Genomic DNA, 42,384 nt, shown 5'->3' on the forward strand with positions numbered 1-42,384 from the left:
ATCCTCGGCGTTCATCGCGTCGCCTTGGACCCACTCGAAGTCGGGCGCTTTCGCGCGAGCCTTCGCTGCATCGCGGTTCAGCGCCCTCACATGCCAACCGCACGCGGCGAGCTTCCGAGCGACCTCCCCTCCGATCCCGCCTGTTGCACCCAGTACCAGAGCAACCTGTCCGTTCTGCCCAGTCATGATGATCTCCACAATTTGAACTGAGCCAATCATGCGGGCATTTTCAGATAAACGAAATTGACGAATCTCGTGTCGCAGATATACATAAATGCATGAGGAGAGAACCGGACTGGCATTTGTACCGGACGCTATTGGCTGTGCTGGAACACGGGTCGCTTTCTGCGGCGGCACGTGACCTCGGCCTGACGCAGCCGACCGTCGGACGGCACATCGATGCGCTCGAGAATTCAATCGGCTCGCAACTCTTCGTCCGCTCGCCGAACGGTCTCTTGCCAACCGATGCAGCCCTTGAACTGAAACCCTATGCCCAAACGCTCGCAGCGACATCCGCCGCCCTGCTGCGAACTGCCTCGGGACATCGAGAGCAGGTTGCCGGCACCGTCCGGATAAGCGCCAGCGAGGTCATCGGCGTCGAGGTACTGCCTCCCATCCTTGCACCGCTGATGGCTGCCCATCCCGATCTCAACATCGAGCTTTCGGCGTCCGACGCGATCGAGGACCTTCTCAATCGGGAGGCGGATATTGCCGTCCGGATGGCAGAGCCGACCCAGGATCAACTTGTCGGCCGCCGCATCGGAGAGATACCGCTCGGCTTTCACGCCCACCGGCGCTACCTGGCGCAACACGGCGCACCACTGGGGATGGCCGACCTCGCACGACATCGCCTCGTCGGCTTCGACCGGCAGACAGCCTATATCAGGACCATGATGGCGCGCTTTCCATTGCCAGACAATCTCGTCTTTGCGTTCAAGAGCGACAACCCGCTCGCGCAAATCTCGGCCATTCGTGCGGGTCTGGGGATTGGAATCTGCCAGATGGGCATCGCCGCGCAGGACCCAGATCTGTTGCCGGTTCTGCCCGAACTTTTCCGGATACCCCTCGACACGTGGGTCGTCACGCACGAAGGGATCAAAACGGCACGCCGCTACCGCGTCACGTTCGACGCGCTGGTAGACGGCCTGTTGAATTACACCAAGGGAACTGCGCATAAACGCCGGGGTTGATCATCACATGGATGATGACCCCTGTGCTCATGCGCGCGGCGAGGCTTCGCTGGAATGGCTTTTCCAGGTGCCGTCGACAACCTCAGTCTCCGGCCGGTCTCCGCCTTCGGCATACTCCTCATGCCATTTACCTTTGTCATCCTGCCAGCTGATCTCGGCGGAATCACCGCCAACCTGCTGTTCAGCTGCAACGATACGGGCTGCCTCAAGCGCTTCGGAGTGTGTCGGGAATGCTTCGGAGTAGACACCGCCCAACCGGTAGGCCCAGCCTCCGTCGTGAGGAACGACCTCGTAGACCACCTTGACCATGCCTCTCACTCCTCTTCTTCTTGTTTCGCGCTCGAATACTGACCGGATGGCATCCAGTGCGCGGGCCGCGTTGGAGGAAACGAGAGGGCGCCGCGATATGCTTCCGGCTGACCGATGCGTTAGTATTCCATTAAATTCTCAAGACTGCAAACTTACTCCCTCCGCTCACTAGCTTGCCATGCAAAATCATCGTTTTAGACTTGTCGGATGAATCGAACTCGGAGCTTTCCGTGAAAATCGCGTCGCGGCTGAAAGACGAAACGTTCCTGGTGTTGGCGATAGGCGTCGCGGCTATCGCCTATGTGTCGGAACATGCATTTCTTGAAATGGGGCGTGAGATATCGCTGATCGCCGCTGCCGGGCTCGTCGCCACCATCGTCCTTGCCTCAATCCGTGTCGCCCACCATGCGGAGATTCTCGCGATCAAGGTCGGCGACCCCTACGGCACGATGATCCTGACGCTGTCGGCAGTTGCAGTGGAAGTGATCATCCTCGCGATCATGATGACCGGCGAAAGCTCTCCGACGCTCGTGCGCGACACGATCTATTCAGCCCTGATGCTCGACATCAACGGCATACTCGGCCTCGCCGCGCTGCTCGGCGGCTTGAAGCACGGCGAGCAGCCGTACAACGACAACTCGGGCAAGACCTACGGCGTGATGATCCTGACCGCCATGGGTATCTCGATGATCGTTCCGGAATTCGTGCCGGCGGAAAAGTGGCACTACTACTCCGCCTTCACCATCCTGGCGATGATCGCCCTCTACGCACTCTTCCTGCGCATGCAGGTCGGTCAGCACAGTTACTTCTTCAGCTACGCCTATCCTCGCAGCGAGCGGAAAGGCGATCCGGATGAGCACTCGATCGAAGACTCCACGACCGCGTCGATCACAACCATCCTGGTTGGGGTCGTCATCATCGGCCTGCTCGCGGAATTCATGTCGACCTTCATGACGGAAGGCCTGCGGAATTCTGGCGCTCCCGTTGTCCTGACCGCCATCGTTGTCGCAGCGATCTCGGCGTCGCCCGAGATCTTGACGGCCCTTCGCGCGGCGCTGCGAAACCGCATGCAAGCGACCGTGAACATCGCCATGGGCGCGTCGCTATCGACCGTCATCCTCACGGTTCCGGTCATGGAGGCCATTGCCCTTTACACCGGCCAACCGTTCATCATGGCGATGACGCCGGTGCAGACCGTGATGGTGGCGATTACGCTGATTGCGGCGGCCATCAACCTCAACGACGGTGAGACCAACGCCATCGAAGGCATGACGCACTTCATCCTTTTTGTAACGTTCCTGATGCTGTCGGCGCTGGATCTCTGACACCGCCAACTCCAATCCTGCAAACAAAAAGCCCGCCGTCTCCGGCGGGCTTTTGTTTCGAGATAGTTCTGACTATTTGCAGGCGCCGCAGAAGCGCTGGATGCGCTTGCAGGCTTCCTCGAGCAACGCTTCCGACGTCGCGTAGGAGATGCGGAAGTTCGGGCCGAGGCCGAATGCCGAGCCATGAACGACGGCAACGCCTTCGCTCTCCAACAGTTCAGAAACGAAGTCTTCGTCGGTCTCGATCACCTTGCCCGACGGCGCGGTCTTGCCGATCAGGCCGGCGCAGGACGGATAGACGTAGAAGGCGCCTTCCGGCGACGGGCACGTGATGCCCTTTGCCTGGTTCAGCATCGACACGACGAGGTCGCGGCGGCCTTCGAAAACCTTCTTGTTCGCGGGAATGAAATCCTGCGTACCGTTCAGCGCTTCGACGGCAGCCCACTGGGCGATCGAGGTCGCACCTGAGGTCTGCTGGCCCTGAATCATATCCATGGCCTTGATCAGCTGGATCGGGCCTGCTGCGTAGCCGATACGCCAGCCGGTCATCGCGTAAGCCTTCGAAACACCGTTCATGGTCAGCGTGCGGTCGTAGAGCTTCGGCTCGACTTCGACAGGCGTGACGAACTTGAAGTCGCCATAGGTCAGGTGCTCGTACATGTCGTCCGTCAGCACCCAGACATGCGGATGCTTCAGCAGCACGTCCGTCAAGGCCTTCAGTTCGTCATGCGTATAGGCAGCACCCGACGGGTTGGACGGCGAGTTGAAGATGAACCACTTCGTCTTCGGCGTGATCGCCTTGTCGAGGTCGGCGGCCTGGAGCTTGAAGTTGTTTTCCTGCGTCGCCGAAACGATGACGGGCGTACCGCCGCACAGCGAGACCATTTCCGGATAGGATACCCAGTACGGCGCCGGGATGACGACTTCATCGCCCGGGTTCAGCGTCGCCATGAAGGCGTTGAAAAGGATCTGCTTGCCGCCGGTGCCGACGATCGTCTGCTCCCACGAATATTCCAGGCCGTTCTCGCGCTTGAACTTCGCGGCGATCGCCTTGCGGAGTTCAGGGATACCGGAGACCGGCGTATACTTCGTCTCGCCGCGGTTGATCGCGTCGATGGCAGCCTTCTTGATATTATCAGGCGTATCGAAATCCGGCTCGCCGGCGCCGAGGCCGATCACATCGCGTCCTTTTGCTTTCAGCTCGCGCGCTTTCTGGGAAACGGCGATGGTGGCTGAAGGCTTCACACGGGAAAGAGCATCGGCAAGAAAGGCCATGATATCGGTCCTATACGGTTGATTTGGGCAGAAAAGCCGGGACCGGAATTCTGCGCTAAGCTCTATGTCCAATGTAGGCAGGCATTTCAAGCGCAAAGGCGTGATGGTGCCAATGATTCTTCGTGATCAATCGCCTGACCCAGCGTCCTGATTCGCGAGCTCGCGCGTTTGGCTGGCTGAATCATTTTGCGAAGTGCTTGAATCAGTTTCTGAAGAGAGTTGCGATTTACGCCCGGAAATCAAAATCCTCGGCACTTTTGGCCCTTGCCACGAATTGGTCGCAACAAATGCCGAGGCCTGCCGCAATTCGGTCGCGAGCACGCCGAGATCGAAGCCCCATTTTGTTGCATCCGGCATTGGTTATTGAGGGCATACCCATGTTTCTGGAAGACGAGTTTGTCATCAGGCGCCTTCGCGCCCGTCGCGTATCCATCTCACTACTGGTTGCAGTTGTGGCTTTCGCTGCGTCGATCCTTATGACCTTCGGGCTGGTAACGACGGTCTACGCCGAAGAAAGCCAGCAGGTGTCCGCACAGTCAGCCACATCGCAAATGGCAGCCGCGCCAACGGTAATGGCAGTGGGGCTTGGCGCACAGAACTCCGTGTCGGTAAAGCTGCCGCAAAGGGCGACAGGCGCTGACGAACGGATCACCCGCGGCAGCCTTATGCTTCTAGCCGCACTGGTCGCGACATGCGGGCTGGCCATCTGGCGCAGGCGACTACACGGCGTCTTTGCCGGAGCCAGCCAATGACGCCCGTGAATTCGGGACCCAGAGTTCGAAACCACGAGGCGGACGAATTCGGCCCGCTTCCGACCTATATCGAGCTCGCCATGGCGACGGCGGCGGCAACCGCTTACGACGCGAATACAGCGCAGGAAAACCGTATGCGCCTGCCCCGTCTCTCCGTCATCGAGAAGGCAATTGTCGTTAGCATCGCCGCTCTTGCGCTTTACGGAACGGTGCTGATCGCCGGCGGGCTCTATATCAAGGCCAAGGCCGAACTGTCGCAAATTCTCTCGCAGCACTCCTTTGCCGCCGAACTTCGTAGCGAAGACACCAGGCCTTGACCGTGGGCGGATCTCGCCACCGAAGCAGAGGTCCCCACTCGTCTACCCGCGACCGATCGTCGCCTCGCCATCGGCAAACACAAAGCCGTTATCCCACGCGAATGAGGTTGAAGCCGGTGGACGACGCTCCACGTTGACCAGACGACAGGCATTGGGACAGACCATGACGACACTTGCACGGCTTCCATTCGGCTTCTTTCTCGCAACCGCGGCATTGGCCGCCTCCCCAAGCTTTTCTGCCGACATCGTCAAGACGAAGACGGTTGAGGTTCAAGTCGACACCATTGCAACAGGCCTCGAGCACCCCTGGGCCGTGGAGGTGCTCCCTGATGGTTCCTATCTCGTTACCGAACGACCGGGACGGCTGCGCATCATACGCGACGGCAAGCTCTCTGCCCCCATCGCCGGCGTCCCTGAAGTCAGCGCCCGGGGGCAAGGTGGTCTGATGGACGTTGCGATCGCGCCTGATTTTGCAACAAGTCGCCAGATATTCCTCACGGCCGCGACCAGGGCCAGGGGCGGCTCCGGCACCGAGGTATTCAGCGCCACGCTGTCAAATGATGGAACAAGGCTGAACGACGTCAAATCCATCTTCACGATGAAGCGCTTCACCGGCGGCAACATCCAGTACGGCTCCCGCATAGCGTTCGGCAAGGACGGCTCGCTGTTCATCAGTGTCGGTGACCGTGGTGACAGGGATCGTGCCCAGGATTGGAAGGACGATGCCGGCTCCATCATCCACATCAACGCCGATGGCAGCATTCCCACCGACAATCCCTTCAAGGACGGCGGCAAGGCGCTTCCGGAGGTCTGGTCGAAGGGCCATCGCAATCCGCAGGGCATCGCCTTCGATGCCGCAGACGGCAAGCTCTACACGGCGGAGCACGGCGCCCGCGGCGGTGACGAAATCAACTACATCGAGCCCGGCAAAAACTACGGCTGGCCGATCATAACCTACGGACGCGACTATTCGGGCGCCGAGATCGGCGAAGGCACAGCCAAGGAAGGGCTTGAGCAACCGCTTTATTATTGGGACCCGTCGATCGCGCCGGGAGCATTGGCCATTTATCGCGGCAAGATGTTTCCCGAATGGGACGGCAACTTTCTCGTTGCTGCGCTGAAGTTCCAGCTGCTGTCGCGAATGCAGCGCGATGAAGGCGGAGCTTTCGTCGCCGAGGAGCGGATTTTCGACGGCTCCTATGGCCGCATGCGTGATGTGATCGTCGCACCCGACGGCGCCCTGCTGCTCCTCACGGATGAAGACGATGGTGCCTTGCTAAGAGTGTCGCGGGCGCCGGTAAACAATGGTTGACACTAAGCCTAGAGGCCGGCGCGCAGTTCCTTTCGAAACATAAACTTCAGGGCGGACCATGTCTCATCGACAGCGCAGACTTTGACGTCAACCAGCCCCAAAGGCACGAATATCGATCGCAGAACGTCTTCGGTGACTGTGGTCGGCACCCGCGCCGCCTTCTTGGGCCAGGAAATCCAAAGCATCCCGTCGGGCTTGAGAGCGCCCGATACAGCCCGGGCAATACCTTCCAGGACTACCCGGCGGGCTTCGAAAACATGCACGTAGTCGAAGCGACGCTCAATCATTGATGGCAAAGCTTTCGTAACGGAGGAGAAATGCTCAAAGGATTGTATCTCGGCGATCTCGGGTACACCGATCAGCAGCGCCGCCTGCCCTTCCCTCAGGCCGAGCTTTCGCGTGAGCGAGTTGCCGCAATACCCCGCTGGCGCATCATGGCGCTGTTGTCGCGGCGCAGCCTTTTCGTCCGCCGATGAAACCGTTTTCGTTGCCATCCGTTTGCTCTCAGGCGCTTACCCAGTGGCGACATTCTTCACCCTTGCCCAAACCAAAGGCAACTGCTAACGCTCGCCCATACTCTCCCGCACCGAGGACGACATGACGCGCATTCAGGCGAACCTCCTTCTATTGCTTGCAGCTGCCATCTGGGGCGGCGGCTTTGTCGCGCAGTCGACGGCAATGAAGGCAATCGGTCCGTTCTGGTTCATTGGCCTGCGCTTCGTGATTGCCGCAGTCGCGGTCCTGCCGTTCATGCTCTTCGAAGCCCGCAAGGCGCGGGTAAAGACCGCGCCGCGCCATCTCAAGCTCTATCTGCTGACGGGTCTTGCGCTATTCGGTGGCGCCGCCACCCAGCAGATCGGCCTGCAGACGACGACCGTGACGAATTCGAGCTTCATCACCGGCCTCTACGTTGTGATCGTCCCCCTGATCGCTGTCGTCTTCCTGCGCCGCTCCCCGCACTGGATCATCTGGCCCGGCGCGATCATGGCCGTTTCCGGCATCTACATGTTGTCCGGTGGCCAACTCTCGGCACTGACGACCGGTGATCTGCTCACGGTCGTCTGCGCGGTCTTCTGGGCCGGGCAGATCACCCTGGCCGGCATCACAGTGTCCGAAACCGGGCGCCCGCTTACCCTTTCGACCGCCCAGTTTGCGGTGACCGGGGCCTGCGCGCTCGTCGTTGCCATCGTCGCGGAACCGATCAGTTGGGCAGCGGTCTGGGCGGCAGCCCCCGAGATCCTCTACGTCGGGATATTCTCGTCCGGTGTCGCCTTCTCGCTGCAGGTCATCGGCCAGCGCTACACGACCTCGTCGCAGGCAGCGATCTTCCTGTCATCTGAAGCACTCTTCGGCGCCTCGCTCGGCGCTCTGCTGCTGGGCGAAACCATGCCGCCGCTCGGCTACGCCGGCTGCGCGCTAATGTTCACCGCCATGCTTCTGGTTGAGGTGGTGCCCGAAATTACGCGCCGTCGAGCTTCGGAGAGGTTGAAACCGAGCCCAAACTTGGGTTGAACGCCCGGAAAAGAAAAAAACTTTAGCCTTTGCGTAGTCGCGTTAGCGTTGCATTTTTGGCAAAATCTGCTCCCAAACTATATTGCCAACGATATAAAGCGTTGCTCGGCGGCGGCTAACGACCAAAATTTTGCTCTGGGCGTGCAAAAATGCCTCCTATAGGTGCCTTTCAGCACAGACGCGTTAAAAAACTTTTGCTTGCCAAAATTTAATAATCGCAGCACTCTCACCGTGTTCGGGCATTTTGCGAGCATGGGAAGTCCTTGAGAATGTGCGCGCCGGAGACGCTAAAATTCCGGTCAACCAATTCCGAGAAAGCGGGCGTCAGTCCCGTGGTGAGTTTGGTTGTGCTAGAGGGGACCTTTTTCTCACATTTCAATAATTGCCTGCTAACGTCTCCGTGAGGAGGCAATATCAGTGATGCTGCCCGTGTGGATGGCGGGCAGAGATAAAAGGACCTGACGCATGGCCGAGACTGGCACAGTAAAATTCTTCAACACCGACAAAGGTTTTGGCTTTATCAAGCCGGACAAGGGCGGCGCGGACATCTTTGTACACATTTCTGCCGTTCAGGCTTCTGGCTTGGCCGGACTGACGGAGAATCAGAAGGTTAGCTTCGACACGGAGCCGGACCGCCGCGGCAAGGGCCCCAAGGCTGTCAACCTGCAGATCGCAGGCTGAGCCTCTAGCCAACGCTGTCAATTCGAGTTGAAGCCCGGCAGCGATGCCGGGTTTTGTCATTCAGCCTGCATTCAGATCGCGGCCCTTACCTTGCCATCATCAAGGTGCAGAACCGGTATCGGTTAAAACAGGGAAATACAAATGAACAGGCTTGCGAAGACGCTCCTTATGACGGCAACCGCTGCTGCCCTCGCAGTATCATCGATCGGGGTCGCGTCGGCTGGTGACTGGCACCGTCACCACCATGGCGATGATGCGCTTGTCGGTGGCGCCGTCGGCCTTGCAACGGGTCTGATTGTGGGTTCAGCCATTGCAAGCGCGCCGCGTTATGATGAGCCGCGCTACATCGACCCGCCCTACGACCCGGAATACGAAGCCGTTCCGGTCTATCGCGCTCCCCCGCCCCGCTACTATCGTCCGGTTGCCGCCGACATCGAGCCCTGGACTCCGCAGTGGGAACGCTACTGCTCCTATCGCTACCGGTCGTTTGACCCGCGCAGCGGCACATTTATCGGCAACGATGGCCGGAGCCACTTCTGCAACGCCGGCTAATCGCTTGAACGCGCAATCAAACACGAAGCGCCGCCTCTCAGCGGCGCTTTTGTTTTGGGTGCTCAGATCCCTTGCAGGAAGGGATTGCTCCGTCGCTCGTCGCCGATCCGGCTGCCCGGCCCGTGTCCGCAAATGAAGCCGACGTCATCGCCCAGCGGCAAGACCTTGTCGCGGATCGAATCGAGCAGTTGCTGGTGATTGCCCCCGGGTAGATCCGTCCGACCGATCGAGCCGTTGAAAAGCACATCGCCCAGATGGGCAAAATTCTGTGCGCGATTGAAGTAGATGACATGGCCGGGCGCGTGGCCTGGTGTGTGGTACACCTCGAACTCGTGCGTGCCAAACGAGACCTTGTCGCCATCCTTCAGCCAACGATCCGGAACGACATTCTGCATGCCCGACGGGATGCCATACTTTTGCGCCTGGGTCTCGATCCGCTGCAGCAAGGGAAGATCGTCCTCGTGCGGACCGACGATATCGATGTTAAGGGCTTCCTTGAGCTCCCTAGCTCCACCTGCGTGGTCGAGATGGCCATGTGTCAGCCAGATTTCCTTGATGTCGAACCCGTTCGCCGTGATGGCCTCGAGGATCGCCGGGACATCACCGCCGGGATCGACAACGACGCCTTCCTTGGTCTCCGGGTCGAAGAGGATCGTGCAGTTCTGCTGAAATGGTGTCACCGGAATAATGCCAGCCTGGAGCATGCCCATGAGTGCCTCGCTTGTCTTTGTCCCGGGTTCCTATAGGCCGAAATCACACCGTGCGCAGCCCGCGATTTAGTGAACACAGTCTGGCTTCAGGGTTCGATCACCAGCCACGTTCGAATTTAACACGTCGATACAATCGTTTACCGGCGAAAGCGAAGGCGGCGGAACATCGTCTGCACCCCAAACGTTACTTGCCTGTATTAAGACAAGGAGAAACGAGATGACCTTGAAGCGAAATCTGTTCCTGGCTGGCGCGATCGTCGTGGGAAGCGCCGGTCTTGCCCAGGCGGACATGGTTGCCACGGCCATCAACGATCTGAACGTTCGCGCAGGCCCCGGTCCGCAATATCCCTCAATCGGAATTGCGACGCGCGGCTCGCAGGCAATGCTGGATGGTTGCATCCAGGGAAGCCGCTGGTGCCGTGTTGACGTCAACGGCGTGCGTGGCTGGGTCTATGCTCAGTATCTGCAGGTCGAACAGGGTGGCAGCACCGTCGTCGTCGAGCAGCACCAGTCCGATCTAGGCGTTCCCGTCGTGACCTATGAGACGACGGCAAGCGTCGCTCCTGAGCCGGCACCGGGCGACGAGTTGCTTGGACCGGTTGGCTCCGTCGACGCCGTTACCCCACCTGAAACCGTCACGACCTATGTCCAGACCAATCCGGCACAGACCGTGCGCCTCGGTGGCGATGTCGTCGTGGGTGCTTCCGTGCCGGCTGATGTGACGTTCCAGGAAATTCCGGACTATCAGTATCGGTATGTTCGAATCAACGATCGACCGGTCCTTGTGGACCCCGGCAGCCGCCGCATCGTTTACGTCTACAACTGATTGTAACGCACAACATGGAAAAGGCGCCCCGCGGGCGCCTTTTTTTGCGCAGACAGCGTGGAAAACTTTCACGCGTGGGTTGCTCTCCATTCCACTAAATATTCAATCATGATAAAATACTGAAATTCAGACGATATCCCCTGCTCCCGGTCGGAGGTCGGATCGCCTGTAGGGCTGGCTATCCTTTCGGATCGCGCAGCCGGCAGTGGCGTTTGAGGAAACGCGAAGGAGGGAAATCGTGGAAGCCTTATTGCCCATCATCACACAGGTAATAGCGGGTGCAGTCGGCGGCAATGTCGCAAGCGGCGCGTTGAAGCAGGTTGCAATCAATACCGTCGCCCGGACGATCGCCGGCGCGATCGGTGGCATCGGCGGTGGCATGCTGCTCAGCATGGTCGGCGGCGAAGCTGCAATGACCGGTTTGATTGCCGACGGTATCGGCGGCCTGATCGGCGGCGGCATCCTGTCGACGATCGTAGGAGCGGTAGCCGCCCGCGCACGATAGATAGCCCATCGAGAAGCGGCCGAGGCTCCCTGGGAACCCGGTCGCTGTCCTTTGCTGAAGGATAGTCGGCGGCAGCGGCCACGCGATCTATCTCTCTTACATAGTCGCTCATCAGTGTTTCGCTGATCGTCGCCGGCATAAACCGGTGTGGCCCGATTTCCGTCACAGCCCAGCCGTGTTCTCCCATGAACACCAGGTTTGCGGCGTGAAACCCATAGGTCGACACGCGGATCTTTGCGTTTTTCCACTGAACGAACGCACCGCAGCCGTTCGCTCTCCTCCGCTGCCCGTACGCCATTGTTGTTGATTGTTATCCCCGATACGTTTTATCCACTGACAAAGGGGAAAATTACGCATTGTGATGAAGTTTGCGAAGTGGGGCCAAATTTCCGGTGGAAACGGCATCCCCTTCCGGCTTCGCGACGCGTGGGGGAAGCAAGCAACGGCGCAAAGATACGTCAAATGCTGGCATATTTTTATCTGAGCTTCCCGCGAGGTGCGCAACAAGAAAGGAAATGCCAAATTGGCACGCCAGACGAGCCCAAAGGCGGGCAAGCCCGAACTGCTGAAAATGCCGATGGAAAACACAGAAACCATCGATTTTGAGATCATCGAGCTTCTGTTCTTCTCCTATCGTGACTTCGTTTCGGATCCTGACGCCATCCTGGCAGAGATCGGCTTCGGGCGCGCGCACCACCGTGTCGTTCACTTTGTTAACCGCAACCCGGGCATGACGGTTGCCGATCTGCTGGATACGTTGAAGATAACCAAGCAGAGTCTTGCAAGAGTGCTCAAACAACTCATTGATTCGGGGTATATTCGACAGATTGCGGGGCCTGAAGACAGGCGGCAGCGCAAGCTCTATCCTACCAAGATGGGGCGCGAGCTTGCTCTTGCTCTGGCGGAGCCGCAATCGCGCCGTATTGAGAGAGCATTCGACGGGGCTTCTCCGGAGGTACGGGAAGGCATAAAGGCCTTCCTCAGAGGTATGCGGAATAGACCAAACTCGAGAGCGGATTGAATGGCGACAAAGACAGTGATTTCGGACGACGCTGCGCACTTGCTTGTTGTGGATGACGACACGCGTATCCGCGCCCTGCTCAACCGCTATTTGACCGAGAACGGCTTCCGGGTGACCGTGGCCGCGGATGGCGCGGAAGCTCAACGCAAGCTTGCCGGCTTGGATTTCGACCTCATCATCATGGACGTCATGATGCCGGGTGAGTCCGGGATCGAAGTGACCAGGGGTCTGCGCACGATCAAGAACGTGCCAATCATCATGCTCACGGCGCTGGCGGAGTCAGGCAGCCGCATTGAGGGCCTCGAGGCAGGCGCCGACGATTATCTGGCCAAGCCCTTCGACCCACGCGAGCTCGTGCTGCGCGTCAACAACATCCTGCGCCGCAATGTCTCGAACGATGCGCCGAAAATCGAACAGGTGATGTTCGGACCATATACCTTCTCGCTCACACGCAAGGAGCTGAAGAAGGCGTCCGAAGTCGTCCGGCTGACGGATCGCGAGCAGGAAATCATGCTGCTGTTCGCCAAACGCGCCGGCGATACCATTCCGCGACACGAGCTTATCGGCAACGATGTTGATGTCGGTGAGCGCACCATCGATGTGCAGATCAATCGCCTGAGACGCAAGATCGAGGACGATCCCGCAAATCCGGTCTGGCTGCAGACGGTTCGTGGTATAGGATACCGATTGAGCATCGATTGACAGTCGCAACCCCAGGACCAGCGGCCAAATGGTGACATTCGACTCTCTTCGGCGCGACGACCGCTCGCCCGCCCGCGGCTGGCGGTGGATGCTGCGCAGATTTCGGCTCTATCTGCCGACGGGCCTGTACGTCCGCTCGCTGCTGATCATCATTATCCCCATGGTGCTCCTGCAGTCTGTTGTCGCCGCCGTATTCATGGAGCGCCACTGGCAGATGGTGACCCAACGCCTTTCAGCTGCCGTCACGCGCGACATAGCGGCCATCATCCAGATCATCGAGACTTATCCGCAAGATACGGACTTTAGCGAAGTCACCCGTATCGCACGCGATCAGATGAACTTGCAGATCTCGATCGAACCGGACGGCGATCTGCCATCGCCACGCACAAAGCCCTTCTTCTCCATCCTGGACGGTATCCTGAGCGACGAGATCAGCGATCAGATCAAGCGCCCCTTCTGGATCGACACGCTCGGCGACTCCAGCCTCGTCGAGATCCGCATCAAGCTGGAAGACAAGATCCTTCGCGTATTGGCACGGCGCAGCTCGACCTATGCCTCCAACACTCACATCTTCATTGTGTGGATGGTTGGCGCCTCGCTGGTCCTGATTGGCATATCGATCCTCTTCCTGCGCGGGCAGATCCGCCCGATCCTAGCGCTGGCCAACGCCGCCGAAAACTTCGGCAAGGGGCAGAAGGCCGACAACTTCCACCCGCGTGGCGCAGATGAGGTTCGTCGTGCGGGCCTTGCCTTCATTCTGATGCGCGAGCGCATCGAGCGACAGATCGAGCAACGCACGGCGATGCTGACCGGAGTGAGCCACGATCTGCGCACGATCCTGACCCGCTTCAAGCTGCAGCTGGCACTGGCCGGCGAAAATCCGGAGCTTCACGGCCTGAACGACGATGTCAACGATATGCAGTCGATGCTCGAGGCCTACATGGCGTTTGCCCGAAGCGAGGTCGAAGAGGACGTTGGCGACCTGAAGCTCAGCGAGCTCTTCGCACGAGTGGCGGCAGACTTCGAACTTCACGACGGCAAGAAGCTTACATACTCGATCGACGGAGACGACGAGATCTTGGTGCGCCCGAACGCCTTCACGCGCCTTGTGACCAACCTAGCCTCAAATGCCCGCCGCTACGCCAACACGCTCGACATCAACGCCAGGCACAGCGCCAAGTGGCTGACGATCACCTTTGACGATGACGGCCCGGGGATTCCAGAAAGGAACCGCGAGGACGTCTTCAAGCCGTTCTTCCGGCTCGACGAAGCCCGAAATCTCGATGCCTCGGGCACCGGCCTGGGCCTCGCAATCGCTCGCGACATCGCACGAAGCCACGGCGGCAACGTCACGCTTGGCGACAGCCCTCTGGGTGGCCTTCGGGCGACCGTCCGCCTGCCCGCGTGAGGAAAAGATGACGATGGACACGAGCTCAATGACATGGCTGAACCCGCCGCCTCGCTTCGAGATGCGCGGCGGGGATTTGCATGTCTGGTCGGGACCCAAGACCGATTTCTGGCAGGGGACATATTACGGCTTCCACCGCGACGACGGACATTTCCTGCACCGGTCGCGACAAGGCGACTTCACCGCCGAGGTTTCCTTCTCGGGACGCTACCAGGAACTCTACGATCAGGCTGGCCTCATGGTACGGGCTGATGCCACGCATTGGATGAAATGCGGGATCGAATATACCGATGGCGCCATGCATTTCAGCGTCGTCGTGACCAACGGCAATTCCGATTGGTCAGCCTTTCGGCTCGACCACACATTCGAGCGCATGGGCGTGCGGGTGACACGCAATGGCGATGCGCTGTTCATTCAATACAGAACGGACCGCATGGAAGATTGGCGCATGGCACGCCTTGCGTGGTTCGATCCGGCGTATGCAGAGGTTGCCGTCGGGCCGGTATTCTGCTCGCCGCAACGCGCCGGCTTCGAAGCCGTATTCCACGATTTCTCGCTGACCGATCCGCTGTCGCGCGAGATCCACTGATCACATCAGCTTCTTGCCGTTCGGTACGGGCTTGTCGGTTCCTGCAAGAACGATCGCTCCCGCCTCATCCTCGAAGCCCAAGGTCAGGACTTCCGAGCGGACCGGGCCGATCTGCCGTGGCGGAAAGTTCACCACGCCGAGAACCTGCCGACCGACAAGGCTCTCGGGCGTATAGTGAACCGTAATCTGGGCCGACGACTTCTTGAGACCGATCTCTGGCCCGAAGTCGATCAGCAGCTTGAAGGCCGGCTTTCGCGCCTCCGGAAACGGACTTGCCTCGACGATCGTACCGACACGAATGTCGACACGCTCGAAGTCGGCATAGGTGATTTCGTCAGCCATGCAGGTTGTCCTCAGCCGGCAAGCTCTTCGGCGCGCCTGCGCGCTGCCGCGAGGGCCTTGTCGAAAAGAGGCTGCATCGCGTCCTCGGCCATCAGGACCGAAAGCGCGGCGGCGGTCGTGCCGCCCGGCGATGTCACGTTCTGCCGCAGCCGCGAGGCGTCGTCGGGGGACTGGTGCAAAAGCTCACCAGCCCCCGCGACCGTTTCCCGTGCAAGACGCATGGCAAGGTCCGCCTGCAAGCCAAGTTTACGGCCTGCCTCTGCCATACACTCGACGAGATAAAACACATAAGCCGGTCCGCTTCCCGACAGCGCCGTAACGGCATCGATGTCGGCTTCGGTTGGAACCCATTCTACCGGACCGGATACACGCAAGAGAGAATGGACGTGCTCACGCTGCGCATCGGTGACGCGGGCATTGGCAAACGCACCCGTAACACCACGACCGACCATGGCCGGGGTGTTCGGCATAGCGCGCACCATCGCAGCCTCACCGAGATGCTTTTCAAGAAACAACAGCGTCTTTCCGGCGGCGACCGACACAACGACGGTTTCTGATCCCACCGTTCCCTTGACCGGAGGCAGCACGGCATCCATCACCTGTGGCTTGACCGCCAGAAAGAGAACGCCTGCCGTCAGCCCGGCAGGAGCCGAGGTAACGTGCGTTACGCCGGCATCGTTGATTGTTTTCATCATCTGCTCGGACGGACCGGGATCGATGACGACGATGGAAGAACCGGCCACTCCGCTCTTCAGCCAGCCAGAGAGCATTGCGCCCCCCATATTGCCGGCACCGATAAGAACGATAGGACCTGAAGATGCGGATGACATTTACGCCTCGCCGACGGTTTCGAAGAGAACCGCTTCCATGGCGCGGTTCGCCTCCATGCCCGACCAGATCACGAACTGGAACGCTTGATAGTACGCCTCACAGGTATCGAGCGCACTAGCGAGCAAAACCTCGACCTGTCGATTGGTCGGCTCCGCACCGCCGGCAAGCAGCAGCGACTGACGGAAGATGATGACATCTTCCTGGCGCCAAAGATCGAAGTGTCCCATCAGGACCTGGCCGTTGATCGCGGCCAAGAGCTTGGTGACCTCGTTAACGCGCTGTTCGGGAACCTTGACGTCGAAGGCGCAGCCAAGGTGCAGCGCCTCGAACTCTTCCATCCAGGAAAAGGAAACGTGGTAGTCGGCCCACTTCCCTTCAACCGTCATCGCAATTTCGTCGTCACCCGACCGCTCGAAAGACCAGTCGTTATTGGCGGCGACATACTCGATCATATCGACCGGGTTCGACTGACGCTCGACTTCCAATTCCATGAGGCTCATGCAGCACCTTCTTGACCGGAGTGAATGCGAACCAACTTCGTCAACGAGACACAAGGAGAACACACGCAACAGCCGGAACCACCAACCGTGATGACCGTTGAACCACTACCAGACTTAACGCAGTCAAACCTGCCTGGAGCTTACCAACCGCTTCGAATCATCATTTAAAATCAGTGTATAACGGGCTCGGCGACACGCCAGCCCCTGAAGGCCGTTTTAGGGAACGGCACTGTGGAAAGCTTTTCGGGTTTAGATTCAGAAGGAGGGTTTAAATGACTCTGCCCATTGATCTTTTTGGCAGTGTCCACAGGTGGATAACCGCACCTGGTTTTTAGGCCGCAGCCGCGGTCTGTCTCATAAAGGTCACACCACGGCCTGTCTCACAACGGGAATTACTTGCCCTTGGCCGCAAGCTTCTCTTCAAGGGCGGCGATCCGCGCAAGCAGCGCATCATTTTCATCGCGCGCCTTGATCGCCATTTCGCGTACGACCTCGAATTCCTCGCGCTTCACGATGTCGAGCGTATTGAGCCAGCGCTCCGCCTGCGCATTGAAGGCTGTCTCGATTTCCTTGCGCACACCCTGGGCAGCGCCGGCCGCATCCGTCATCAGCTTGGCGAACTCGTCCATGATGCGGTTTGCTCCAGTCGTCATGGCGATTTTCTCCCTTTGCTATAGACCAGTTAGGGCCACTTCGGCCCCTCAAGAATGAGGTAGGGCTTCGCCGCGGAGGATGCAAGCGGTTTGCTCTGGATAAGCCAGCCGGCGGCCTCCGATCGCCAACAATCGACTTGACCGCTCTTGATCGCAGCGCCATCTTCCGCCCACATCAAGCTTGGCGCGCCTTCAGAAAGTCGCAAAGGACGCCTTGAACTGAACCGCGTCAGACGCCCGATTCCATATTCCGGGCTTTGCGCCACCGAATGGGACAACCTTGCCGACAGCAGCCAATTTCATGGCGATCATGCCGTTCCCCGAGATCGACCCGATCGCCTTTTCGCTCGGCCCCCTCTCAATTCACTGGTACGGACTTGCCTATGTCGCCGGCATCATGCTCGGCTGGTACTATGCGCGTCAGATCGCCGGGAACAACAAGCTGTGGCCGGGCGACGTGTCCCCGATCACCAAGGTGCAACTGGACGATTTCATCATCTGGGTCGCGCTCGGCATCGTCCTCGGCGGCCGCATCGGCTACATCCTCTTCTACGACATGCCTGCTGTCATCGAGAGCCCGATCCGGGCGATACAGATATGGAATGGCGGCATGTCCTTCCACGGCGGCCTGACGGGCACCACCATCGCGATGATCGTCTTCGCGCGGCGCAACAGCATACCGATCTGGAGCCTGTTCGATATTGTCGCAGCAGTAGTCCCGATCGGCCTGTTCTGCGGCCGCGTCGCCAACTTCATCAATGGTGAGCTTTGGGGGCGCTTGACCGATGTGCCTTGGGGCATGGTTTTCTGTAACCAATATATCGAGCGGGCCGACGGTTACTGCCCCGGCGGCGACTTTGTTCGCCACCCCAGCCAGCTCTACGAGGCAGGTCTGGAGGGCATCGTGCTCCTCCTGGTTCTCGCCATGCTGATCTACGGCTTCCGCGCACTGAAGATCCCTGGCTTCGTCACCGGCGTTTTCGTCTGCGGCTACGCGCTTTCCCGCATTTTCGTCGAATTCTTCCGCGAACCGGATGCCCAGCTGGGCTACCTGCTGGGCACCAATTGGCTCACCATGGGCATGGTGCTTTCCACGCCGATGGTATTGCTGGGAATCTGGGCCATGCTTCGCGCTCGCCGTCAGGCTGCCCTGCAGCACTGATCGCAGCCGGACAGGAGGGGCATTCATGAGCACCGCGCTCGGTGAGAAGATCAAGGCTATCATTCAGGCGAACGGCCCGATCAGCGTCACGGACTTTTTTTCGCTGTGCCTCGCCGACCCCGAACATGGCTACTACAGGACCCGCGAGCCTTTTGGCCGCACAGGTGACTTCGTGACTGCACCCGAGGTAAGCCAGCTTTTTGGCGAGATGATCGGCGTCTTCATCGTCCATGCCTGGCAGCGACACGGGACGCCCAAAGGTGTCCGTCTCATCGAAATCGGTCCCGGTCGCGGCACGATGATGTCGGATATGCTGCGCGTCATTTCCCGTATCGCGCCGCCGCTTTTCGGAGACATGACCGTGCACCTCGTCGAGACAAGCGAACGGCTGCGCGACATCCAGCAGGAGACGCTGGCGTCCCACGGCGACAAGGTCAGCTGGCATCAGGGCTTCGATGAAGTCCCGCCGGGATTCTCGCTCGTCGCGGCAAATGAGTTGTTCGATGCGATTCCGATCCGTCAGTTCGTGCGGACGCCGGCGGGCTTCCGCGAGCGGATGGTGGGCGTCGACGCAGCAGGCGAACTGACATTCGGCGCCGGCGTGGCCGGGATCGATTCAAGCCTCCTCCCCTGGCCGGAAGAGGACGTACTTCCGGGAACAATCTTCGAAGTCTCGCCGGCGCGCCAGTCGGTGATGCTATCGATCTGCGATCGCCTGAAAGAACATGGCGGGACGCTTGTCGCCATTGACTATGGGCACGTTGTGAGTGGCTACGGCGACACGCTGCAGGCGGTGCGCATGCATGAGTATGATCCGCCTCTGGCGCATCCCGGTGAAGCGGACCTGACGAGCCACGTCGATTTCCAGGCATTGGCACAGACCGCCACTGCGGCCGGGGTCCACGTCAACGGCATGCTTCACCAGGGCGATTTTCTCGTCGGTCTCGGCATTCTCGATCGCGCTGCTGTGCTTGGCCGGGATCGAGCACCACATACGCAGCAAATCATCCAGACCGCAGTCGACCGACTGGCCGCCGAAGGTGAAGGGCGTATGGGCGAACTCTTCAAGGTGCTGGCGGTCTCGCACCCGACGGTGGATTTGATGCCCTTCCGTTCGGTGGATTGACAGCGCGAGCGCCGCTGGGCCAACATCCGCGGCAATCGACAAGGCATTGCCATCCAGTAAGGCGCACAAGCATTCAAGCAATTTTGGAAGTTCTAATGACGCAAGCAGCATCTCCGGCACCGATCCAAAGCGCGCTGCTGAAAGAGGCAACCGGCGACGCAATTCTCCATGGCTACTTCACCCGGCAAGGCGGCGTTTCGGACGGCATTTATCGCGGCCTGAATGTCGGCCTCGGCTCGCACGATGAGCGCGAGAAGGTTCAGGAGAATCGCCGCCGCGTGGCTAGCTGGTTTGAATTGCCTGTCGAGCGTCTCGCTACTGTGCACCAGGTACACTCTCCCGATGTGGTCGTCGTCGACAGGAACTATAACGGCTCCCGCCCCTCAGCGGATGCGTTGGTAACGGCAACTCCGGGCATAGCGCTCGGGGTGCTGGCTGCCGATTGTGGGCCAATCCTCTTCGCCGATTCGGAAAACGGTGTCATTGGCGCCGCTCATGCAGGTTGGAAGGGTGCCCTCACAGGTGTTTTGGAAAACACGATCGACACGATGGTCCAGCTTGGCGCGAAGCGCGAAGCCATCGTTGCCTGCCTCGGCCCATCGATCAGCCAGGCGAGCTACGAGGTTGGGCCGGAATTTGTGGAACGCTTTGTCGCTCAGGATCCATCTTACGAGCGCTATTTCGTGCCATCAGGAAAGCCTGAACACGCGATGTTCGACCTCCCTGCCCTGACGATCGACCGGCTGCGCGCCGCCGGCATCCGCGCAGAAAGCCTTGGGCTCTGCACCTATCCCGATGCCGAGCGCTTCTTCTCGTACCGCCGGACCACACATAACAAAGAGCCGGACTACGGTCGGCAGATTTCTGCAATCGCAATCAGGGAGATTTGAGCGGTATGGCCTTGCACTTCGACCGACCCGAATTCGCCGTCCGCCTCGCGCGTCTGACAGACAAGATGCGCGAAGAGAAGCTGGATGCCCTGCTGCTGTTTGCCCAGGAAAGCATGTACTGGCTGACCGGCTACGACACCTTCGGCTACTGCTTCTTCCAAACGCTTGTCGTCAAGGCCGACGGGACGATGGCGCTGATCACACGCTCTGCCGACCTGCGTCAGGCGAAACACACCTCCATTCTGGAAAACGTGCAAGTCTGGGTCGACCGCGTAAATGCCGATCCGACCGTCGACCTTCGGAACCTGCTGGTCGAGATGGATCTGCTCGGAGCCAGGATCGGCGTCGAATACGACACCCATGGCATGACGGGCCGCGTAGCCCGGATGCTCGACGCGCAGTTGACGTCCTTCGGCCAGATCGTCGACGCGTCCTATCTCGTCAGCCGCCTGAGACTGATCAAGAGCCCAGCCGAAGTCGCCTATGTTGAACGCGCTGCTGTATTGGCCGACGATGCCTTTGATGCGGCACTCGCGCTGACCAATCCCGGCGCAGACGAAGCGGATATTCTGGCCGCGATGCAGGGCGCCGTTTTTGCCGGTGGTGGCGACTATTCCGCGAACGAATTCATCATCGGCTCTGCCGAGGACGCCCTGCTTTGCCGCTACAAGGCCGGCCGCCGCAAGCTCGATACCAACGACCAGTTGACGCTCGAATGGGCAGGCGCCTACGCGCACTACCATGCGGGAATGATGCGTACCGTCGTCATCGGCGAACCGAGCTATCGCCATCGCGAACTCTACAACGCCTGCTTCGAAACCATCCAGGCAATCGAAACGGTATTGAGGCCGGGCCACAGCTTCGGCGACGTCTTCGATATGCATGCGAAAATCATGGACGAGCGCGGCCTGTCGCGCCATCGCCTCAATGCCTGCGGCTACTCGCTGGGCGCCCGTTTCTCGCCATCCTGGATGGAGCATCAGATGTTCCATGTCGGTAATCCGCAAGCAATCGAACCGAACATGTCGCTCTTCGTGCACATGATCATCATGGATTCCGACACGGGAACTGCGATGACCCTCGGGCAGACTTATCTCACGACGGACAACACACCCCGCGCGCTTTCCCGCCACTCTCTGGATTTCATCAACGTCTGAGACAAGAATCCGGAATTGACACAGACCCGCACCGGCCTTCATAAAGTGCATGGGGCCGGCACTGGGAAGGATGTAACGAGGGATGACGCGAGTCGCGACTGCGCCAGTGCTCCTTGCCTGCTTTGCCCTAACCGCCTGCAACACCACCGACGCCTTGGTCCCGCTGGTCGACATCGGCGATTCCTCACCAAACATGCGCTCATCGCCGGTAACGCAGGGCGACGTGGAACGCATGGCAGGAACCCAGCCCCGCCAGCAGGCCTTTGCCGCTCAGCAGCGGTCGAACGGATATCATCCCGCCTACAGCCAGGCGAGCTATCGTCAAGGTTCAGGCGCACCGCCTACCACGATGGAAGCCCAGGCGATGGCCTTGGAAAGCGATATGCGCTCGCCGGCAGCCTCCGTGCCAATCAAGGCGCAGACCCTGCCGGAGCCAATATCCAACGCCCAGGCCGAGGAAGAAGACATGGTGGAAGCGCCCGCTCGCGAACCGCCTAGACAGCAAACCCAGACTGCCATGCTGAATACGAGTTCGTCCTCGGCAGGTGGGACGACCGTCCGCTTCCTTCCTATCATCGGGGCACCGGTTCGGGCGGTTACACCGCTTTCGCGCCAACTCGGAGCGGAGGCCCGCTCGCACGGCCTTTCCATCAAGAGCTCGAACGACAGCTCAAGCGCCTACATTCTGAAGGGATACCTCTCCGCCTTTTCCGACAGCGGCAAGGTCACCGTGGTCTATGTCTGGGATATTCTCGATGGCAGCGGCGCGCGCCTGCACCGCATCCAGGGACAGGAAAGCGTACCCTCGGAGGCGCTGGATCCCTGGGCCGGCGTTCCCGCCTCGGTTATGCAGCAAATCGCCTCGAAAACCATCACCGACTTCTCAACGTGGCGCGATGCTCGCGGCGGTTAAGCCACAAGGTTTTTAGAAATATGAGCGCAGATGACGCCTTAGCCCTTGCATTCAGGAGCAAGCTGGCTAAAAAGCGCGGCTATCAGCAGGAAATAGGCGGACCAAGATGAAGGTTTTCGCAGGCAATTCGAACCGGCATCTCGCCGAAGCGATCTGCAGCTATCTCAATGTGCCTTTGGGCAAAGCCAGCGTCAGAAGATTTGCCGATCAGGAAATCTTCGTGGAAATTCAGGAAAACGTTCGCGGTGAAGACGTGTTCGTCGTCCAGTCCACGTCTTTTCCGACGAACGACCATCTCATGGAACTGCTCATCATGATCGATGCGATGCGCCGCTCGTCCGCGCGCCGCATAACTGCGGTTCTTCCCTATTTCGGCTATGCCCGCCAGGATCGCCGTGCCTCGGGGCGCACGCCGATCTCCGCCAAGCTCGTCGCCAACCTCATAACGGAAGCCGGCGCCGATCGCGTGCTAACCCTCGATCTGCATGCAGGCCAGATCCAGGGCTTCTTCGATATTCCGACGGACAATCTCTACGCCATCCCGGTCCTGACCCGTGATATCAAGGCCAACTACGACATCAGCAACGTCATGGTGGTTTCGCCTGATGTCGGCGGCGTTGTTCGTGCCCGCGCGCTCGCCAAACGTCTCGACTGTCTGCTGGCGATCGTGGACAAGCGCCGCGACCGCCCGGGTGAATCCGAAGTCATGAACATCATCGGCGAAGTTGAAGGCAAGGACTGCCTGCTGATCGACGACATCGTCGATTCCGGCGGCACGCTCTGCAACGCAGCCGATGCGCTGCTTGCCAAAGGGGCGGCAAGCGTCACCGCCTATATTACCCACGGCGTTCTCTCGGGGGGCGCGGTCACCCGCATCACTTCGTCGAAGCTTCGCGAGCTCGTCATCACCGACTCGATCCAGCCGACGACGGCTGTCCAGTCAGCTCACAACATCCGCGTTGTGAGCACGGCGAGCTTGATCGGTGAAGCGATCAACCGCACCAGCCAGGAAGAGTCGGTTTCCAGCCTGTTCGACTGAAGCGTTTCAAAACTTTCAACACCGCAGACGTTTGATCTTCCCCGGAAATGCAACTTGAGCTAGGATTTGAAAAGAAATCTAGCTGCAGGGGAAGAGTCATGACGCTCGCCGGTTTCCTGTTGCCTCGGAAGATCGCCCTGTTTGGGCTCATTTCGCTTCTGTCTGCCTGCACTGCCGACGTAGGACCCAATTATTGGCGCCCGCCACCTCGCGCGCCCAGTCCGCAGATATGCACTCTGGAATACAATCCCGTCTGTGGCCAACGCGGCGGACGTGTCCAGACCTTCGCCAATGCATGCCAGGCGCGTGCAAATAACTTTACAATCATCAGCCGTGGCCAGTGCCGCCGGCCGCCTCCGATGACATCGCGTCCGACACCTCTTCCGTCGAGGCCGCAGGTGTGTACCATGGAGTACGCTCCGGTCTGCGGCCAACGCAGCGGACGTGTTCAGACCTTCTCTAACGCGTGCCAGGCTCAAGCAGCCAACTTTACGGTCATCAGCCGCGGCCAGTGCCGCCGCCAGCCCGGCATAACAGTGCGCCCGCAGCGTCCGCCACCGCCGCGGCCCGGTGGCATATGCACGCGTGAGTACCGCCCAGTCTGCGGCCAACGAGGTTCACAACTGCGCACCTTCTCGAATACCTGTGAAGCTAACAACAGCGGCTTCCGCATCATACGCCAGGGCGCATGCAGGTAATGAAGTGGCGACCCTGACAAGTCGGCTTCCGCTTATGCGGGAGCCGAACTCCGTTTTTCGAAAACGAGTAAAAGCGCGACAAGCGGATCTGACTGACCGCAGTCGCTTAGGCAGCAATGTTTGACGCGGCCGACATGACCTCCTCGGGAGCCGGTACGCCGAACATACGTCGGCCATCGTCGGCCACCTCGGTAAAGCACCATCTGACGACGCCGTCGCGGTCAAGAAGGAACTCGCCGACCAGTTGGCCCTCACCCGTCGCAATCATCCGCTTGTCGTCGTCCGTGAACTCGTAACCATCGGCATTGTCGAGGTATTCAACAGCCGCCAGCGGGGCCATCGGCTCAGGCAGGTCAGGCATATCGACGCGCATCGACGTTAGCGTGTCGAGGCTAACCTTGTAGGGCCACGCTGTTTCCGATTGCGTGAACTCGATGTTGGGAAGCCCGAAGGCGCGATGCGATACCCTGTCGGGATCGGAGGCCGCCAGCAGATTGGGCAAGGGATGATACCGGAAATAGAGGCGTGCCCGATCGATAGGCGTATTGACCACCGTCAGACTTTCGATGCCCTTTTGCTGGAGGTCGCCCGCCAGGCTCGCCATCGCGGCGATTTGCCGCCTGCAGAATGGACAGTGGAGCCCGCGAAACAGGCCGACCAAAACCGGCTTCTGTCCTCGGAAGTCATCGATCGATATCTTGCCCTGACGCGTGATCGCATCGAGAATGACGTTCGGCGCGCGGTCACCGGGCTGCAGCGGTCTCTCGCTTTGATTTTCGGGCATGGCACCCTCCTTCATTTGCGCGTCGGCGAGCAAGCCGAGCAGAAGAAAAAATAGCGAAAACTCAGCACCTTACCTGCCGGCATTGAATCAATCCAGGAAGGGCAGCACGACCAGCGCGTCGGGATCCAGCCCATGCCTGACGCAAACATCCTGCGCGAGCGAAAAGTAGCGCTCCGCCTCGGCCATATCGTCCTTTTCCAAGTTCAACGTCGCAAGCCCATCATAGCATGGAAAGAGAAGCTGTGGCTCGCCGATTTCACGCGCGAGCTGAAGCGCTTCCTCGTAGTAGTTCCGAGCCAGGTCCGGTTCCCCGTGACACTGATGGATCTGTCCGAGCACGATGAGGGGCACCGCCAGGTGATCGCGCTGATCCAGCGCCCGGTCGATCTCGATCGCTCTTTCAGCCGCCGGCACTCCCTCCTTGGCACAGTTGTCGGTGAAGGTGCAGCAGGCGACCGCGAGGTTGGCGAAAAGCCGGGCTTGAAAACCGAGGTCGGAGATGCGCTTGGCAACATCGAGGCCCTGGCGACACACATCGATGGCACGCCGCGGATCGACGATCGTATAGAGAACGCCGAGATTGGAATAGGCGCGACAGGCCGCGCCGAGAAGCCCCGCCGTTTCGGCAACCTCCAGACTTCGCTCGACTTCGCGCACCGCCTCGCGGTGCCGCCCCAGCCGCGCCAGCGCCACCCCCTTTGTATTCAGCGCCTCCGCTCGCACCTGCGCAGCCTCCGAGGCCACGGAGCCTTCCCCATCCAATGTTGCAGTGTTGAGGCAGGACAGTGCATCATCGGCCCAACGCGCGGCAGCGGTCTGATCGCCCTTGCGGAAGGCGAGATGCCCACGCTCCTGAAGCAAATGGGCAAGTTCGATGGGTGCATTGCTCACGCTCAACAGCGAGGCGGCCTGCGCATAGTCGGCGTCCGCAAGATCACTTCTGCCCGCAGCAAGATTGAGGCGGCCGAGCTTGCGCAGAATCCGCGCCGCACCCGGCTGATCACCAGCTTCCTTTAAGGTCGTCAGTGCGCGGCCATAGTGTTCGCGGGCCGTCTCCCGCTCTCCCGCCGGCCCGCAGAGATCAGCGAACCGTTCATAGAGAGCAAGCAACTCCGAACCGGCTTGCGGGTTATCCGAAATTGCCGCAAGCGCCTCGCGGTAGAGGCGCATCGCATCGTCGTTTGCGTAGGTCTTGCGGGCCAAATCACCCGCGGCCATGAGGTATCGGACGCCCTTGCTCACCTCGTCGGCCCGGCAGTAGTGACGGCCGAGTTGTGCGATATCCTCGAGTCGAGCGGGTATGCCGTAATGTATTCTCTCGATCGCGGCCCCGATACGCGCATGCAGCTCCTTGCGGCGCTGTAGCAAGAGATTGCCATAGATGGCATCGTGCAATAGCTGCTGCGGGAAGCAATAAGAGATCGCCTTTGCCGAAGCAGCACCAGGCGTTTCCTCAACGACCTCGGCCTCGCAGAGAAAATCCAGCCCACGCTCGACACGCTCTGCATCCGATGCGACGGCGCGAAGCAATGCCAGATCGAAGCGTGGACCTATAACGGCAGCTTCCTGCGCCAAACGCTTGACGTCGGGCGGCAGGCGGTCGACGCGCGCCAGCAGCATCGCCTGCAGGCTCATCGGCACCTCGGTTCCCATTTCGCCACCCGCCATGCGCCAGCATCCGTTCTCGAAATGAAGTGCCTCGGTCTCGATCAGCGCCCGTACGATCTCCTCGATAAACAGCGGATTGCCGCCCGCTCGCGCGAGAATTCGTGAGCGCGTCTTCGCAGGCACGGAACTGTCCACGCCAAAGAATTGCGTCAGCAGAGCCTCGCCATCCTTACTCGAAAGCGGCGCGAGCCGCATGACGGTGCGGTTGATCCGGCTTGACTCCAGGCCTTCGCCCTCGGCAACCGACCGTCCTGTCGTCAGCATCATCAGGCGCGTACGTTCGAGCCGGTCCAGGACGAAGCGTAGCGCCTCGATCGAAGCGGCATCCGCCCAATGGAGATCCTCCACCACCAGCAGCAGTGGGCTTAGCGACAGCCGCCGTTCAAAGATCGTACGCGTGGCGTAAAAGATCTGCCGCCGCAACTGCTCTGGCTCGACATACCGCAGCGCTCCATCCGGATCGCCGAGGCCCAAGACATGAGAAAGGAGCGGCGTCAGACCCGCGACCTCGCTCTCGCTAAAACCAAGGTCGACCAATCCCGTTGCCAGCAGTTCGGCCGTCCGGGCTGCGGTTTCCCGCTCAGCTATCCCGTAGGCGCTGCGTAGAACCGATGCTAGCGTCCCATAAGATTGCTCCCCGAGGGGTGAGCAGACGGCACGCCGTACCACCACCTGCCCGAACCGCTCGGCTTCGGCGACGTTCTGCAGAAACTCCTTGACCAATCTTGACTTGCCGATGCCAGCCTCACCGACGAGCTGGACGAGTTGCGCATTGCCGCCACTGGCGCGATCCAGGCAATTGGACATCCGCGACAGTTCCGAGTCACGCCCGATGAGTTCGGCGTGCAGGCCTAGGCTTTCCAAACCGCGCGCGGCGTGAGGCGTCTCCATCCGTCCGAGGAGACGATGTACCTGTACATTTCCCGTCTTCCCGCGAAGGGCAAGCGAACCGAGATTGTCGAACGCGAACGCATGCCGCGTCAGACGGTAGGTTACCGGGCCTACCAGTATCTCGCCTGGACCCGCCATCGTTTGCAGTCGTTGGGCCGTATTCACTGTATCGCCGGTCACCGAGTAGGATCGCGCAGCCGCCGCTCCGAAACCACCGCTGACCACCGGCCCTGTGTTGATGCCGACATGCAGCTGCAGCGGATCTCCACCGGCCAGATCCAGCCATTTGGCGCCAAGGCGGTCAGCACCCGCAATCATGTCGAGTGCTGCGCAAAGGGCACGATCGGGATCGTCCTCATGTGCTGTCGGGGCCCCGAACAGCGCAAGCAACGCGTCACCGACAAACTTGTCAACATAGCCGCCATAAGCCTCCACGGCCCGCGTCAACTCCTCGAACAGTTCGTTCTGCAGCGAGCGCATCAGTTCCGGGTCAGTTCTCTCGCTGAGCGCAGTAAAGCCGCAGAGATCGGCAAACAGAACGGTCAGCGGACGCCGGTCGGCGGCATCGTCAGGCATGGATGTAGGCGGGACTGCTCGCGGCGGCGGTTCGGCAGGAACTGCACGACCTTCGGCCGGGCCAAGAGGTGTTCCACATTTTGGGCAAAACGCAAAATCGGGCTGGCATGTCTCGCCACAGGAGGCGCAGACGATCGGTTGTCTTGCGCCGCACTTCGGGCAGAACGCAAAACGACTTTCGATCGCAAAACCACAGGCGGCACAATTCATCGGCCTGCCTCTCTGAGCGCACCGGCCTCACCTAGAGAGCCGACACTGGCAACACAGCATGGACCTGCCGGGGGCGCCCCGCAAGGCCCCTCGCCTTGAGCTGCAAGGCTAACGTAGCAGGCTCAATCCGCGCCCTTGATGACCTGGCCGTTGATCGTGACGGAGCCGTTTTGCGCGACGCTGATATCCCAGCGTTGACGCCCGTCGGGATCAGTCTTCGCAAAGCCCTTGGCCATCATCAGGCCGAACGACACCTGATTGAGCTCGGCGTTGGTCTTCGCAAGCTCCTGAACGGCGGCGATCGTCTTGTCGAGATCACGCGCCAGAACCGTCGCTTCCATGGAATAATCCTTGGAAGTATCGACCCGTCCGCGGACCTTTGCGGAAATCTCGGCATCGTAAACGCTCGAGACCGCGCTGATCTTCGGGAACTCCATGACCAATTCGCCGCCCTTGAAGAGCCGCTCGACCGCCTTCTTGCCGCTATCTTCTGACGATGCGCCGCTGAAATCGACCTTGAGAAACTCATCGCCGAACGCCGCAAAATCCATGTTGGGTATCGCCAACTGCAGCTGCAATTGCCGGGGCACGAAGTCTGAATAGGCCGCAGGAACGATCGCGCTCGCGAAACTGATTTGATCCGCCGTCACACCCACTCCAAAGCGCGTCGCGTCGGTCGCGCCGTCGAGTGCAACCTCATAATTGAGGTTCTTGGCGCCACCGTTACCCGCGGCACTCGACACTGTGAGATTGTTGAAGTCGATCGTTTCGTTGAAGCTCGTCAGCAACGGAAACGCGTCACGAAGCATTTCCTTCAACTTCTCGCCGTCCGCCACAGCAAGTTTCTTCTCGTCGGCGTGGTCGGCCACGAACATGATGATGTCGCGAACCTTGTTCACGGGCAGGCCGTTCACCGCCGCTGCGAAATCGATTGTGTCAGCGCGGATTTCGACCGGAGGCACTTCGCGACTGCTGATCTTCTCTAGGAATCCCGCGGCCGAGCCGCTGGTGGCAAAATTCGTCGTGCCGGCCGCAGCACCCTCCGACGACGTCAGTTTGTATTTCATGCTATCAAAGCCGGCGCTTACTTCCTCGGCTTCGGTCTTGGATGAGAAATTCACGGCCTTCGTAGAGAAGTCGCCCGAGCGGAGATAGCTGATCGCCGGGTCGAAAACGCCACTGAAAATGAAGGTCTCGATGATGTAGGCAAATTCCGTCTTTGGCTGTCCCGACGCCTTGAAGCTGCCAGACACATTGAGGGAATTGTTCCCCTCCACGCTCCACAGACCGGTATCCAATCGCGTTGCGAACATCGACCACGGCGTCAAGCCGGTGACTGTAAAGCTGCCCGGATCGATGCTCTTCAGAAGCTTCGCAAAATCATAGATGATCTCGTAGCGTGTCCCAGCCGGATTGACGGTCACGAAACCGTCTTTCGCCACTCTCTTCGGCAGCAGTCTCGTCAGGCTTTCTTGAACCTGCCTGGCCCCAGCCTGGTTGATGTCAGCGGCATAGGCCGCAGATGCCAAGGCGAGCGCGATCGTACTCGTTGCCGCAATAAGATTGAGCCGCATATCCGAACTCCTCCGCCGCTTGTGTTTTGCGAGCATGTGAGGTTTCCGCGCGGCGGATGTCAAGCCGTGTTGCAGTGCGGTGGTCAGGCCGCCGCATCGGCCCTCGAAGCAACGACCTGGCGATCTGTCGCGCCTGTTCCATCGCCATTGACGAGGGCCTCGATGTCTGGACGTGGCATCGGCTTTCCGAAGAGGAAGCCCTGCACCTGAAGGCAACCTTCGCGGCGGAGGAAATCGACGTGCTCTTCGCGTTCTACGCCTTCGGCGAGAACCGGAATATCAAGGCTCTGCGCAAGAATGAGCGTTGAGCGAACGATCGCTGCCGACTGCTTGTTGGTGACGACGCCATCGACAAAAGCACGGTCGATCTTGATCTTGTCGAACGGGAAGCTTTGCAGCGTGGAGAGAGACGAATAGCCGGTGCCGTAGTCGTCCATTGCCACCTTGACGCCGAGCTCCTTCAGCCGGCGGATGGCGTTCAACGCGTGCCCGTGGTCGGCAATGATGCCGGTCTCCGTAATCTCGAGTTCGAGGCGTGGCGGTACCAGACCCGTTTCGGCGAGAATCTGCTGTACAATCTGCGGCAGACGGCTGTCTGCGAGCTGTTGGGCCGCGACATTAACCGCTATGCTCAAGGGGTTCTTCCAGCTGGCCGCTTCCACGCAGGCGTTACGCAACACCCATTCGCCGAGCTCCATGATGAAACCCGTTTTCTCGGCGATCGGGATGAATTCGACCGGCGAGATGTAGCCGCGCGTCGGGTGTTTCCAGCGCAGCAACACCTCGAAACCCAACACCGCACGCGTCATGGTATCGTTCTGCTGCTGATAAAAGAGTTCGAATTCGCCCCTCTTCAGCCCTTCGCGCATCTCGATCGCCAGCGCACTTCGTTCCCGCGCTGCTTCGTCCATCGAGGGATCGTAGAAGCAGATACTGCTCCCCGCCGTCGTCTTGGCACGATACATGGCAACGTCAGCCTGCGAAAGCAGGTCATCGACGGTGCGCGCCTTGTCCGGAAAGCTGGAGATGCCGATGCTGGACCCGACGCTAAGCGACTGGCCATTCCACTCGACCGGTCGCTCGATCTCGTCGAGCAGGCGCTGCGCAACACTTCTGGCCTCGGAGCGGCCAACGTGATCGCGCATGACGACCACAAATTCATCGCCGCCGATCCGGGCCACGAACTGTCCCTTTTGCATGACCTTCACCAGCCGCTCGCCGATCGCCCGCAGCACGGCGTCGCCAGCCGCGTGACCATGCACATCGTTGATCTCCTTGAACCGATCGAGGTCGAAGCAGAGAGCGGCGACATTCCAGCCGATTTCATGGGTCCGTTTGGTCACGGTGGCGAGATGTTCGTTCAGCGCCGCGCGGTTTGCGAGGTTCGTCAGTGGATCGTGAAGCGAGAGATGACGATAGCGAGCGACGGCCGCTTCCGTCGACTGCATGTCGATAATGTAGGTGGATGCGCCGAGGAGCAGGATGATGACCATGACGGTACCGACCAAGCTGGTCATCACGCCCACCGAGAGAATTTCGCGAGGAACTGCGACCGTCACATCCGGGACGATCGTCATGCCCGCCATGCCGAGGAAATGCGTGGAAACGATCGCAAGGATCAGCGGCAAGGCCGCCCCAACCGGGCTGAAGCGCGCCGTCGGCCGCACAACCCGGCGCGCCATGAGCGCGCCAAAACCGGCCGCCGCAATCAGCGAGGTAACGACATAGGCAGTATTCCATTGGACCTCGCCGGCCACCTTGTAGCCGGCAATACCGACGTAATGCATCGCTGCGACACCAAGGCCGACGATTGCGCCCCCGGCCTCGACAAGCGCGTCCTGGCTTCGCATCGAGGCGACCGAAAAGCCGATCATGGCGGAGGCGATGCCGATGAAAAGCGACAGCAGCGTCAGATCCGACTCATAACCGCTGAGCGTCGGCGCTCGGAAGCCAAGCATGGCGATGAAATGGGTCGTCCAAATTGTCGCGCCGCCGACGAACCCTGACAGGAACAGCCAATTGAATTTCTGGAACCCATGGGTGCGCCGAACCCGCGAAAAAAGCCGTACCGTGAGTAGCGAGCCAAGCAGGCAGATCACGGTTGCAAAGGTCAGGTGCGGCCAGCTGTGTTCGGCTGCAATGCAGGTAAGGAGACGTGGCATCGGAGAGACCAGGTTGCGTTTTGGCCTTCATAACCGCGCCGACATTTTGTATTACTTAATCTCTGGGGGAAATCCGGCCGTATAGTTAAGCCTTCGCGATCCGCTTCAACTTCCGCAACCGTTGCCTGGTGCCACTCGCCAAGTGCTTGTCCCGCACCATGATCCCCGCCACCTGTAAGGCACCAGCTTGCGTTTCCGTCACATCTATACTATAGCGCACGCGTCCGCGCAGACACCCTTGGAGGCAACGCGGATGAGGATGGGGTAACCCGCCTCCAGTTCCGCGGCAAGCATAGGCCTCCGCGGGGCTCTCCAAATAACCTCGGAAGGAAAAGTCATGAGCCACGAAAGCTACGAGCTCAAGGCCGAGGCGCGCGAACGGGTTGGTAAGGGGTCCGCCCGTGAACTTCGCCGCAACGGTTTGATTCCCGCTGTCATCTATGGTGACAAGCAGGCCCCCATTTCTATCGCTCTCAACACCAATGAGGTGACGAAGCGCATTCATGCCGGTGGTTTCATGACCACGATCGCGACCATCGAGGTCGACGGCAAGAAGTACAAGGTTCTGCCGAAGGACTACCAGCTGGATCCCGTCCGTGACTTCACGATGCACGTGGACTTCCTGCGCGTTTCCGGCAACACCCAGGTCACGGTTGAAATCCCGGTTCACTTCATCAACGAAGAGAAGTCCCAGGGTCTCAAGGCTGGCGGCGTTCTGAACATCGTTCGTCACGAAATCGAAGTTCACTGCCCGGCTGATGCGATCCCGGAATTCTTCAACGTTGACCTGAACGGCAAGAAGATCGGCGACAGCATCCACATTTCCGACCTTACCCTGCCGAAGGGTGTAACGCCGACCATTTCCGATCGCGACTTCACGATTGCGACGGTTATCGCCCCGGCTGGCGGCGTTGACGAAACGGTTGCAGAAGAAGGCGAAGCAGAAGCCTGATCGCTTCCATGATTTGTAAAGCATAGGGCCCGCTTTCTCTCGAAGGCGGGCCCTTTTCATTGGTTGCAAGGAGCCTGTTTCAGCAACATTTAATACATTTCATGGAAGCATGCCGGTACGTTTTTGAAAGACCCACGGGCGTCGAAAACCGTGAATGCAAAGTGCGGCTGGGAGCAAAACGGAACAATGCACAATTCCGTTGAAAATCGTTTTTTGGCAATCATTTGCGGAGCTTTGCTGCTCTTCGTTGCTCCACTGTTCGTCCTTTTTCTTTTTCTTTCTTCCGAGCGCGCAGACAAGGAAATACGCGACCACATCTCGGTTCTTCTTGTCGCCAATTCTCAGGCCCTCGCCAAGCCGCTCTGGGACCTTGATGATGACAGCGTGACGCAGATCAGCGCGACGATCGTTTCGCAGGGCGCGATCGTCAAGGTCCAGGTTCGCGACCAGTCCGGCCAGCTGGACGTCACGCAGTCGACCATACCGAAGTCGTTCAACGGCAACCTCGTCCAGGTGTCGCGCGCGATCATATACAACACGATCGACGGCCCGAAGAACCTGGGCACGATCTCCGTGTTCTATCCAGCGCTCGGTCTCTTCTCCGGCCTCAAGCACGAAGAGATCGTCTTCATGTCGATCTTCATCTTCGCGGTGCTGGCCGTCTTCAGCGCCGCCTTGATCGGCAATCGAATCTTCATCATCCGGCCACTGATGCGCCTGACGGCAGCCGTCGAGGCAACCCGCCAGCTGGGCTCGCGTCATCACGTCAACTGGCAATCGAACGACGAGATGGGACGCCTCGCCAGCGGCTTCAATGAGATGCAGTCGAAGCTCGAAAGCGAGGAGCGCGAATTGAAGCTCGCGCATCGCCGTGCCGTCGACATTTACGACCTGACGCCGGCGATGCTGTTCTCGCTCGACGAGGATGACCGCATAACGGCGGTCAGCGACTATTGGCTCGTCGCGACCGGCTATGAGCGGCCGCAGGTGGTCGGCCGCAGGTTTGCAGACCTCGTTACACCAGATACGCGTGAGGCCTTCCTCGGGCGCAAGAATGACCTCGATGGCGGCGCCGCATTCGACGTGACGGTCAAGTTCATATGCGCCAGCGGCAGCATCATGGATGTGCTCATCCTTGAATCGACAGCAGCCACCGCGGGTCATGACCGGCTCTCGCTGTCGGTAATGACCGATGTCACCGAGCTGAAAGCTTCCGAGGCACGCAATCACGAGCAAGCAATCCGCGACCATCTGACCGGCCTGCTGAACCGTCAGGGTTTCGAGTCCGTGCTCGATACCAAAATTCAGCAGGCGGACGCGCTCGGTCAGGAACTTGCCTGCCTGTTCGTCGACCTCGACCGTTTCAAATGGATCAACGACAATCTCGGCCATGCCGAGGGTGACAGGGCTCTTCGGGAGTTTGTCGACCGATTGAGGATGCATCTGGCGCCATCGGACCAGGCGGCACGCCTGGGCGGCGACGAATTCGCAATCCTTCTGCCGGCAAAAGATGCCGCGCGGCGGGCGGGCGCGATGGCCGAGCAGATCGCCTCCATCTTTGTCGAGCCGTTCGGTCCGGACCTGCATTTGAGCGCCAGCGTCGGCATCGCCATCTACCCGCGTCATGCCGCGAACGCTGCCGAGCTGTTGCAGAAGTCTGACATGGCCATGTACGCGAAGAAGCGCGACGGCAAGAACGGTGCGCAGCTCTTCGACAACCGCATGATGGACCACGCTAGGGCTCGCGCCGAAATCGAGACCTACATCGAGGCAGGCCTCGCGGAGGATTGGTTCGACGCCTATTTGCAGCCGATTGTCAGCCTCAACGGCCGCGGAGTCGCCGGTTTCGAGGCGCTGATGCGCCTGAACCATCCGCAAAAGGGTTTGATGGCGCCGGCCGAGATCATCAATGTCGCGGAGGAGACGGGCAAGATCATTCGCGTCGGTAATGTCATTATGGAGAAGGCGATCGCCCACCTTGCAGCCATTTCCAGGCTGCCGGGCATGCAGGACAGCTATCTCGCCATCAACTTCTCTCCTTTGCAGTTCGAAGCCGCCCTGCCCGCGCGCCTTGCCGCATTGCTTGGCCGCCACGGAATCCTCCCGCAGCGCATCGTCGTCGAAATCACGGAGGCAGTGTTGATGCATAACAATCCGCTGATCCGCACTATCGTTACCGAGATGCGCCGCTTCGGCTGCCGGATTGCCCTCGATGACTTCGGCACGGGCTATTCGTCGCTGAGCTATCTCAATCGCTTCCCGGTCGACATCATCAAGATCGACCAGTCGTTCACCCGGTCAATAAACGACGCCAACGACGACGTTCGCCAAAAGAGCCGCACGCTGGTGGAGAGCATCACGACGCTGTCCCACAGGATGGGCTGCACCGTTATCGCCGAGGGTATCGAGACCGAGGACGAATGCCACACGCTGCACGAAATGGGCCTCGACTTCGGTCAGGGATACCTATTCCATCGTCCGCAGCATGCCGCCGCTCTGATCGAGCGCCTGTCAGCGTCGGGCCAGCTCATCGCACGAGCTTCGTGAACCGGGGAAGAAGAGCAACACGATGAAGAGACTGCTGCTTTCTATTCTGTTGAGCCTCGGTGCCTCGACACATGCCATTGCCGCCGGCGTCACACTCGCCACGGAGGAATACCCCCCCTTCAGCTACCGCGACGGAAAGACCGTAAAAGGCGCGTCGGTCGAGCAGGTCGAAAAAGTGATGAAGGACGCCGGGATCGACTACACGATCGAGATGATGCCTTGGGCCAGGGCCTACAATCTTGCCCAGACCACCCCTATGAGCTGCGTCTTTACGACCGCTCACAATGCGAAGCGCGACCCGATGTTCAAATGGGTCGAACCCTTGCTGGTCGATCGCAACATCCTCATCACCAGAACGGGCTCCGGCGTGGCAGCCAAGGATCTAGAGGAAGCCAAGAAGTATACGGTCGGTACCCAGCGCGAAGACTATACGGAGATGACACTGAAGGAGAGCGGCTTCACGAAGCTCGACGTCACCACTGACTTCAATTCGACGCTGCGCAAGCTGCTCAATGGCCGCATCGACATGATGCCTATCACCGAAATCTACTTCGAGAAGCTCAAGGCAGAACAACCCTTGGAGAAGGTCACGGTGCTTTCCACGCAACAAATGGGGATCGCCTGCGAAAAGGACTTCCCTGGCGACCTGCTGGCCAAGATGCAGGCGGCGCTGGACAAGCTGATTGCCGACGGCACGCAGAAGTCCATCTTCATCACGTATGGCCTGAGCCCCGCAGACTGATTTTTCAACGTTTGCGGTCTCGCCGTCTTGACTTTGACGCCGTTTCGCGGTGGTGAACGCATAAAGCACATTGCAAGGAATGAACGAGCCATGCTTGTTATCGCGGGTCTCGGCAATCCCGGTGGCAAATACGCCGGAAACCGCCACAACATCGGCTTCATGGCCGTCGATGCCATCTACCGCCGCCATAGTTTTTCGCCCTGGTCGAAGAAGTTCAAGGCCGAGATCGCCGAAGGCGAAATTGCAGGCGAGAAGGTGCTGCTCATCAAGCCGCAGACCTATATGAACCTCTCGGGCGAAGCAGTCGGCGAGGCCATGCGCTTCTACAAGCTGCAGCCGGCCGACCTCGTCGCAATCTATGATGAACTCGACCTGCCGTCAGGCAAGGCACGCCTCAAGACGGGCGGCGGCCATGGCGGTCACAACGGCATCAAATCGCTCGACGCTCATTGTGGCAAGGAATATCGCCGCCTGCGGCTCGGCATCGGCCACCCTGGTGTCAAGGAATTGGTGCAGCATCACGTGCTCGGCGACTTCGCCAAGGCCGATCAGGCTTGGCTCGAGCCGTTGCTGGATGCACTTGCCGATAACGCCGACATGCTGGTTCGCAAGGAAGACTCCCAGCTGATGAACAAGCTGGCACTTGCACTCGGCGGCAAGGCCGAAGAAGAAACGCCGAAGCCAGAGAAAAAGCCGGTGGCGAAGTCTCATATCCGCGCGGCCCGCAACAACAACCAGCCGAAGTTGCCCACGACAGGACCAATGGCCGAAATGCTGAAGAAGATGTTCGGCAACAAGGGTGATTGAGTATGTCAATCGACGAACTCGTCATTCGTTCCGCCGAGGCCGCCGACCTTCCGAGCCTGCTTGCTCTCTACCATGACCTAAACCCTGCTGATCCGGTCATCGACTGCGAGCGTGCCGAAGAGCGGTTCGAAGCGATCCTCGCGCAACCGGGAATGACTGTCTTCGTCGGCATCGCAGGTCAGGCCGCCGCTTCGTCCGTGACGCTGATCGTCGTCCCCAACCTGACCAGGAATGGTGCATCCTATGCGCTGATCGAAAACGTCGTCACGGCGGCCCGCTACAGGCAGCGGGGCTACGGACGGGTGCTGATCCAGCACGCCATCGAAACCGCATGGAAAGCAGGTTGTTACAAGGTGATGCTGCTAACCGGCTCGAAGGATCCTGCGACGCTGCGCTTCTACGAGAACTGCGGCTTCACGCAGGACAAGACAGGCTATCAGGTCCGGCGCGCCGACAACTACTCCTCCGGCTCCGCCGTCAACATCAGCGGAAAACCGGCCTCCTTGGCATAATCCATCGCCTCCTTGACCTTCGTCTCGGCGATATCCTTCGTGCAGACCACAACAACGCTTGATCCCATCTTGTGCGCCGTCATCATCACACGGTAGCCGGTCTCCTCACTCATTCGGAAGACGACCTTGAGGATCATCACCACGAATTCGCGCGGCGTGTAATCGTCATTGAAAAGGATCACCTTATAGAGCTTCGGCCGGTCTAGCTTCGGCTTCGACTTTGTCTTCGGTTTAAGGGCAATATCGTTGTCACTCATCGGAAACCCACCCGTTGATGACATGGAGAGGCGAGAACGTTCGCCGGTGTCTATATTGCGCTGCAAGGGCGGGCGTTCAACCCCTCAGAATGCAAGAGACTTGCGCTAAAAGCTTGACCGCAAGGCGCGTTTTATCCCATAGCCAGCACCAACGAATTCAAGAACAGCGGGTTTTCAGGCCATGGGCTTCAAATGCGGTATCGTCGGTCTGCCGAATGTCGGCAAATCGACACTCTTCAACGCGCTCACCAAAACGGCAGCAGCGCAAGCGGCAAACTATCCCTTCTGCACGATCGAGCCGAACACCGGCGAAGTCGCCGTTCCAGATCCCCGCATGCAGAAGCTGGCGGCAATCGCCGGCTCCAAGGAAATCATCCCGACCCGCATCTCCTTCGTCGACATCGCCGGCTTGGTGCGCGGCGCGTCGAAGGGTGAAGGTCTCGGCAACAAGTTCCTCGCCAACATCCGGGAAGTCGACGCCGTCGTGCATGTGCTGCGCTGCTTCGAGGACGACGACATCACACACGTCGAGGGCCGCATCAACCCGGTCGGCGATGCCGACACGATCGAGACCGAGCTGATGCTCGCCGACCTCGAAAGCCTTGAGCGCCGCGTCGAGCAGACCCGCAAGCGCGCCACCGGCAAAGACAAGGACTCGATGGCACAGCTGCCGGTCATGGAAGCCGTGATCAAGCTGCTGAACGAAGGCAAGCCCGCACGCCTGCTCTTGAAGACGCTGGCGGCCGAGGAGATCGAGATCCTCAAGGGCCTCAACCTCCTGACGTCGCATCCGGTCCTTTATGTCTGCAACGTCGCGGAAGCCGACGCTTCGACCGGCAACGAACACACAAAGGCAGTCGCCGCCATGGCCGAGAAGCAGGGCGCCGAATGCGTCATCATCTCGGCCGCGATCGAGTCCGAAGTGGCCCAGCTTCCCGAAGAAGAAGCAACCGAGTTCCTATCGGCGCTCGGCCTCGAGGAAGCCGGGCTGGACCGGCTGATCCGTGCCGGTTACCATCTGCTCGACCTGATCACCTATTTCACCGTCGGCCCCAAGGAAACCCGCGCCTGGACGATCGTTCGCGGCACCAAGGCGCCACAGGCTGCCGGCGTCATCCACACCGACTTCGAACGCGGCTTCATCCGCGCCTTCACCATCTCCTACGACGACTACATCAACTTCAAGGGTGAAGTCGGCGCCAAGGAAGCAGGCAAGGGCCGTGACGAAGGCAAGGAATATGTCGTCCAGGACGGCGACGTGATCCACTTCCGCTTCAACACCTAAAGCGGAACCGAGGCGACTGCCGCCTATGCCGGCGGCAGTTTCTCCTGGATCGCTACCGGCAGCCGGCGCATCACGAACCGCCGAAGCGGCATCCATCCGGTCCCAATGACGAGCACGATCACGCCAACGGTCAGAAGCGTGATGTAAATATAGGTATCGACGCGCGCGTCCCCCTGGCGGAAGATGCCGTAGACAGCAAAGCCCAGCGATACCAATCCCGATGTCACGAAGGCACGCCGGTCGATGACAAGCCCGATCAGCATGAGCGCGATGACGGTCGCGATGACCACCGGCGTGCGAAACGACACGGTCTGCAACGCGGCAAGCGTACCGCCGCTGAGCCCCGCAAGCGAAATGACGCTATAGAGCAAAGCCGGCGCGGCACCCAAATGAAGCCAGAAGGCAACGTCGGAATTGACTGTACGACGCAGCGGGTCCCGCAGGTCGAATGTCATGGCCAAGGCAAAAAGACCGACCGCACACGCGATCGCGATGATCGACAACACGAGCGGATGATTGACCTCGAACAGAGGATCGCCGGTCAGCCAGCCAAGCGCGCGCAGGACCAGCTGCAGAAAGACCACAGCCGCCCCCATGATCGTCAGGGCAAGCGCGAGCGGTACGCGATAAAGCAGATAGAAGAGCCCCAGCACGACTGGAAAGGCAAGGGTGTACTGCAGCGCAACGTTGCCACCTATCGCAACGAAGGAAAGTGAGTCGTCCAGCCACTGCGCGGCCGCACTTGCCGTCCAGACGGCAAGTGCGATCGTTAGCGCAACGGCCGGCAGCGCCAGCCTTTGACGCCGAACAAGGATCTCGGCAAGGACAACGATTGCCGGCAGCACGGCATAGATCGAAGCGATGCCCCAAAGGCCGGCCAAAGCTACGATGATGCCGATGGTTATCAGGACGTCGTGAAAGCCGCGCACGAAGCTCGGCGTTTCGGTATCCGAAAAAGGCGCCAACGGTCTGTGCAATTCGGGCGAAGGCTGATCGACCTTGACGCCGCGCGCAATCAGGAACGGCAGTAGCCGGTCAGCAGCCTGGCGCGCAATGATGCCTTCACGCTCAGCCTCATCGAGGATCAACTTCAGTTCTGGCATGTTCAAAATCTCGTGGGAATCGTTGAGTCGCGTCGAATGCTATTGTAGTCGTTCTGAAACTCCTACGAGGTGAAGAAGAATTTGTCCGATCAGAAACTCGCCTTTGAAGATTTTCAGCCGGGTCGGCGTTTTGCGCTCGGCCCGAGAGCAGTAACGGCAGAGGAGATCATCGAGTTCGCGCGCGAATTCGACCCGCAGCCGATGCATGTCGACGAGGCAGCGGGCCGCGCCAGCATTCTCGGTGGACTGGCGGCATCCGGCTGGCACACGTCCGCGCTGTTCATGCGCATGATGGCGGAGAGCTTTCTCGTCAATTCGTTCTCCCAAGGTGCGCCCGGTGTCGATTTCATGGAATGGCGAAAGCCTGTCCTTGCCGGCGATACGCTCTCCGGCCATTCGACGGTCATCGAGTCGCGCGCGCTGCGCTCGAGACCGGGCATCGGTATGGTGAAATTTTGCCACGAGGTCGAAAACCAGAAGGGCGAACTCGTCTGCCTCTCAGCGAACTCGATCATGTTCGCCCTGCGTGACATGCTGGAGAAGACCGCATGATCATGGCTGAACGCTACGCCAGTGGCGAAAAGACAGAAATCGGCAGCTACCTGTTCACGGCCGAGCGCATCGTACACTTCGCGGAGCGCTTCGACCCGCAGCGGTTCCATTTGGATGCCGAGGCAGCGAAGTCTTCGCTCTTTGGCGGCCTTTGCGCGTCGGGATGGCACACCTGCGCGGCATGGATGAAAACCTTCGTTGCCTACTGGAGCGCGGAATGCGCGCGACTGGCAAGCGAGGGTATCAAGCCGCCCAAGCTTGGCCCCTCTCCCGGCTTCACGAAACTTCAATGGCTCCGGCCGGTCTTCGCCGACGAGGAAGTGACCTATTCCGTCACGCTGCTTTCGAGCCGCCCGCTGGTGTCCCGCCCGGGGCGTCGCTTGAACACCATTTTTTGCGAGGGGGTGCTCGCTGACGGCACGCCGGTGGTCCGGTTCGAAAGCACCGTCATCGAATTTGAATAGTCGCGGGCCTCAGTGGCCCGCGAATTCCACCAGCGTGCGAACGTCCACGCCAAGCTCTTCCAGTTTTCGGCGACCGCCAAGGTCCGGCAGGTCGATGACGAAGCAGGCAGAAACAACCTCCGCCCCCATCTGCCGTAGAAGCTGCGTCGCGGCGACGGCCGTTCCTCCGGTCGCAATCAGGTCGTCGACGAGGATAACCTTCTCGCCCGGCTGAACCGCATCCAGGTGCATTTCCATCTCGTCCACGCCATATTCAAGGCTGTAAGCAACGCGCACCGTATCGCGTGGCAGTTTGCCTTTCTTCCGGATCGGCACAAACCCGGCGGAGAGCTGGTGTGCGACGGCGCCGCCCAGGATGAAGCCCCGCGCTTCGGTTCCGGCAATCTTGTCGATCTTCAGGCCCGCATAGGGTTGGACCAGTTCATCAACGGCGCGGCGGAAGGCACGCGGATTGCCGAGAAGCGTGGTAATGTCGCGAAAAATGATACCGGGCTTGGGGTAATCCGGGATGGAGCGGATGCTGGCTGCTAGCTCCGAAATCGTATCACTCATGGAATGTCCGTATTCTGCAGGGCTTCAATTCGGCTGCACCCTATCAACTGCCAGTGCCGGAACCAACAAAAAAGGCGGCCCGAAGGCCGCCTTTCCCTAAACTCTGGGCAAATCCCTCAGTGTTCCTTGTTTGCGTAGACGGAGCGCTTGGTCAGGTAGATCAGTCCGGAGAAGATGACCAGGAAGACCATGACCATGAAGCCGGTGCGCTTGCGCTCCTCGAGATGCGGCTCGGCGGCCCACATCAGGAAGGAGGAGACGTCCTTGGCGTACTGGTCGACGGTCGCCGGCGATCCGTCGTCATAGGTGACCTGGCCGTCGGAGAGCGGCTTTGGCATGGCGAGAGCAGCAGCACCGGCGAAGTACGGGTTGTAGTGCGTGCCCTCGGCCACCTGGACGCCGGCCGGCGGCTGCTGGTCGTAGCCGGTCAGCAGCGAGTAGATGTAGTC

At 59.9% G+C, this 42,384-nt stretch carries 44 protein-coding genes and 2 pseudogenes (1 of these 46 only partly in view); 29 read left to right on the forward strand and 17 right to left on the reverse strand.

Going from position 1 to position 42,384, the window contains the following annotated elements; translation table 11 throughout:
* Nucleotides 1-186: pseudogene (locus C934_RS31945) on the reverse strand (NAD-dependent epimerase/dehydratase family protein); it reaches 824 nt to the left of the window's first position.
* Nucleotides 187-278: 92 nt separating this feature from the next.
* On the opposite strand from C934_RS31945, the gene C934_RS0113450 reads away from it, so the two are divergent.
* A complete protein-coding gene (locus tag C934_RS0113450; protein WP_026371793.1) occupies nt 279-1,190 on the forward strand; it encodes a LysR family transcriptional regulator in 912 nt (303 codons plus the stop codon).
* Between the two features lie 27 nt (nt 1,191-1,217).
* On the opposite strand, the gene C934_RS0113455 is transcribed toward C934_RS0113450, so the two are convergent.
* Nucleotides 1,218-1,499 carry a DUF2188 domain-containing protein gene (locus C934_RS0113455; RefSeq protein ID WP_007534149.1) on the reverse strand — a complete coding sequence of 94 codons (282 nt, stop codon included), beginning with the start codon at nt 1,497-1,499 and terminating at the stop codon, nt 1,218-1,220.
* A 230-nt stretch (nt 1,500-1,729) separates the two neighbouring features.
* On the opposite strand from C934_RS0113455, the gene C934_RS0113460 reads away from it, so the two are divergent.
* On the forward strand, nt 1,730-2,824 hold the full coding sequence (locus tag C934_RS0113460) for a calcium:proton antiporter (protein WP_026371794.1): 1,095 nt from the start codon (nt 1,730-1,732) through the stop codon (nt 2,822-2,824).
* Nucleotides 2,825-2,896: 72 nt separating this feature from the next.
* Here the strand turns inward: C934_RS0113460 and C934_RS0113465 are convergent, their stop codons facing one another.
* The gene (locus tag C934_RS0113465) at nt 2,897-4,099 is read right to left on the reverse strand and encodes a pyridoxal phosphate-dependent aminotransferase (RefSeq protein WP_018857205.1); all 1,203 of its coding nucleotides are present in this window, start codon (nt 4,097-4,099) and stop codon (nt 2,897-2,899) included.
* Nucleotides 4,100-4,476: 377 nt separating this feature from the next.
* Here C934_RS0113465 and C934_RS0113470 point away from each other — a divergent pair, with 377 nt between their 5' ends.
* The 3 genes and pseudogenes from C934_RS0113470 (at nt 4,477) to C934_RS0113480 (ending at nt 6,480) form a co-directional block, all read left to right on the forward strand.
* On the forward strand, nt 4,477-4,851 hold the full coding sequence (locus C934_RS0113470) for a hypothetical protein (protein ID WP_018857206.1): 375 nt from the start codon (nt 4,477-4,479) through the stop codon (nt 4,849-4,851).
* Nucleotides 4,848-5,165, forward strand: a pseudogene (locus C934_RS31950) (class GN sortase); the annotation flags it as partial. The gene C934_RS0113470 and the pseudogene C934_RS31950, both read left to right, overlap by 4 nt.
* A 166-nt stretch (nt 5,166-5,331) precedes the next feature.
* Nucleotides 5,332-6,480, forward strand: a complete 1,149-nt coding sequence (locus tag C934_RS0113480) for a PQQ-dependent sugar dehydrogenase (protein ID WP_018857208.1) — start codon at nt 5,332-5,334, stop codon at nt 6,478-6,480.
* A gap of 8 nt (nt 6,481-6,488) precedes the next feature.
* On the opposite strand, the gene C934_RS0113485 is transcribed toward C934_RS0113480, so the two are convergent.
* Entirely contained in the window at nt 6,489-6,974 is a 486-nt protein-coding gene (locus C934_RS0113485; RefSeq protein WP_018857209.1) for a hypothetical protein, read from the reverse strand.
* A gap of 103 nt (nt 6,975-7,077) precedes the next feature.
* Here C934_RS0113485 and C934_RS0113490 point away from each other — a divergent pair, with 103 nt between their 5' ends.
* From C934_RS0113490 to C934_RS0113500, 3 genes are all read left to right on the forward strand, one after another.
* A complete protein-coding gene (locus tag C934_RS0113490; RefSeq protein ID WP_018857210.1) occupies nt 7,078-7,992 on the forward strand; it encodes a DMT family transporter in 915 nt (304 codons plus the stop codon).
* Nucleotides 7,993-8,457: 465 nt separating this feature from the next.
* A complete protein-coding gene (locus C934_RS0113495; protein ID WP_007534130.1) occupies nt 8,458-8,673 on the forward strand; it encodes a cold-shock protein in 216 nt (71 codons plus the stop codon).
* A 141-nt stretch (nt 8,674-8,814) separates the two neighbouring features.
* Nucleotides 8,815-9,225, forward strand: a complete 411-nt coding sequence (locus tag C934_RS0113500; RefSeq protein ID WP_018857211.1) for a BA14K family protein — start codon at nt 8,815-8,817, stop codon at nt 9,223-9,225.
* A 62-nt stretch (nt 9,226-9,287) separates the two neighbouring features.
* Here C934_RS0113500 and C934_RS0113505 read toward each other — a convergent pair whose 3' ends face one another.
* The gene (locus tag C934_RS0113505; RefSeq protein WP_018857212.1) at nt 9,288-9,935 is read right to left on the reverse strand and encodes an MBL fold metallo-hydrolase; all 648 of its coding nucleotides are present in this window, start codon (nt 9,933-9,935) and stop codon (nt 9,288-9,290) included.
* A 217-nt stretch (nt 9,936-10,152) separates the two neighbouring features.
* Here C934_RS0113505 and C934_RS0113510 point away from each other — a divergent pair, with 217 nt between their 5' ends.
* The 6 genes from C934_RS0113510 to C934_RS0113540 all read left to right on the forward strand — a co-directional run bounded on the left by C934_RS0113510 (nt 10,153) and on the right by C934_RS0113540 (nt 14,986).
* Nucleotides 10,153-10,761 (forward strand): DUF1236 domain-containing protein, encoded by a 609-nt coding sequence (locus C934_RS0113510; protein ID WP_018857213.1) that lies wholly within the window; start codon nt 10,153-10,155, stop codon nt 10,759-10,761.
* 238 nt (nt 10,762-10,999) lie between these two features.
* Nucleotides 11,000-11,266, forward strand: a complete 267-nt coding sequence (locus C934_RS0113515) for a hypothetical protein (RefSeq protein WP_018857214.1) — start codon at nt 11,000-11,002, stop codon at nt 11,264-11,266.
* A gap of 523 nt (nt 11,267-11,789) precedes the next feature.
* Nucleotides 11,790-12,287 carry a MarR family winged helix-turn-helix transcriptional regulator gene (locus C934_RS0113525; RefSeq protein WP_018857215.1) on the forward strand — a complete coding sequence of 166 codons (498 nt, stop codon included), beginning with the start codon at nt 11,790-11,792 and terminating at the stop codon, nt 12,285-12,287.
* Entirely contained in the window at nt 12,288-12,989 is a 702-nt protein-coding gene (locus C934_RS0113530; protein ID WP_018857216.1) for a response regulator, read from the forward strand.
* A 28-nt stretch (nt 12,990-13,017) separates the two neighbouring features.
* Nucleotides 13,018-14,397, forward strand: coding sequence for an ATP-binding protein (locus tag C934_RS0113535; RefSeq protein WP_018857217.1), 1,380 nt, complete (start codon nt 13,018-13,020; stop codon nt 14,395-14,397).
* 7 nt (nt 14,398-14,404) lie between these two features.
* Entirely contained in the window at nt 14,405-14,986 is a 582-nt protein-coding gene (locus tag C934_RS0113540) for a DUF1349 domain-containing protein (protein WP_026371795.1), read from the forward strand.
* Here C934_RS0113540 and C934_RS0113545 read toward each other — a convergent pair whose 3' ends face one another.
* The 4 genes from C934_RS0113545 to C934_RS0113560 form a co-directional block, all read right to left on the reverse strand.
* On the reverse strand, nt 14,987-15,328 hold the full coding sequence (locus C934_RS0113545; protein WP_018857219.1) for a tRNA-binding protein: 342 nt from the start codon (nt 15,326-15,328) through the stop codon (nt 14,987-14,989).
* An 11-nt stretch (nt 15,329-15,339) separates the two neighbouring features.
* A complete protein-coding gene (proC, locus tag C934_RS0113550) occupies nt 15,340-16,158 on the reverse strand; it encodes a pyrroline-5-carboxylate reductase (protein WP_018857220.1) in 819 nt (272 codons plus the stop codon).
* Entirely contained in the window at nt 16,159-16,659 is a 501-nt protein-coding gene (locus C934_RS0113555; RefSeq protein ID WP_018857221.1) for a YbjN domain-containing protein, read from the reverse strand.
* A 392-nt stretch (nt 16,660-17,051) separates the two neighbouring features.
* A complete protein-coding gene (locus C934_RS0113560) occupies nt 17,052-17,312 on the reverse strand; it encodes an accessory factor UbiK family protein (protein WP_007534115.1) in 261 nt (86 codons plus the stop codon).
* Nucleotides 17,313-17,592: 280 nt separating this feature from the next.
* Between C934_RS0113560 and lgt the strand changes: the two genes are divergently transcribed.
* The 7 genes from lgt (at nt 17,593) to C934_RS33655 (ending at nt 24,297) form a co-directional block, all read left to right on the forward strand.
* On the forward strand, nt 17,593-18,474 hold the full coding sequence (gene lgt / locus C934_RS0113575) for a prolipoprotein diacylglyceryl transferase (RefSeq protein WP_026371796.1): 882 nt from the start codon (nt 17,593-17,595) through the stop codon (nt 18,472-18,474).
* A 25-nt stretch (nt 18,475-18,499) separates the two neighbouring features.
* Entirely contained in the window at nt 18,500-19,600 is a 1,101-nt protein-coding gene (locus tag C934_RS0113580; protein ID WP_018857224.1) for a class I SAM-dependent methyltransferase, read from the forward strand.
* A 95-nt stretch (nt 19,601-19,695) separates the two neighbouring features.
* Nucleotides 19,696-20,490, forward strand: coding sequence for a peptidoglycan editing factor PgeF (pgeF, locus tag C934_RS0113585; RefSeq protein ID WP_018857225.1), 795 nt, complete (start codon nt 19,696-19,698; stop codon nt 20,488-20,490).
* Between the two features lie 5 nt (nt 20,491-20,495).
* Nucleotides 20,496-21,647, forward strand: coding sequence for a M24 family metallopeptidase (locus tag C934_RS0113590; protein ID WP_018857226.1), 1,152 nt, complete (start codon nt 20,496-20,498; stop codon nt 21,645-21,647).
* 82 nt (nt 21,648-21,729) lie between these two features.
* Entirely contained in the window at nt 21,730-22,560 is an 831-nt protein-coding gene (locus C934_RS0113595; RefSeq protein ID WP_018857227.1) for a hypothetical protein, read from the forward strand.
* Between the two features lie 106 nt (nt 22,561-22,666).
* Nucleotides 22,667-23,599: a ribose-phosphate pyrophosphokinase gene (locus tag C934_RS0113600; RefSeq protein ID WP_018857228.1), complete on the forward strand. Its 933-nt coding sequence runs from the start codon at nt 22,667-22,669 to the stop codon at nt 23,597-23,599.
* Between the two features lie 98 nt (nt 23,600-23,697).
* A complete protein-coding gene (locus C934_RS33655; RefSeq protein ID WP_082728609.1) occupies nt 23,698-24,297 on the forward strand; it encodes a Kazal-type serine protease inhibitor domain-containing protein in 600 nt (199 codons plus the stop codon).
* 106 nt (nt 24,298-24,403) lie between these two features.
* Here the strand turns inward: C934_RS33655 and C934_RS0113605 are convergent, their stop codons facing one another.
* From C934_RS0113605 to C934_RS0113620, 4 genes are all read right to left on the reverse strand, one after another.
* On the reverse strand, nt 24,404-25,081 hold the full coding sequence (locus C934_RS0113605; protein WP_018857229.1) for a peroxiredoxin-like family protein: 678 nt from the start codon (nt 25,079-25,081) through the stop codon (nt 24,404-24,406).
* A gap of 87 nt (nt 25,082-25,168) precedes the next feature.
* Entirely contained in the window at nt 25,169-28,426 is a 3,258-nt protein-coding gene (locus C934_RS0113610) for an adenylate/guanylate cyclase domain-containing protein (RefSeq protein ID WP_026371797.1), read from the reverse strand.
* 122 nt (nt 28,427-28,548) lie between these two features.
* Nucleotides 28,549-30,000, reverse strand: a complete 1,452-nt coding sequence (locus C934_RS0113615) for a hypothetical protein (protein WP_018857231.1) — start codon at nt 29,998-30,000, stop codon at nt 28,549-28,551.
* A gap of 83 nt (nt 30,001-30,083) precedes the next feature.
* Nucleotides 30,084-32,162, reverse strand: coding sequence for a putative bifunctional diguanylate cyclase/phosphodiesterase (locus tag C934_RS0113620; RefSeq protein WP_018857232.1), 2,079 nt, complete (start codon nt 32,160-32,162; stop codon nt 30,084-30,086).
* A 337-nt stretch (nt 32,163-32,499) separates the two neighbouring features.
* Between C934_RS0113620 and C934_RS0113630 the strand changes: the two genes are divergently transcribed.
* The 5 genes from C934_RS0113630 to C934_RS31955 all read left to right on the forward strand — a co-directional run bounded on the left by C934_RS0113630 (nt 32,500) and on the right by C934_RS31955 (nt 37,722).
* Nucleotides 32,500-33,114, forward strand: coding sequence for a 50S ribosomal protein L25/general stress protein Ctc (locus C934_RS0113630; RefSeq protein WP_018857233.1), 615 nt, complete (start codon nt 32,500-32,502; stop codon nt 33,112-33,114).
* Between the two features lie 186 nt (nt 33,115-33,300).
* Nucleotides 33,301-35,661 carry an EAL domain-containing protein gene (locus C934_RS0113635; RefSeq protein ID WP_018857234.1) on the forward strand — a complete coding sequence of 787 codons (2,361 nt, stop codon included), beginning with the start codon at nt 33,301-33,303 and terminating at the stop codon, nt 35,659-35,661.
* Nucleotides 35,662-35,683: 22 nt separating this feature from the next.
* Nucleotides 35,684-36,403 (forward strand): substrate-binding periplasmic protein, encoded by a 720-nt coding sequence (locus C934_RS0113640; protein WP_018857235.1) that lies wholly within the window; start codon nt 35,684-35,686, stop codon nt 36,401-36,403.
* Nucleotides 36,404-36,493: 90 nt separating this feature from the next.
* Entirely contained in the window at nt 36,494-37,210 is a 717-nt protein-coding gene (gene pth / locus C934_RS0113645) for an aminoacyl-tRNA hydrolase (RefSeq protein WP_018857236.1), read from the forward strand.
* 2 nt (nt 37,211-37,212) lie between these two features.
* Nucleotides 37,213-37,722 carry a GNAT family N-acetyltransferase gene (locus C934_RS31955; protein ID WP_018857237.1) on the forward strand — a complete coding sequence of 170 codons (510 nt, stop codon included), beginning with the start codon at nt 37,213-37,215 and terminating at the stop codon, nt 37,720-37,722.
* Here the strand turns inward: C934_RS31955 and clpS are convergent.
* Nucleotides 37,668-37,979: an ATP-dependent Clp protease adapter ClpS gene (gene clpS / locus C934_RS0113655; RefSeq protein ID WP_025661709.1), complete on the reverse strand. Its 312-nt coding sequence runs from the start codon at nt 37,977-37,979 to the stop codon at nt 37,668-37,670. The two genes, C934_RS31955 and clpS, sit on opposite strands and share 55 nt — an antisense overlap.
* 181 nt (nt 37,980-38,160) lie before the next feature.
* On the opposite strand from clpS, the gene ychF reads away from it, so the two are divergent.
* A complete protein-coding gene (gene ychF, locus C934_RS0113660; RefSeq protein WP_018857239.1) occupies nt 38,161-39,264 on the forward strand; it encodes a redox-regulated ATPase YchF in 1,104 nt (367 codons plus the stop codon).
* A gap of 23 nt (nt 39,265-39,287) precedes the next feature.
* Here the strand turns inward: ychF and C934_RS0113665 are convergent, their stop codons facing one another.
* Nucleotides 39,288-40,367 carry a hypothetical protein gene (locus C934_RS0113665; protein WP_018857240.1) on the reverse strand — a complete coding sequence of 360 codons (1,080 nt, stop codon included), beginning with the start codon at nt 40,365-40,367 and terminating at the stop codon, nt 39,288-39,290.
* Between the two features lie 81 nt (nt 40,368-40,448).
* On the opposite strand from C934_RS0113665, the gene C934_RS0113670 reads away from it, so the two are divergent.
* Nucleotides 40,449-40,919, forward strand: a complete 471-nt coding sequence (locus C934_RS0113670) for a MaoC family dehydratase (protein ID WP_026371798.1) — start codon at nt 40,449-40,451, stop codon at nt 40,917-40,919.
* Nucleotides 40,916-41,383, forward strand: coding sequence for a MaoC family dehydratase (locus tag C934_RS0113675; protein WP_018857242.1), 468 nt, complete (start codon nt 40,916-40,918; stop codon nt 41,381-41,383). The genes C934_RS0113670 and C934_RS0113675 overlap by 4 nt, the downstream gene beginning before the upstream one ends.
* 9 nt (nt 41,384-41,392) lie before the next feature.
* Here C934_RS0113675 and C934_RS0113680 read toward each other — a convergent pair whose 3' ends face one another.
* The gene (locus C934_RS0113680) at nt 41,393-41,935 is read right to left on the reverse strand and encodes an adenine phosphoribosyltransferase (RefSeq protein WP_018857243.1); all 543 of its coding nucleotides are present in this window, start codon (nt 41,933-41,935) and stop codon (nt 41,393-41,395) included.
* 116 nt (nt 41,936-42,051) lie between these two features.
* The coding region (locus tag C934_RS0113685) for a cytochrome c1 (protein WP_018857244.1) at nt 42,052-42,384 on the reverse strand (333 nt) is incomplete at its 5' end.

It is taken from the genome of Rhizobium sp. 42MFCr.1 (assembly GCF_000377185.1).
Taxonomy (GTDB): Bacteria; Pseudomonadota; Alphaproteobacteria; order Rhizobiales; family Rhizobiaceae; genus Rhizobium; species Rhizobium altiplani.

What these genes read in the sequence shown, in the direction of transcription:
- C934_RS0113450 (WP_026371793.1), top strand. Translation starts at nt 279, where the DNA reads ATGAGGAGAGAACCGGACTGGCATTTGTACCGGACGCTATTGGCTGTG.
- C934_RS0113455 (WP_007534149.1), bottom strand. Translation starts at nt 1,499, where the DNA reads ATGGTCAAGGTGGTCTACGAGGTCGTTCCTCACGACGGAGGCTGGGCC.
- C934_RS0113465 (WP_018857205.1), bottom strand. Translation starts at nt 4,099, where the DNA reads ATGGCCTTTCTTGCCGATGCTCTTTCCCGTGTGAAGCCTTCAGCCACC.
- C934_RS0113470 (WP_018857206.1), top strand. Translation starts at nt 4,477, where the DNA reads ATGTTTCTGGAAGACGAGTTTGTCATCAGGCGCCTTCGCGCCCGTCGC.
- C934_RS0113480 (WP_018857208.1), top strand. Translation starts at nt 5,332, where the DNA reads ATGACGACACTTGCACGGCTTCCATTCGGCTTCTTTCTCGCAACCGCG.
- C934_RS0113485 (WP_018857209.1), bottom strand. Translation starts at nt 6,974, where the DNA reads ATGGCAACGAAAACGGTTTCATCGGCGGACGAAAAGGCTGCGCCGCGA.
- C934_RS0113490 (WP_018857210.1), top strand. Translation starts at nt 7,078, where the DNA reads ATGACGCGCATTCAGGCGAACCTCCTTCTATTGCTTGCAGCTGCCATC.
- C934_RS0113495 (WP_007534130.1), top strand. Translation starts at nt 8,458, where the DNA reads ATGGCCGAGACTGGCACAGTAAAATTCTTCAACACCGACAAAGGTTTT.
- C934_RS0113500 (WP_018857211.1), top strand. Translation starts at nt 8,815, where the DNA reads ATGAACAGGCTTGCGAAGACGCTCCTTATGACGGCAACCGCTGCTGCC.
- C934_RS0113505 (WP_018857212.1), bottom strand. Translation starts at nt 9,935, where the DNA reads ATGGGCATGCTCCAGGCTGGCATTATTCCGGTGACACCATTTCAGCAG.
- C934_RS0113510 (WP_018857213.1), top strand. Translation starts at nt 10,153, where the DNA reads ATGACCTTGAAGCGAAATCTGTTCCTGGCTGGCGCGATCGTCGTGGGA.
- C934_RS0113530 (WP_018857216.1), top strand. Translation starts at nt 12,288, where the DNA reads ATGGCGACAAAGACAGTGATTTCGGACGACGCTGCGCACTTGCTTGTT.
- C934_RS0113535 (WP_018857217.1), top strand. Translation starts at nt 13,018, where the DNA reads ATGGTGACATTCGACTCTCTTCGGCGCGACGACCGCTCGCCCGCCCGC.
- C934_RS0113540 (WP_026371795.1), top strand. Translation starts at nt 14,405, where the DNA reads ATGACGATGGACACGAGCTCAATGACATGGCTGAACCCGCCGCCTCGC.
- C934_RS0113545 (WP_018857219.1), bottom strand. Translation starts at nt 15,328, where the DNA reads ATGGCTGACGAAATCACCTATGCCGACTTCGAGCGTGTCGACATTCGT.
- proC (WP_018857220.1), bottom strand. Translation starts at nt 16,158, where the DNA reads ATGTCATCCGCATCTTCAGGTCCTATCGTTCTTATCGGTGCCGGCAAT.
- C934_RS0113555 (WP_018857221.1), bottom strand. Translation starts at nt 16,659, where the DNA reads ATGAGCCTCATGGAATTGGAAGTCGAGCGTCAGTCGAACCCGGTCGAT.
- C934_RS0113560 (WP_007534115.1), bottom strand. Translation starts at nt 17,312, where the DNA reads ATGACGACTGGAGCAAACCGCATCATGGACGAGTTCGCCAAGCTGATG.
- C934_RS0113580 (WP_018857224.1), top strand. Translation starts at nt 18,500, where the DNA reads ATGAGCACCGCGCTCGGTGAGAAGATCAAGGCTATCATTCAGGCGAAC.
- pgeF (WP_018857225.1), top strand. Translation starts at nt 19,696, where the DNA reads ATGACGCAAGCAGCATCTCCGGCACCGATCCAAAGCGCGCTGCTGAAA.
- C934_RS0113590 (WP_018857226.1), top strand. Translation starts at nt 20,496, where the DNA reads ATGGCCTTGCACTTCGACCGACCCGAATTCGCCGTCCGCCTCGCGCGT.
- C934_RS0113595 (WP_018857227.1), top strand. Translation starts at nt 21,730, where the DNA reads ATGACGCGAGTCGCGACTGCGCCAGTGCTCCTTGCCTGCTTTGCCCTA.
- C934_RS0113600 (WP_018857228.1), top strand. Translation starts at nt 22,667, where the DNA reads ATGAAGGTTTTCGCAGGCAATTCGAACCGGCATCTCGCCGAAGCGATC.
- C934_RS33655 (WP_082728609.1), top strand. Translation starts at nt 23,698, where the DNA reads ATGACGCTCGCCGGTTTCCTGTTGCCTCGGAAGATCGCCCTGTTTGGG.
- C934_RS0113605 (WP_018857229.1), bottom strand. Translation starts at nt 25,081, where the DNA reads ATGCCCGAAAATCAAAGCGAGAGACCGCTGCAGCCCGGTGACCGCGCG.
- C934_RS0113610 (WP_026371797.1), bottom strand. Translation starts at nt 28,426, where the DNA reads ATGAATTGTGCCGCCTGTGGTTTTGCGATCGAAAGTCGTTTTGCGTTC.
- C934_RS0113615 (WP_018857231.1), bottom strand. Translation starts at nt 30,000, where the DNA reads ATGCGGCTCAATCTTATTGCGGCAACGAGTACGATCGCGCTCGCCTTG.
- C934_RS0113620 (WP_018857232.1), bottom strand. Translation starts at nt 32,162, where the DNA reads ATGCCACGTCTCCTTACCTGCATTGCAGCCGAACACAGCTGGCCGCAC.
- C934_RS0113630 (WP_018857233.1), top strand. Translation starts at nt 32,500, where the DNA reads ATGAGCCACGAAAGCTACGAGCTCAAGGCCGAGGCGCGCGAACGGGTT.
- C934_RS0113635 (WP_018857234.1), top strand. Translation starts at nt 33,301, where the DNA reads ATGCACAATTCCGTTGAAAATCGTTTTTTGGCAATCATTTGCGGAGCT.
- C934_RS0113640 (WP_018857235.1), top strand. Translation starts at nt 35,684, where the DNA reads ATGAAGAGACTGCTGCTTTCTATTCTGTTGAGCCTCGGTGCCTCGACA.
- pth (WP_018857236.1), top strand. Translation starts at nt 36,494, where the DNA reads ATGCTTGTTATCGCGGGTCTCGGCAATCCCGGTGGCAAATACGCCGGA.
- C934_RS31955 (WP_018857237.1), top strand. Translation starts at nt 37,213, where the DNA reads ATGTCAATCGACGAACTCGTCATTCGTTCCGCCGAGGCCGCCGACCTT.
- clpS (WP_025661709.1), bottom strand. Translation starts at nt 37,979, where the DNA reads ATGAGTGACAACGATATTGCCCTTAAACCGAAGACAAAGTCGAAGCCG.
- ychF (WP_018857239.1), top strand. Translation starts at nt 38,161, where the DNA reads ATGGGCTTCAAATGCGGTATCGTCGGTCTGCCGAATGTCGGCAAATCG.
- C934_RS0113665 (WP_018857240.1), bottom strand. Translation starts at nt 40,367, where the DNA reads ATGCCAGAACTGAAGTTGATCCTCGATGAGGCTGAGCGTGAAGGCATC.
- C934_RS0113675 (WP_018857242.1), top strand. Translation starts at nt 40,916, where the DNA reads ATGATCATGGCTGAACGCTACGCCAGTGGCGAAAAGACAGAAATCGGC.
- C934_RS0113680 (WP_018857243.1), bottom strand. Translation starts at nt 41,935, where the DNA reads ATGAGTGATACGATTTCGGAGCTAGCAGCCAGCATCCGCTCCATCCCG.